The sequence below is a fragment of the Paenibacillus polysaccharolyticus genome (assembly GCF_023714295.1).
Lineage (GTDB): Bacteria > Bacillota > Bacilli > Paenibacillales > Paenibacillaceae > Paenibacillus > Paenibacillus polysaccharolyticus_A.
In genome coordinates, this window is record NZ_JAMAUN010000001.1 from 1,326,444 (window position 1) to 1,384,114 (window position 57,671).

The following is a 57,671-nucleotide window of genomic DNA, read 5'->3' on the forward strand; positions in this document are numbered from 1 at the left end:
GTTTGCCCGAAATATTAAGCGAGAGCTGTTATATTCCCTTCGCCCTTATCGTTTGAGTGAAGTTGAGCAAGAACAGCGGATCGAAGCAACCTTGGCACACTGGGACCCCCATAGAGGAGATGATGTAGAGCGACGTTTTCACTTGGACAGGTCGCCCTTTGCACTTAGTGGTGGAGAAAAGCGCAGATTAGGACTTGCACTTGGTTATGTGACCCAGCCAGACTGGCTTTTGTTAGATGAACCTAGCGCAGGGCTTGAGGCACAGAGTATCAAGTTGCTGCTTGATTCATTGCATGAGCATCGTGTGGAAGGCGGAGGAGCGGTCATTGCGACGCACGACCTGGATACATTCCTGCCGCATGCAGATCGTGTACTTTTATTAAGGGAAGGGCGCTTGGAAGCAGACATGACGCCGCTGGAACTGTATCAGCATCCGGAGATATTAGTGCAAGCGGGAATCGGTCTGCCTCCATCCATGCGACTAGCGGCGCAACTGAGGGAGGCAGGGATACCGATTAGTTCTCAAGCGATGACTCCGGAAGAAATGGCGGAATCCATTTTAAGATCCGAAATGGAGATGACGGATACTTTTCTCAACGCAGAGAGTGACCATGACACTGTTGCGATGACACAAGACACATATACAAGGACATCTGGAACGGTTATTTCCATAGCAGATGGGCGTGGATCTGCTGTTTCTGCCGTAACAGATTCATTGTTGAGCGGTAACGAAAGAACAGTCCCTTCTTCCAGTTCTTCCAGTTCATTCAGTTCTTCCGGTCGTCTGAAAAGCACACTGGACCCGCGTCTGAAATGGATTTTGTATATGTTGCTCGTTACAGCGGCGATGCTTCAGCATCATTGGGGGGGACTAACGTTAACTCTGATTCCTGTGGCTGGTGCTTTGGCTATCTTGCCTCGACAAATGCTGATGGGATGTATCAAGTTGATGAAACCACTTGTGTTGTTTTTTGTTCTATCTACAGCACTATCGGGAAGTACCTTAGCCACAGGAGATAACGGGATTCAACTGGGATTTTCCTTGACTCAGGCCGAGGGAACATTACTTAATCTCTACCGCTTGTTTATCGTAACCCTTGCAAGTCTGTGGTTCTCACTTACGACGCCATATGGACGCATGGTTGAAGGACTGAACTGGGTGCTGGCTTACGGCAGAAAAATCAAGCTGCCTGTAGCTTCGTTTGCACTGGCTGTATCCTTGGTTTTCAGATTTATTCCAATGATTTGGAGTGAGTGGCAACGGTTCTCACTGATCGTAAGGGCACGCGGAAAAGCGGCTTTGAAGCCAAATACGGTTCGGGTACGAGATTTAGGACCTATGGTTATTCCTCTGATCATGGCGTTGTTCCAGCGCGCTGAGGATATGACGATTGCGATGGAGATGCGCAAGGTGAGAGAAAACGGCGCGCTTGGCGCTCGTTCCTCACTTCTGTCCTGGAGCAGGCGGGATACCTGGATCAGTATCCTTGGACTGCTTGTGTTTGTTGTGCTGGTATCGTTGCGCCATTGGTAAGTGGCGTAGATGAAGGTGCTGATTTCGCTTGTCGTATCAACACCAGAAACGCAGTGTTTTCCATTGAAAATGCATAAAAACTTCACGTTTCGCTCACCTTATAGGTGCGTTGATCATCTCAAGACGATCAGGAGGGACGAGTGATGGAAGAGAAGTTTTTGCAGGAAGATAGAAGAGAATACACAGACGTGTCCACTGTAGAGTCGCAGCGGAATGACATTACGCTTGAAGAATTTCCGGAAGGTCCTTACGGTTCAACCTTGCTGTCTGAGTCGCTTGGGAAGAGCTCTCCGTGGCGAGCAGATCAGAGAACTGCACACCGTTTTGACTATGAGAACCATGAGTTGCACGAGGGTGAAGTGCGGGATTATCCGGGTCAAGATGTCTTTGACGAAACGGTGCCAGATGATGTGCACGAACCTCAATACCCGGGTAAAATGTAATAACGTTTTTTGTCCAATTGAAATCCATATACGCAGCCTTCGGCGTGAACGGTTCGTGCGAGGGCTGTTTTTCATTCTGTCTTATTACATCCAATTCAAGCTAATTTAAAAAATGTGTTTACTTCCGTACTGGAATTTTGATATTATAATCGCAATATCAAATGCAACGACGAGACGAGTAGATAAAAATTATTCTTTCATCAGAGAGCTCCGGTAGCTGAAAAGGAGCAAAGAACCTTTTATCGAATAAAGACTCTGAGCAGCACATCGGAATCGGCTTACGCTGAAGGATGGTGTGACAGGCGCTCCTGTTATAGAGCTAGAGTATAAACGGATGAAGACAGCATCTAAATTAGTTGAACTTTTATTTTACACATAAACGGAGAGGGCAGAAAAAAACTGGAGAAGCGAAAGCGTTCGCCTTTATCACCGGATTTTCCCTTAACTAAAAGGGAATCAAGAAATCTGGGGATAACAGCGATTGGAAGGTTATTCTGTCATCGGAGTGTTCGTGTAAATAATTACTTTAACTTATATAGGGGCGGGGTCATCCTTCACATACTTGAAGAGGTGAATATGGCGACATATTTGCGAATCTGGGTGGTACCACGAGTGTTCAATCTCGTCCCTGAGACTTTTGTCTTGGGGATGGGATTTTTTGGTTTTTTCGGAGCTGGGATTACACGCTTTGGATGGACCTGAATAGTGTGAATGATAGGGTAATCAAGTTTCAAATATCCCATGTACGATGACAGTAACAGATGTTCTAACTTAAATCGAAAGGAAATGATGATTCCATGTCAGCAAAATTAAAAGTCGGTATTGTCGGAGGAACAGGAATGGTAGGTCAACGTTTCGTAGACCTGCTGGATCAACATCCGTGGTTTGAAGTAACAGCGATTTCAGCAAGTGCCAACTCGGCAGGCAAAACGTATGAAGAGTCTGTAAAAGGAAGATGGAAACTAGCGGTTCCAATCCCTGAGCCTGTGAAAAACATTGTGGTGCAAGATGCATCTCAGGTTGAAGCTTTTGCAAGCCAGGTTGATTTTATTTTCTGTGCCGTGGATATGAAAAAGAATGAAATTCAGGCGCTGGAAGAGGCTTATGCCAAAACAGGTACACCTGTCGTGTCCAACAACTCCGCACACCGCTGGACAGCAGACGTGCCTATGGTTATTCCTGAGATTAACCCAGGTCACTTGGCAGTTATTGAAGCTCAGAAAAAACGTCTGGGTACAACGACAGGTTTTATCGCTGTAAAACCAAACTGTTCTATCCAAAGCTATGTGCCGGCTCTACATGCATTGCGTGAGTTTAACCCGACACAGGTTGTAGCTTCCACATATCAAGCGATTTCGGGAGCAGGCAAAAACTTTACGGACTGGCCTGAAATGCTAGATAACGTGATTCCTTACATTGGTGGCGAGGAAGAAAAAAGTGAGCAGGAGCCACTGCGTATCTGGGGAAATGTAGAGAATAATCAGATCGTTAAAGCATCTGCACCTTTGATTACAACACAATGTATTCGTGTGCCGGTAACAGACGGACACTTGGCAACGGTTTTTGTGAACTTTGAGAAAAAACCGAGCAAAGATGAAATTCTGGAGCGTTGGTCTCAGTTTAAAGGTCGTCCTCAAGAGCTGGCTCTGCCAAGCGCGCCGAAGCAGTTCATTACGTATTTTGAGGAAGAGAACAGACCGCAGACTCAGCTGGATCGCGATATCGAGCGTGGCATGGGCGTTTCTACAGGCCGTTTGCGTGAAGACTCACTCTATGACTATAAATTTGTTGGATTGTCCCACAACACACTGCGCGGAGCAGCTGGTGGAGCCGTACTGATTGCTGAACTGCTCAAAGCAGAGGGATATATTCAACCGAAATAAGCGATTTTTTTATATAATGTGAAAAGGCTCTTGAATCTGTCATTTCCAAGTGACAGTTCAGGAGCCTTTTTTATTCCATTTTCTGCAAGTAAAATCGATATCAAGCTGCTGAGGTTTTATCCGAGTTGCGCAATAGCTGAGAACGTCTGCCGAGCAAGTACCCAGAAAGGGACGCGAGCATCTGCTGAAATACCATCCCAAGCACGACAGGAACAGCAACGGGCGGCGGAAAATAAGTAACTGCAAGAACGGCACCAGCGCTAATGTTACGCATTCCTCCGTTAAAAACAAGAGCCACTTGATCCGCTTCATTCCAACCTAGCCATCTCGCAATGAAATAACTGAGTGCATAGCCGAAGGATGCCAGAAAAACGATAATTACCGCCAGCCCAGCCAAACGCCAGTTGAAGTCAGCCAGATAGGGTGCGACAACCGAGCCATTAATGGCAACGACCGAAGCCATAAACAATTTGGATAATGGATTAAGCCGAGGCCCCCATACAGGAACGATCCCACCTTTAGTCCATTCATTCAGGAGCATACCCAGCAGTGAAGGGAAAACAATCATCCAGAATAGGCTGCTCATCATCGCTGCTGTATCCAGTGTGACGCTTGTGCCAACAAGCAGGGATAACACGCCGGGCACAACAAACGGAGCCAGCAAGGTATCAATCAGAATAATCGAAAGCGTAAGCGCAATATTCCCCCTGTAGATGCTTACCCATATAAAACTGCTAATGCCTGTCGGGATAACTGCAGCGAGAACAAGTCCTGTGATAGTATAAGCATCGGTTGGAAACACAAGATGACCCATGCCCAGCGCAATAAGAGGCATGGCCAAATGCAAGATCAGAAGGCAAACAAACAAGGGAAAAGGCTTTTTCAAGACATTTACAAAGTCTCGTACGCTCAGACTAATACTGCCCGCGAACGTCATGAAGGCAAATAGCCAAGGCGACAAATACGTGTAAGAAGATAAAAAACTGCCGCATAAAACACCAATGATAATACTAGCGGGGGTAATCAGTGGCATGATGCGGTTCAAGCGTTGATTCAAGGCCTGAAGCATAATGTCGACATCCCTTTATTGTGTGATTCTCCTATTATACATCGGAATGTCCGGCTATGCAGGCTGATTTGCAATGTAGCTTTGTGAACAAGTATCATGAAGTAAGGTACCATCATTCTGAGATGAAGAAAGGAAGATAATCATGCGAAGGCGAAAAAGAAGACACAGGACGATGATCACAGCCATTGTGGCCTCCAGTATGTTGATGCTATCCGCTTGTTCAATTGTAGAGCAAGCCAATCAAAGTTTGAGTTATGTAAGCGGTGCTACGGATTATATTAATCAGGTATCGAGTGCTGGAACCGAGTTACAACAACTTGCAACGGATGCCATCAACAACCCAGATGTAACGGGTCAGATTCAAGAGAAGATTGATCTGATTCAAGCAGAAGCCGCAGAATTTTCGGAGATGAGTGCGCCTGCTATTGGAGAAAACATTCATGAGAATCTGGTTAGTTATAATAATCAGCTGACAGAGGTAATGAACCAATTCGAAACATCCATTGCGGAGCAAGGGATTACCGCAGAGAATTGGGAAAAAACAGGTATTCCGGAATTGATCAACAACATCAACAGCTTGAAGGAACCACTGAGTGGATTACAAACGGAATAATCGGTTTAATTCAAATATAAGAATAATCTTTCCTTCTCCTTAAGGAGCATTCGAACAGGAAAGTTACAGAAGACGGGCGATCTGGAAGGGTTACTCGTCTTTTTTGCATATTTATTTTGAAGAAAGAAAAACTATATGGATCACGACAAAGATCCAAAATGCTGGCCGTGTATCAATCAGGAATACTATGATGGTGATTGTTTGTTTGTTGGATAACATGCGGTCTATCGTAATCCCATCGTATGATCGACCCATTTGACAAATGAATGATAGACTAGTATGGTTATTATATAAAAATTTATTTAGTAACTAACATTAATTTAGTAAATTGAAACCAATTTTAATTAGCAAAGGAGATCTATGTTATGTCCGAACATACGGGAAAAGTCATTGTTATCACAGGTGGAGCAAGCGGAATTGGAAAACAAACAGCACTGCAACTATCTGCACAGGGAGCAACAATCGTTGTCGCGGATTTTAACGAAGAAGGAGCCAAACAGGTTGCGACCGAGATTGAAGCAACCGGTGGCAAAGCCGGAGCTTATAAAGTAGATGTATCCAAAGGTGATGAGATTAAAGCTTTGATTGACTGGACTGTCGAAAAGTATGGAACATTCAACGGAATTTTCAACAACGCTGGGATCGGTCTTGTAAAGCCGTTTCTGGAGATGGACCCGGAATCCTATCACAAAGTTATTGATGTAGACCAACACAGCGTCTACTACGGTATGTATTATGGTGCGAAGAAAATGGTTGAATTAAACGTGCAAGGCACGATTGTTAATACAGCTTCGATCTATGGAAGCGTGGCAGCAGTAGGCAGCTTCAACTACAATGCGGCGAAAGCAGCAGTAGTGATGATGTCCAAATCGGGTGCGCTTGAACTGGCCGAGCATGGAATTCGCGTGTTGGGTGTGGCACCTGGATTCATCGAAACTCCGATTCTGGGAAATGACCAAGCCATGAAGGATGCGTTGGCCACTCAACATATGCGCGGAGAGTTGATCCAGCCGGAAAAAGTAGCGAGTGTGGTGACCTTCCTGTTCAGTGATGCCGCGAGTGCAATGAACGGTACAACAGTGGCAGTTGATGATGGCTTCCTGAGTTTCAAAACGAAATAACGGGTTATCTAACTCTAAATCATATTGCATTTAAAATGAACCAAAGGCACAGGATGTAATCATCCTGTGCCTTTTCATGTTCACTCTTGTAATAAATTCATCATACAATAGTGTCGAATCATCCCGAAATTTAGGAGTTCATGATACAATATAAGGGCTGCTCGTTTTATCCATTTGTGGTGTCGTACACAATACGGACTCCGAGTGAGCCATAACTTTCTTCTTTATAGTGACAATGAGTGCAGGTTTTGACTGAGCATAATTCATCATGATGTGTTTGTAATTTTTCGTTACAGCGAGGACATGTATTCACAAAAAGTGTCTTCAACACATTCAACATGCTTAATCACTCATTTCTGATTAAATTACTTGGTTTTAAAGTATTATACCCGAATCCAAGTGTTCTGTATATGTTTTTTGGAATCAAAAATTTTTATCTTTTTTTGATTTCGTATCTTCGTATTATGTTCATGAAAGGAAGCGTATAACCGATGGATCTTTTGTTGTTCTTCATCATGTTTATACTGGGTCTAATCGGTTCATTTTTCTCCGGATTGCTTGGCATTGGTGGGGCGATCATCAATTTCCCTCTCCTGCTGTATGTGCCGGAAATGGCAGGGCTCGAACCGTTCACGGCTCATCAGGTGTCAGCCATCAGCATGTTTCAAGTGTTCTTTGCTTCGCTTGCGGGCGTAGTTGCATTTCGCAGAAAAGCAAAAGCAGGCAAAACTAGCGGCGCTGTGATCGATTCCAAACTGGTACTGTACATGGGAAGCAGTATTCTGGTGGGCAGTTTAATTGGTGGTTTTATCTCAGGCATGCTGGCTGAACGTATGATTCATCTGGTTTATGGCATTCTGGCGATCATAGCGATCGTTTTAATGCTCATACCGAGCAAGGGGCGGCTGGATCTGGACCAACCGTTAACGTTTAATAAAATGATTGCTTCAAGTACTTCGCTTGCTGTGGGGATCGTTTCAGGAATTGTCGGGGCTGGAGGTGCATTCGTACTCATCCCTGTTATGTTGACTGTTCTGAAGATTCCGGTTCGGACAACGATTGCCTCATCCCTTGCGATTGTTTTCATCTCTGCAATAGGAGGGGTTATTGGGAAGTTATCTGCGGGAGACATTCCGGTGGAGCCGATTATTTACACGGTGCTGGGAAGTTTGATTGGTGCTTCGATTGGTTCGAGAGTAAGTTCAATGGTTAATGTGCGGCTACTTCGATATGGGTTGCTTCTTCTGATCGCGATTACTGCGGTTAAAGTATGGTCTTCGATATTCTAATTTAACGCTCTTATCTCTCAGACATTAGCGATTTCGTAACCAAACGGCCGAAGTGCCGTATATAGGATATGAACATGAGCGGACCATGTTTAACTTTAACTGAAGTTGAGGGATCGACCGATGAACAACGTACTTATGAATCAGACGAAAGCCGAGGCTAATGCGGATGAAGCTTATCGTCACGCAGAGCAGAAAGCATCTCAGTATTTTGTGACACTCTCTCAGCAACTGCTGAATAATACTCATATAGATACACTTACGAAAGATTTTAGAATTTGGCAAAAAAAACATATCCATCGTTGGAGCTGGTTATCCTGGTTCGCTGGCAAAAGAAAACCGGATGCCGCTGATATTCAGAAATATATGCATTGGCTCAATGCGACAGGCAAGATCGATGATTATCTGGATCGCAGCATCTCATATATCTACATGCGCGATCTGGGGCAGGCGCTGGATAACCCGAAAACAAAAGACAAGATTCAGCGTATCGCTAAGGATACCCAAGCATATTTTATGCGTGTCGCAAGTGAACAACAACGTCAGGCTGACTACATAAGCCCGGCAGCATTATATCGGTGGGGACAGCGAGAACAGATTGAAGAGGCAGTCATCTGGGTGATGGACAAATTAAAACATGTTGCAGCAAACATCCCACCAGAACTCGATGCGGCACAGGCTCAACGTAAACTGATCAAGATTATTCTGGGTGTCGTGCTTCACGTCGATGATGAGCTTACAGGGGACACGCCGCGGGAGGAACGGATCGCAAAGCTTGATGCAGCCATCAGGCTGGGTTATTCCTACGGTTTAACATACCCTTTTGTGGATGATCTTCTCGATTCTCAGGCGCTGACTACACAGGAAAAGGAACAGTATTCGGCGATGATACAACAAGCTCTGCTTACCGGCATTGTGCCTGATCTTGGAGAATGGAAGGGACCTCAGCTTGAAGTGATTCGGTATGTACACTCCGAGCTTCGAGAGGCCTTTGAATATATTCGGAACTATCAGCATGAGGAGATGCGGCACACTTTTTTTGAACAGTCTTATGTGTTCTTTCAATCTCAGGAGATCGATCGTGGCAAGAAATTATCGAATGCGCATTATACGAATGAAGAGCTGTACATTCCGATCATTATCAAGTCGGCGTCGTCGCGATTGATTGTTCGTTCTGTTCTGAGCGCACCGGAAGATGAAGGGTTTGATCTGCGCACCTTCCATTACGGGATTTATAATCAGCTAGCGGATGATTTTGCGGATATGTTCGATGATATGCAGGACGAGGCAGTGACACCTTACACGTATTATTTGAAATATCGTGACCTGCGTCCGGATTTGATTAACCCGTATGAGCTGTACTGGGCAGTCATCTCGTTTCTAATTCATGATGTCTACCATTCCATTGACAAGGCGAGGGAAGTTATCCTGGATCGTGCGATTAACGGGCTGAAGCGTTGCAGAGAGCGGCTCGGTCAGGCGAAGTATGACGAGGTCATGACGATCTTTGCTTCAGGCCAACCTGGACTTAATCAAGTAGTACAACAAATGGTGCGAAAAGCAGATGACGTGGACTTTCTGGATAAATTGTTACGGGATCAGGTTGTTTCGCAGCTGAGTAATGATAAACAAGAGAAAGAGTCGTTCCAGCAGACGATTCGAAAAGTACGTGAGCAGATCAATGTAGAACTGCAGATCAACAAAGCTGCTGAAGAGCTCGAAATGAAGGGGAAGCTGATGGACGCGGCTAACTACAGTCTGCAAGGGGATGGCAAACGTCTGCGTCCGATCCTGACTTGGGTCATGGGTGTTCAGGAGTACGGGCTTAGCGAGTCGGCAATCATGCCGTTGTTACGCTCCATGGAATATATGCATACCGCTTCACTCATCTTTGATGATCTGCCCACACAGGATAATGCCGAGGTAAGGCGTGGACGTTCGACGCTTCATCAGTTGCATAATAGCGCGACGGCAGAACTCACAGGTCTATTCCTGATTCAGCGAGCGATTCGTGAGCAGTCTTCTTTGAACCGATTTGATGCGCAAACGGTGCTGAAGCTGATTCAATATTCGGCTATAAAAGCAGAAGATATGTGTATGGGTCAGGCGATGGATCTTGATTCGAAAGGGAAGCTGCTCTCGCTGGAGGAGCTAAACACGATTTGTTTTTACAAAACAGGCATTGCCTTTGAGGCGGCGCTGGTTATGCCAGCGATTTTGGCAGAAGTAAAGGAAGAAGAAATTGACGCGCTAAAAGCGTTTGCGTATCATGCAGGCATTGCTTTTCAGATCAGGGACGACTTGCTGGACTATGGAGGAGATCAACAAACCCTTGGCAAACCTGCTGGTCAGGATGAGCGAAATAACAATTCAACCTTTGTATCCATTCTGGGAGAGACAGGTGCTCAAAAAGCGATGTGGGAGCATTACTGTCTTGCTACGGATGCATTACGTCAGATGCCTAAACCGATTCCATTTTTAAAACATCTGCTGGATTATCTCGTCGGCCGTGAACGGTAAGTCTAATATTGAGGCTTTAACGGATTTACCGAACTTATAACTGTTATTCGATGTATACTCAATAAAACCCTCACCCGTATTTTAACGGGGCTGAGGGTTATTTTATTACGCATTTTTGATCCATAGCTTCGAGATATCCAGGAATCCAAACTCTGAAGTTTGCATGCCGTAGAAACTCTGGTGCAATTCCGCTTTTTTGTTCATATGACATCCGTACAACATCCAGCCATTTTCCCGCAGTAATTCTTCAGCCTGCTCCAGAAGATCGCTACGCTCGGAGTGAGGAAGCTGTGGAAAGGGATCCAGCAGGGAATCCAATATGGATTGAAGCTCGGGAGTCATGTACTCATGGAGCGTATTGCTTTGGTTTTTGAAAAAGTGAATCATGCCATACTGCCAGTCGTCCTCCAGTATTTCTTCTCTGAGAATCAAAGGTGCATCTGAGGTCTTCACGACATCCAGATAATCGTCAAAAGGCTTCAGGTCAATCCGTAATCCAATTTGGCGTGCGCGTTGTTGTATCCACTCCGCCACATCGGAATCTTTGTTCTTCTTATAAGATAACAAGAAGGATTCCCCTTGATAACCCGATTGTTCAAGCAATGCTTTAGCATCGACGAGTGATGTGGCTTCCCAGCTCTGTGCAGCGCTTTTCCAAGGGAGGAAACTGCTGGCGGGTGTAATTCGATTTTCACCCAAATCGTTCACCAGGTTGACCGGATCATAGACGATGCGCATGGCCTGACGGAAAGGCAGTGTATGATGGCAACCCGGGACATTGAAGTTGAAAAGCATATACTGACATCCCAGTGCAGGATAGTCAATATAATGAGGTCGCTCATGACTGCTTCCAGGCAGACTAAGCCGGTCAGTACCAGACATATCATAATAACCGTCGCTTGAAGCCGGCTCAGGGAGAAACCAGATGTGGATCTGATCGAGATGAGGACGGAAACCAAAATAAGCATCAAATGCCTTCAGTTTGATCACATCTTCGGTCATCTCGGTGATCTGAAACGGGCCTGTACCGACCAAAGTCTGGTTCGAGTCATAATCCGCGGGCAGTACCGTCATCCGAATACAACTGAACAGATGCAGAAAAAAACGGTTCGCCCGATGCAATATAAACCTGATGCAATAATCGCCGTTCACTTCTGTTCGCTTAATATCGCGGTACAGCCACAAAGACGAACAATTTGTATCAAACAAACGCATCAATGAAGCCTGAACATCATGAGATGTCATCACACGTCCGTCATGGAAACGAACCCCTTTTCGCAAATAGAATACCCATTCTTTATGGTCTTTGTTAGATTCCCATGTATGTGCAAGTGCGGGTAAGAAGGTATCGGTGTGGGCGTTATAAGTAATCAGTGTGTTGCATATTTGGCCAAGAAGATAGGTTTCAAAAGCCGTATAAACCGAAGCCGGGTCCAGATCACCCAGTTGACGTGATCTCAACATGCGAAGTGTATCCTGGCCAGAGGCGGTTTCGGTGTAACTGCGAAATCCCATCTGGTCATGAAGAGTAAGCATCAGTTTTTCCCGCATCAAGTCATCGATTTGCACACTTCCAATCAACTCGATGGCTTCTTTCAGTTTGCCTTTGAATAACAGTTCAGTAAAGTTGGATTCTAAAGCATCATTCAGACTTCGCAGTAGTGTAAGCTCCGAATGATGGCCTCGTCCACGTCCAGGTTTCCAATGGATAAAATGCTGATCTTCCAGCTTTCGTAGAATGAATTTTACATTGCGTGGAGTGCAACAGAGGATGGAGGACAGATTCTCAATCGTTACGGGTACAGGTTCATGGATCTTAATCGAGAGCATATCAGAGCCAGCAAGTCTTAAAAAGTGAGTGTATATCGTATCCATGTGTATAGATCCTCCATAAAGGTGAAAAGTGAGAATGAAACATTACACTTTTACTTCCCCCTTTTATCTTTACAATTATACCTATGAGGATGACAGAATTCATCCATTTTCGTAGCAACAGGATAGATAGAGAACGCAGCAAGATAGGAGAATGAAAGATGAAGCATATTTTGAAGCAAATTCACCCGCTGGCCTGGACCATTATTATTGGAACGATGTTCGGGCGCCTCGTAACGTCGATGAGTATTCCGTTTCTGTCCATCTATCTGACACGTGTGCTTGAAGCCACGCCGACCCAGACGGGAATCACGGTTGCGGTAAGCTCGCTGGCGGGAGTGCTCGTCAGCTTTTACGGGGGATATATCTCTGATCGAATCGGTCGCAAAATCGTTATGCTCGTCTCGGTATTTAGTTGGGCCGCTGTATTTTTCATTTTTGCGGCAGCTGAACATCTATGGGTGTTCTTTGTTGCAAACACGTTAAACGGTTTGTGCCGGGCTGTGTTTGAGCCAACCTCAAGAGCGTTGTTATCCGATATAACTTCACCGCAGAACAAACTGCTAGTGTTTAATCTGAGATATGCAGCGATTAACTTGGGGGTTGTGTTCGGGCCAATTATCGGATTTCAGCTGGGATCATCGGAATCGACGTTTCCTTTTGTGATCTCGGGGCTCGTTTATATTGCGTATGGTCTGATTCTGGGCCTTCAATTTAAACTGCATCACGCCAATTTGCCCGGACGTCTAGAGGTTATTGCACCTCGTCTGCGCGAAGCCCTCATGACCACCGGACGGGATCGGGTATTCTTGCCTGTGCTAATTGGGACGACGTTTTGTGTGTTAGGTTATGGCCACTTCAGCTCTACGTTAGCTCAGTATCTGGCGAGAAGTCCAATCTTTGAAAATGGAAGTCAGATGTTCTCGTATATGCTTTCACTCAACGCGATCACCGTGCTCATCATTCAGTATCCACTCGTTCGTACTTTCCGGAATGCACCGCCGCTTGTACCGCTTATTTTGGGGAATCTGCTCGTTGCCGCAAGTCTGTTGTTATTTGGTCTAGCCGAAGGGATTGTACTGATGATGATCAGTGTCATCTTGTTTACAGTAGGGGAAGTACTACTCTTTACCATGATGGATATGCTTATCGACCGAATTGCAAAGCCTGAATGGAAAGGAACGTATTTTGGTACAATCGGTTTCAACAATATTGGAAATGTTGCGGCTCCGGTCATTGGTGGGTTGCTGTTAAGCCAGTTTGGTGCGGGAAATGGACTAGCCGTCTTTATTCCCATTGCTATAACGACTGCACTCGGTGTTCCTTTTCTACTAGTAGCACATAAACGACTTGTCAGCAGAGAAAAGCAAACACCTGAATCTGTACAAATTGGACTCTAACAGATGAAGTAAATAACAATTAAGTTAATAATTATGTTGACGTATAAAGAATGAGCGAATACAATAAACAACAAATATGTGGAACGGGTGGGATAAACCATGATGGATCAGCCAGCGCAGGTGCTTCAACCAATAATTGAATATGCATGAGCATAGTGACATTATCCAGGTAGAGTATTGACCATGTTTGGACAGTCCAGCTTACTGCAATCCTGTCTGGACGCTCATTCATACTGCGATGTTAGAGAAGAAGCTGAAATGTCACATTTTCTGGCTGGCTTTTCGATCCAATCAAGCTATAGATGAACTTCGTTCATCTATGGCTTTTTTTCATTCCACCAGACGGTTCACATGGAAAGGAGCATGAGTAAGAGTAAAAGTGAAAGGAAAAAAGCAAGAACTGAAATCGATTCCAAGTTGTTACTTATGTTCGATCTATATCCATAAGAAAGGAAGAATAAACTATGGTTAATGCATGCAAACAATGTGTTTCTTCGGGAGGCCTCGCTGATTACAATACGCTCATACATGATTCGTCATAGCGAAGGTAATCAAAAGTGTAGTTGGAAGATTCAACATTCAAATGATAATTATGCGCGCGACAAAGTATAAATCCGAGTGAAATTTTTAATTAAAGGGGTGGGGCTGGTGCCCAAAACAGAAAAACGCTCCATGTCATGGCTGCTACGATATTTAAAGCCGGTGAAAGGCAAGCTGGCCGTGTTGCTGATCATGTTGTTAACGTCAACAGGGCTGCAGCTTCTCAATCCACAGATTATTCAACGTTTCATTGATACGGCTGCAAGCGGCGGGATTCTGGGTGATCTGGTACAGCTTGCCGGGCTTTTCCTGCTCATTGCCGTAAGCAATCAATTGATCACGATCGCGGTCAGTTATTTAGGAAACGATGTAGCCTGGCGGGCAACCAACCGAATGCGTGGAGATTTACTGAAACATTGCCTGAGGCTGGATATGCGTTTTCATAACGTCAAAACACCTGGAGAGATGATTGAACGCGTGGATGGCGATGTAACGAGCATTTCGAACTTCTTCGCCATGTTTATCGTACAGGTCATCGGCAGTTTTGTTCTGCTCGCAGGTATTCTGGGATTCATGTTTACGATTAATGTGCCAATCGCACTGGTTATGACCGTATTTACGTTATTATCTATTCTGTTCATGGTCATTATTCGCAATCTTGGAGTGGAGTCTTCCAAAAATGAGCGCGCCGCCAGTGCTTCCTTATTCAGCTTGATTGAGGAACGAATTGCCGGTATTGAGGACGTGCAGGCGAATGGACACGTACCATATGTGATGAACCGATTCTTTCGTACGATGCGCACCGTTTTCCTCAAAGGCCGGAAGGCATGGATGCTCAGGGTTATCCCTTGGAACACCACGGTGGTCATGTTTATTGTATCCGTTACGGTCGTTTTGCTTCTGGGTGTGCACTACTATATCGAAGGTGCAATCAGCATTGGAACCTTGTTTTTGATCTATCAATACAGCCAGATGTTGAATGAACCTATCGAGTTGCTTGGCGATCAGGTACAGGAGTTTCAAAAGGCAAAATCAGGCATGCTTCGTTCACGCGAATTGTTGTCTTTACGAAGCGAGATTGAGGACGGAAGCGAAGAGAGGTTACCTGATGGCCCGCTTGGACTGGAGTTTAATCAGGTGTATTTCAGTTACAATGAGGATAAACCTGTGCTTCAGGATATCACCTTTGCGGTGAAACCGGGAGAACGGCTAGGCATCATCGGTCGAACGGGAAGTGGAAAATCAAGTCTGAGCCGTGTTCTTCTACGTCTGTACAATCTGGATCAGGGCACGATTCGTATCGGTGGAACGGATATTACGAAGTTATCCATGCAGGCTCTGTATCGCAGAGTGGGGATGGTGACACAGGATGTGCAGTTGTTTGATGGTACGCTACGTGACAATCTGACTTTGTTTAATTCAGAAGTATCGGATGCCATGATTAAGCAAACAACAGAGCGACTGGGGTTACATCACTGGATTGATACACAGCCGGAAGGCTTCGATACACATCTAACTGCAGGAGGTGCTTCATTATCCGCAGGGGAAGCGCAGCTCTTCGCTTTGACCCGTGTATTTCTAACGGAGCCGAGTCTGGTCATACTGGATGAGCCTTCTTCACGGCTTGATGCAGCGACCGAGAATTTACTTCAATCTGCTATTGATGAATTAATGAAACGATCAACAGGTATCATTATTGCGCATAGATTAGCCACGCTGGAGAAGGTGGATAAGATTATGGTTCTTGGTGGAGGCAAGCTGCTGGAATTCGGATCAAGAGTGGAGCTTGCGAATAATCCGTCCTCCCATTATGCACGACTTCTGGTCACGGGCCAAGAGGAGGAACTGGCATGAATGTAACAGGATTTATAGGGCGCTTGTTTCGCTTTAAGCCTTATTTGTTTCTTATTAACGGTTTGTTATGGTGTATCTTTCATTCGCTTCCCCTAGCAATGGGGCTTGGGATGCAGTGGTTCTTTGACCGGACATCAACAGGAAGGGCTGACTATATGTGGCTTGCTGTACCGCTCATTGTTATCGCGTTGTTCCGCTTGACCCGTGTAGGCACGTTCTTTGTCGCTTTCCATGCTTGGGTGACCTATATGTATCATATTCAGGCCATTTTGCGGACGAATATGCTGGCTGGCATTATGCGCTGGCCGGGACGGAATCTTCCTGCATCTCCGGGTGAAGCGATGAGTCGTTTCCGGGATGATGTCGATGAAGTGGTTGAATATATCGAATCCTGGGTGGATTTTTGGGGTCGATTGGTTTTTGCAGTGGTATCCATTGCGATCATGACCAACATTAACTGGAAGATTACACTTGTTGCTGTTTTACCGCTTTTGGTGGTAACGCTTCTGAATAACCTCTCAGGTAATCGTGCAAGAAAGTATGCACAGGTTAATCGTGAAGCGACAGGTCGTATTACCAGTTTTATTGCCGAGACGTTTGGGGCTGTGCAGGCACTGAAGCTGGGTCAGGCAGAAGAGCATGTCTCCACACGGTTCAACCGGCTGAATGAAGAACGACGTCAGGCTGCCTTAAGAGACAATCTGTTCAAGCAATGGATGAAGTCACTTAATCAGCATGTACTAAGTATATGTACCGGGCTTATTTTGTTGATGTGTGCTGCGGAAATGAAGGCAGGTAACTTTACGGTGGGTGATTTTGCCTTATTTACGAGTTATCTCGTTAATATCGGGTTCAGCATTTCACTTTTCGGATACATGGTATTCCAGCATAAAAGACTCAAAGTGTCTTATGATCGGATGCGAACACTTTTTCGTCCAGGTGAAGAGGATCGGATTATGGAGAAACGGGAAATCTATCTTAATGAAGAGCCGCCAGAGCCAGTAAACGAAGCAAGAAATCCGAAGGAGAAATTGCGTGAACTTGAAGTGAATGGTCTTAGCTATCGCTATGAGCAATCCTCAAACGGTATACAAGACATCAACTTCAAGCTGAAACAGGGACAATTTCTTGTCATTACAGGACGCATCGGTTCTGGTAAATCCACACTGGTTCGTACACTGCTTGGACTTCTGCCCAAGCAACAGGGTGAAATTCTCTGGAATGGAGAGCACGTAGATCCGGCAACATTTCTTATGCCACCTAGAGCTGCATATACGCCTCAAGTTCCAAGGCTGTTCAGTGACACGCTCAGAGAAAATATCGTTCAAGGTAAACAGGGAAATGTAGATCAAGCGCTGGAAAAAGCCATTCGACTGGCTGTTTTGGATAAAGACATCAGACAATTGGATCAAGGATTGGAAACACCTGTAGGACCAAGAGGTGTCATGTTATCCGGAGGTCAGATTCAGCGATCAGCAACAGCGCGAATGCTGATGACCGAGGCAGATCTGTTTATCTTTGATGATCTGTCCAGTGCGCTTGATGTGGAAACAGAGCAACTGGTATGGGACGGACTCTTTAAAGAGAGAGATGTCACATGTATTGCCGTATCTCACCGCAAGGCCGCTCTTACCAAGGCAGATCACATTATCGTTATGAAAGATGGTCGTATTGAAGCTGAAGGAAACCTGGCCGATTTACTTGAAAGCAATGAAGAAATGCAGTTGCTATGGCAGGGAGAACAGGTGCCAGTGAAGGCAGGATAGTATAGGTTTTAACGAAACGGATAGAGCAGCAATTTGATAATTCAGATGTTATAAAAAAATGACAAAAAACCGTACAGATCATGCCTGAATGCAGGCGTAGGATCTGTACGGTTTCTTCACTTTTAATAAAGCCCGGTAGAAATGGCTATTGTCTAATTTTCTTTAAGCAATCAAGGAATACGCAATGATAACCAAGAAAATGATAGTGATATGGTTAATGGAAAAAATAAACATACGCTGTGACCATTTTTTGGTTTCTTTCTTGTCAAACGTAGCCACACTAAGAATAAGCCAAGCCAGACTTACCAGAAAAGCCACGATGGCAACAAACGGGCTCATTGGCCAGAACAGGAAGCTGGAAAGCAACAGCAATACCAGATAAACGTTTGTTTGTACATAAGTACGTCCAATCCCTTTTACCACAGGTAACATCGGAACGCCTGCAGCCTTGTATTCATCGAAGCGACGAATAGCGATACCGTAGAAATGGGGCATTTGCCATAGTAACATCGTTACGACCAGTGCCCAGATTTCAAAGTGTCCAAGTTCCGGAGAGATGGCTGCCCATCCAATCAGCGGAGGAACAGCACCTGACAGACTACCTACCTCAGTGTTGTAGATTGTTGTGCGTTTGGTCCACATGGTGTATGGGATAACATACAGGAACAATCCAAGAAGGCCAAAAACAGCGGCCGATGGAGATGCGATGTACAGCATAATCGCACCAATCAACGTAATCGAAAACCCTAGAATCAGACCAGACTTGGTATCGACCCGCCCTGTAACGGTAGGACGTTTCTTCGTACGCTCCATAATCGCATCAATGTCCCGGTCATACAGATTGTTGAACACCCCAGCTGCTCCGATGATTAATGAAGAACCGAGAAATGATAGTAAAATCGGAACAATATTAGCAACGATAGAAGCATCAAATACATATAAAGCTAAACTTAAACCTGCAAACATGGCGATCAAGTTGGACTTGATGATTCCAATTTTGATCGTATCTAAAAATACTTTTGGAATCGAGCTGTACTCCAGGCTGATATTGGCTTGTGATTCATTATTTAATGTTTTCAAATACTCACTTCCTATTGTTTGTACTTAATATAATATGTGTCCATTATATCATTCAATTCGCGTTGTGATTTATATTACATTCTAGTATTTATAATAATGTCATTTGATTGTGAACAATTTAAAAACAAGAACTTTTTTAATTGTTAAAACAACCGTTCTGTGCTACGCGCGTATTTTCAAAAGATTGTCATGGTTCAATTGTAGAAATGGAACAAAGATATTGCAAATATGAAATAATAACTGTATTGTAGATATAAGATATCTTTAATGGTCTTTTTCAAGAGGCATAAAGTCTGGATTCCACTATCTGTTAGAAGAGACGCTATTAGATATCTCACATGTCTTTGCTCCTTACGTATCAAGTGTGAAGAGGAGAGATAGAACTTTTTTGTTTCTATTAAAGACATTAAATGTCTGGAAAGGGTGTTATATATGTATAAAGATCGTAACCAATTCGATGTCGTGATCGTGGGAGGAGGGCCTGCTGGACTTAATGCTTCGCTGGTACTTGGGAGAGCCCGGAAACAGGTACTTGTGATTGATGATCAAAAACCTCGTAATTGGGTTACCCGAGAGACACACGGCTTTTTAACCAGAGATGGCGTAAGTCCGCAGGAGTTCCGTAGAATTGCAAAAGAAGAGATCGCTGCGTATCCTTCCGTGCAATTTGCATCTGATACCGTGATGGAGATTACCGGAGAACATGGTGAGTTTGTTGTTAGAACGGTCGAAGGAAAGCAGTATGAAGCGAAAAAGGTTTTATTTGCTGTTGGTAAAAGAGATTTACCTTTGGAGATTACAGGTTTATCCGAAGTCTACGGAAAAAGCGCATTTGTCTGCCCGTACTGTGATGGATGGGAACTCAGGAATCGGGAGCTTGTCATCATTACCAGCGCCAACCATGCATTACATATGGCTAAATTAATCTCCGGCTGGACAAGTCGGTTTACGCTGTGCATCCAAGATGATAATCCTTTAGAAGCAGAACAGAAGCAAGAACTTTCACGTCATGGCGTGCAGGTTTATGAAGCACCTATTCAATCGATCAGATCGGAGGAAGGAATGGTAAGCGCAGTTGAACTGAGTGATGGAACATGGATTCCTTGTACGGGCATCTTCTTCCAGCCCAAGCTTCAGACGGGCTCTGATTTGCCTAAAATCATAGGTTGTGAGCTGACAGAGACTGGAACCATCGTCGTTGATGCTCAAGGAAGAACATCTGTCCCTGGTGTGTTTAGTGCTGGAGATGCCGCATCTGAACTGTATCAGGCGATCACGGCGGCATCGTTAGGTGCATTAACGGCTGTTAGCATTAACAATGAGTTAAACGTTGAAGCTTGGGATTTTAACTAAAGCGTAAATACACGAAGTGAAACCGCCAGCTGATTCTCGATTACATGTCGATAAGGCTGACGGTTTTACTTATGTCTCTATGTAGTAGGGAAGTGTTATTTTCTGTAAAATTTAAAATAAAAGCATTGACATATGGTCTCAAAGTGATTTTAATTATATAGACCGATTGTTATAATTTATTGAAGGAAGTGGCTTTCTTTGAGTGAAAAGTCGAATGCCAGAGATCTTATTGTTGGCACAGCAGCGAGACTTTTTTTTTCACAAGGGTATCATGCGACCGGTCTGAATCAGATCATTAAGGAGAGTAACACACCGAAAGGTTCGTTATATCATTATTTTCCTAAGGGGAAAGAAGAGCTGGCTCTCGAATGCATTCAATCAGCCAATGCCCATATCTTGCAAAGGTTCGAGGAAATTTTTGCAGCCCATGAGACGACTGCAGAAGGCATTCGGCAATTCATTTATGAAACAGCGAATGAAGCCGAGGCCTGTGGTTATACGGGGTTTCTGCCATTCAGCTTCTGGGCTGCTGTAGAGACTTCCTGTATCAGTCAACAGTTGCGCACAGCTTCACAGAACGTTTTTGCGGGTTGGCAGGATATCATTGCAAGGCATCTCATGTTGGACGGTATTGGTGAAGAGAAGGCTCGTGAGACGGCACTGCTCGTTATTTCTTTAATGGAAGGTGCATTGATCATCACACTGACCAATCAGGATAAACAGCCGATGCTGACGGCTGCGGATTATTTGTCAGTTGTAGCGAAGAATGTCCAGCAGCATCAATAGTTGTACCAAGAGAAAGAGAAAATAGAAATCGCAGGATATGTTTGAGGAGGATGGGATCGTGGAGGCTTCCATGAAGGCTGGTACAGCAAAAGACCAGCAAGAAACACAGCAATATAAGGTATTTCCGATTTTGTTTGCCATGCTACTGAGCGGGTTTATCGGTTTGTTTGGTGAAACGGCTTTGAATGTCGCTTTGACACCACTAATGGGTCTGCTTGAGGTTGGACCAACTACGATTCAATGGTTAACTACAGGATACCTGCTCGTCCTGGGTGTTCTGGTACCAGTTTCAGGATTGTTATTGCAATGGTTTACGACCAGACAGCTGTTCACAACGTCGCTTATTTTCTCGATTGCAGGAACATTGGTTGCTGCACTGGCACCCAGCTTCGAAATTTTGCTCGTAGCCCGCGTGTTACAAGCGGTGGGAACGGCACTGTTGCTCCCGTTAATGTTTAATACGATACTTGTGATCTTCCCTATTGAAAAGCGTGGAGCGGCGATGGGTTTGATTGGTCTCGTTATTATGTTTGCACCAGCAAGCGGCCCGAGTATTTCAGGACTGATTCTGGCTAACTTGAGCTGGCACTGGATTTTCTGGATTTCCTTGCCGTTCTTCCTGATCTCCTTGGTATGTGGATTGTTGTTCCTGCCGAACATTTCCAAGTTGACCAAGCCGAAGATTGATGTGTTGTCGATTGTTCTGTCCACACTTGGTTTTGGTGGCATCGTTTATGGCTTCAGTAGTGCAGGTGGACATGGTGAATCTGGCGGAGGCTGGACCAGCCCGGTTGTTATTGCCACGTTGGCCATTGGTATCGTTGCATTGCTCTTGTTCAGTATCCGTCAATTAAGTATGAAAGAGCCAGTGATGAATCTAAGAGCGTTCAGATATCCGATGTTTACGACGGGACTGCTTCTAGTCTTCATCTGTATGATGATGATTCTGTCGTCCATGCTGATCTTGCCGATGTATTTACAGCAGGGAATGGCTGTTACACCACTTACTGCCGGACTCGTTTTATTGCCAGGTAGTTTGCTGAATGGATTTTTGTCTCCGGTGATGGGACGATTGTTTGATAAGTTTGGTCCGAGATGGCTCGTTATTATCGGGATGTCGGTCGTTGCGGTTGTTTTGTTCCTGTACACAGGTATCGAAGCAACAACACCTCTGATCCAGATTATTATGCTGCATGTGTTCATGATGATTGGTATTTCAATGGTGATGATGCCTGCGCAGACGAACGGATTGAATCAGTTGCCTCGTGAGTTTTACCCTCACGGTACGGCGATTATGAATACACTTCAACAGGTATCCGGTGCGATCGGCACGGCTGTTGCCGTAAGTATTTTGAGTGCTGGACAGACGCGGTTCCTGAGCAGTGTTGAGAATCCGCAAAGTCCGGAAAATATCCTTGCAGGATTCACATCAGGTGTACAGAATGCGTTTGTCTTCGCACTTGTTCTGGCCATCGTTGGGTTTGTTATTGCTTTATTTGTAAAAAGAGTGAAAGTTGGATCGGCTGACAAACAACAGAGTCCGATGCATTAAAACGAAATGAATCATTTGAAAAGAGCGATGTTCCCTAATGCAAGGGAACATCGCTCTTTTGTTTACTTTACAGAACACGGTATTCGGATCAATATGGTTGTTCCACCGGATTCATTATTTCTTAACAACCTCCAGAATTTCATTAGCTACAATATCCGGATGGTATTGATGAATGTAATGCTCCGTATCTTTAACAGTAACTTGTTTGGATAACGTTGACCATGATTTGAATTCACTCTGTGTTTTCACCCAATCCGGTTCCGGTTTACCAAAGTAATCTGCGGTCAGAATCGTAAGCGGGAATGGGAAAGGATGCTTATTGGCAATCACTGTTCTGGCATTCCCTTGCGTTTCACGTAATTCATCTACCGTGTTGGCGTTCCCGTAGTTTAGCAAAAGAGCCGTTTTATCTACTTTTCTCAAATCTTCTGGTACCAGTTTTAATTCATTGCGGTTGGCATTAGAAGCTTCAACGACTGCCGGGACTTGCATACTGAGCCGGAAAAGTCCGGTTTTGATACGGAATTGATTCGCAAAACCAGCAATCGTATCTGCCAGGTTATCCTGACCCGTTGCGTAGAATTCAGGACTTCCGCCGTCAATCATCACAATACCTTTAACCAAGTCAGGATACTTTTGCGCGAATCGAAGAGTCTCTAATGAGCCAAGGGAGTGAGCAACAAGCACGTAAGGCGGTTTTTGCCCGGAAACCTGCAGCAATTCGTGTAATTCGTCCGCTACCGTGTCTACATCCCGTTTCTTATCGGTTCTGTCACTGTATCCATAGCCGAAGCGGTCGTATACAGCGAATTTCGTATTAGGGGCAAGCTTTTCATATAAAGGATAATAGTCTACATAAGGATCAGCTGTTCCCCAACCTGAGGCAAGAACGACGGTCACATCGCCTTCTCCCCCTGTATACAGGTGCATTTTATCTCCATGTACTTCATACAGTTTGCCCGGAGGTGTAAATGTTTTTTCATCTTGTGAAGAACTGACCTGCTGATAGATCAATCCGGTACTTAATAGAATAATAATCAGTGACAGGTCGAATATCAGAAATTTAACAAGTCTTTTACGCCATTTTTTGCTCATGGTAGCTCACACTCTCTCTTGTTTTTTCTATATCATATATGCCCAGTCTTATACGAGTGGAAACTGTATCTTAATTCTAGCTTAACGAAACCGTAGTTCCTCTCGTTCATACAAAATTGAATATCGACATGCGATGAATTATGATGAAACAAGATTAGCATTTCTCCACAAGACTAGCCATGGAATACGGAGAACAGAAGGGTGAAATATGACGAAATACGAAAATCAGATTCCAACCACCGCCGGTATGAGCATTAAGTCACTCACAAGTATATTGAGAGATTCCATGCGCCGACATGTTGAACGGAGACCGTCCGGGAATATACCTATGGAACACTATCAAATTGCTACAACAGAGGGGGTGGCTGAACATTCACAGGTGACATGGTTCGGACACTCGGCTTTTTTACTTGAAATCGAAGGACACAGACTACTCTTTGACCCCATGTTGGGTAATCGACCATCACCCGTGTCATGGGTTGGAACGAAACGTTTCCGCAAGGATTTGCCCATGCAGCCTGAAAACTTTCCTACTTTGGATGCAATTGTGATCTCTCATGATCATTATGATCACCTTGACGCTTCTTCTATTCGAAAATTAAAAGGCAAGACCAATCGTTTTATCGTTCCACTTGGTGTACGCAAACGTTTAATCAAATGGGGAGTGCCAGCGGGCCAGATTACGGAGCATCAATGGGGTGATGAATTCTCCTTCAAGGGTTTAACATTCGCATGTGCACCTGCTCGTCACTTCTCAGGCAGAGGATTATTTGATCGGGACTCCACGTTATGGTGCTCATGGGTTATTGTCGGGCGGAAAACAAAAGTGTTTTTCAGTGGAGACAGCGGTTACGGTCCGCACTTTAAGGAGATTGGAAGCAAATACGGACCGTTTGATCTGACTTTGATGGAATGCGGCCAATATGACGAACGCTGGTCCAATATTCATATGATGCCTGAAGAAACGGTACAAGCCCATCTGGATGTGGGCGGAAATGTATTGATTCCGATTCATTGGGGGGCATTCACACTCGCCTATCATGCCTGGAACGAACCGGCTGAACGGGTAACTCGCGCCGCACGGGCCTTGAATGTGTCTGTCATTACACCGGTCATAGGCGAGACGGTTATGTTGAATAGTTTAGCTCGTACTACTCGATCATGGTGGAGAGGGAATCAGGAGTAACGTTTTTAAACAGAGCTAGCGTTCGCTCATTAGATGAGTGGACGCTTTTGTTTTAATTTTATGTGATCAACGAAACCGCGGTCCAGATCAACAAAAGACCCATGACGATATTAAAAGGACGTTCATAGTTTAACAGGAACCGTTGAAATAAACGTCCACCCAATGCCCATGTCAGATTCGCACTTATTCCAATCAGGGTGAGCAGTAACGAATACCCTAAGAGTTGATAATGTGACTGCGCGTGGGGCAGGACAAATACGGATAAAGCTGTAAGCGCGTATAGAATAACCTTCGGATTAATCAGTTGAAGGCTGAATCCGAACCAAAATGAATAACCGGTCTTTTTCGAATTGTGCTCAGGCTCACTCGTGGAAGATGTGCTCCTCATGATTTTGAAAGCCAGATATAGCATGTAAATACATCCGAATACATTGAGGCACGGGGTGATGGCCGGAATGTATTGATATAGAGCAAGGTTGAAATAACTGGATAACATCATGATCAGAAGGCATCCGGCAGCGACTCCGCGAATAAAAGGAAACGTGCTTCTGAATCCATGCTCCCTCGCACGGGTCATGGAGATGATATTGTTGGGACCGGGGGTAAAAGAAGAAATCATTGCGTACGTTACTAAAGATAAAATATCCATATGCTCTCCTTGTGGGTATATTGTATGTTATAATGGACTATATGGTCGTTATAACGCATGTATGTTTTAATTGTACTATATGTGCTATATAGTGCACAAGAGGGCGCGAGGAGAGAGGTGTATTTTGGATGGAAAATATTAATTTGGTTTTGGCTCACAACTTGAAGCAAATCAGAGAGCAAAGAAAACTTAGTCTGGACAAGGTCGCAGATCTGTCGGGCATTAGCAAGACAATGCTCGGTCAGATTGAACGCGGGGAGTCTAATCCCTCGATTGCAACGGTTTGGAAAATTGCAAACGGTTTAAAAATTTCATTCAGTGAATTAATTCATGAAGCGAAGTCGGATACAACCGTTCTCATGAGGGAAGACATCACAGTCATGCGAGAAGATGAAGGAAGAATCCGAATCTATCCTCACTTTTCTTTGGAAGAGGGTCGCCGGTTTGAAATGTACATGATGGAGATGGATGAACAGGCATCATTGACTGCTGAACCGCATATTGACGGGGCTGAGGAATTCATCACGATGTATGAAGGGGAGCTTACGATCAGAGTAGGCGAAGAAGAATACAAGTTAAGACAGGGAGATTCGATTCGTTTCAAAGCGGATCAGCCGCATGGTTACGATAATTCTGGGGCAAGCACTAATAAACTATGCATGGTGATACACTATAATCATACATAGGTTTAAGAACATACACATAGCTTCACACATGCGTATATATTCAAACGCCAGCATAAATTCTGCTCAATAACAGAGTTCATGCTGGCGGGGTAAGACCTTTTCATTACCTTAACCAATGAGTACATGGTCTTCGGCATAACCGATTTTGGACTTATGTTTTTTCTGTGCCAAAGCAAATGCAAGCGTTAATGGCCCCAATCGACCTGCAAACATGGTGAAGATCACGATCAGTTTACCTGGCACGCTTAATTCACTGGTTAATCCCATTGAAAGCCCAGTCGTACTAAAGGCAGAGGTTGCTTCAAACAGAACATCTAGGAAGTGATTTTCTAGTATTCCCTCCGTGATGGATAACAGTATCGAAATACCTAATACAAATGCTAACGAACTCATAACAACCGCGAGAGCCCTCATTACAGTTTCTCCTGCAATTCGCCGCTCAAAGGCATGAACTTGTCCACCACCTCGGAAGGTTTGAATCGTTGCCAATACAAGAACGACGAAGGTATTGATTTTGATTCCTCCACCGGTTCCGCCAGAAGACGCGCCGATAAACATGAGGATGATGATAAAGAACTGTGAAGTTGCAAGCATGCTCCCGATATCAATGGTATTAAATCCAGAGCTTCGAGGTGCAGTGCCTTGAAAAAAAGCAGCCCAGACACGTTCACCCCATGATAAGTTGGAGAATGTGGCAGGGTTCCAGTTCTCTAGCAAAAAAATAATAATGAAACCTATGACATATAACGAGGAGCTACCCACCAAAACAATTTTGGAATGTAATGACAGCTTACGCCAAGATCGTTTACGGAAAATATCGACTACGACCATGTAACCCAACCCTCCCATGATAAAGAGGAGGATAATTGTTATATTAACGATCGGGTCACCGACAAACGGAGATAGACTATCCGGCCACAAAGAGAACCCTGCATTATTGAATGCAGATACTGAATGGAACAACGCATAATAGAAACCTTGACCCAGCCCTAATTCACTTTGCCAGCGTAAGGTTAAAATCAAGGTGGCAAGTGCTTCAAAAGCAAAGGCAATCAGAACGATATACAATGAAAGTTTCACAAGTCCTTGGGCGGAGGAAGCGTTGGCCGCTTGTTGAATAAGAAGCCGTTGCTTTAAACCAATTCGTTTACCAAGTATGATGGCGACCATCACACCCAAGGTCATAAAACCGAGCCCACCCACTTGAATTAGTATCATAATGATTACTTGGCCGAACGTAGAAAAAACACTCCCTGTATCCAGGACAACCAATCCATTAACACATATTGCCGAGGTAGCTGTGAATAAAGCATCAAGCAAACCTACAGAGTTACCGCTTTTGGAGGAAATCGGTAATGCCAGTAATATAGTACCTACCCAGATGAGTGCAAAGAAAATCATCATAATAAGCTGTGGAGGACTTGTCTTATTTTTCAGGATATTAACAATGTTTTCAAGTTTGGTTAGTACTGAAGATTTTATGTTATTGTTATTAGCTCCGTTCATAATCACGCTCCAGGCTCCGAATGTTATCATTACTTCCAATCAACAAAAGCGTGTCTCCCATCTGTATCTGATCCTCTGCAAGGGGAGAGATATTGATCTCCTCCCCCGTTTTAATAGCGATGATCGTGCAACCGTAATTAGCTCGAATATTGAGCTCCAGTAATGTTTGCTGATGCATACTCGCCGGAGCCTTTAATTCAACCAAATTGTAATCAGGAGATAATTCAATCGAATCAATCATGTTGTCAGAACTCAGTTGATTTCCCAATCTGGTTGCCATGTCACGTTCCGGGTAAACGATCTGGTCAGCGCCAATCTTGCTGAGCACGCTACCATGGTTTTCGTTCTTCGCTTTTGCTGTAACTTTGGGAACATTAAGCTCTTTAAGTAAGAGTGTAGCTAGTATGCTGGCTTGAAGATCTTCACCAATGGCTACAATAGCATGTGAAAAGTTACTTGCTCCAAGCTCTTGAAGGACTGACTTGTCCGTACAATCAGCCTGTACCACGTGAGTTGCTATCGACGAGATTTCTTGTACCAGAGTTTCATTCTTGTCAACGGCAAGCACTTCATGTCCGTTTTTAATTAGAGTGCGTGTCAAACTTGAACCAAATCGTCCAAGACCCAGAACCATAAATTGTTTTTTCATGAACTCCCTCATTTGTTATCAGAATTAATCCATATTTTCTCGGAAATCAACAGGTAAATATTACGTTTCATTGTATAATAAGTTGCAGCAATAGAACAACAAAACTGGAGAACAATGAAATTCGAATTATATAATATTATGATCTACTGATAAAGTGTGAAATCGATATTGCTAGGGCTGAAAATATGAGATCTAATAAAAAAACAGTGCCTCGATAAGAGAAGGCACCATATTTTGTCTGCTTTGAGGCTGTTATACTTGGTTTGGTTCAAAAATTTAGACTAAGCATATTAATCGTGGACTTATTTGTTCGTGGAGTGTTGTTTGTTCGGCAATTTATCACCGGGCGTACCTTTACCATTGTTTTTGTTATGACGTGCTTTCTCGGCATTTTCATTGACCTTTTTCACGAATTCTTGTGTACTTTCCATTCGGATTCATGCTCCTTTCCAAAACAGGGAATGGTTAATTCAAGCTTAATATAACCAGACTTAACTCATTTTATTTGAACAGACACCATGAAACTGGACAGGTGCTGAACTTGTCTCTAAACTAGATACAAGTTGAACTATTTTTTTACACAGTAACGGAGGGGACAGGAAAAACCTGGAAAAGCGAAGCGTTCGCCTTTATCACCGAATTTTCCCTTTTATAAAAGGAATCAAAAAAATTTGGGGATAACAGCGATTGAAAGGTTATTCTGTCATCGGAGTGTTTCGTGTAAACCATTTTAGTTCAACTACAACAAGAACGAAGGGACGTTCTGAACAAAACATGTTGCAAAAATTCGGTTTTACTCAATATGAAAGTCAGGTCTATGAAGCTATACTTGCGCAGGATGAACCGCTGGATGCGACGACGATTGTAAGCGCCTCGAATGTACCCAAGGCTAAAATTTATGAAGTGCTTAATCGAATGATCGATAAAGGCATCGTGCTGACAACGATGGATGGCAAGAAAAAACTGTACATGGCGGTGGATCTGCAAACGGTGATTCACAAAATCAAGCTTGATTTCGACAAAGATATAGAATCCTTGAAACAATATAAAATCAAGCGTACGTTCACGGATGAGCATATTTGGACGTTAAAAGATGAGTCATCCATTGCTTCAAACATAGAACAACTGATTGAAGAGGCAGATTCATCGATTCTTTTTCTGGCCTGGAATGAGCGGTTGGAGAGATACCGTGGTTTGCTGGAGCAGAAGGAGAGACAAGGTGTGTATGTAGAAGTGCTTGCGGTTGGTGGTCTGGAAAGCACCCTAACCCGCAAATACTCACTTATTCCGTTACTTGATGCGCCAGAGCCATCACAATTGCTTATTGTAGATCATGCCTATCTGCTGTTCGCCGGATTGGAAAATGAATCGTGGAAAGCGATCAAGACGATGTCCAAACCGATTGTTAAAGCGATGACGGATTATTTCTATCACGATGTGGCTCTGACACAGATCACCAGAAAATACGGGGAGCAACTGTTGCAGGACGAAGAAATTGAACGTTTGCTTACGAGATTGATCTATTAGAAGACTATTCTTTCGAAGAATAGTCTTTTTTTTTGTTTTTATCTTTTTGTAAATAAGATGAAAAACAATCTGAAAATAAATTAAAAATATCCATTGAATTTTTCGATTCATTAGGTTACTATCGTAGTTGTAACTTTTTAGGGGGATTTTATAATATGAACAAGAAGGTATATGTTTTAGCCATTGCAGCCTTTGTGGTCGGAACGGTTGAACTGATATTGGGAGGCATATTGGATCTGATTGCAACGGATCTCCATCTGTCTCTGGCGAAAGCTGGTTATTTAATTTCAATCTTTTCATTGGTCTATGCGGTATCCGCACCCATACTACTCAATATGACAGCCCGATTCGAGCGTAAAAAGGTATATATGGTTACGTTATTTGTATTTCTGATCAGTAACCTGATCTCGGCGTTTAGTGTGAACTTTTATATGTTAATGGCAGGGCGCATGCTTGGAGCCGCAACAGGTTCGCTTATTTTTGTATTATCTCTGACGTTAGCTTCCCGCATCGTTAAGCCGGAGTATAAAGGACGTGCGGTGGGCACGATAACGATGGGAGGAAGTGCATCTCTGATTCTCGGCGTACCGATTGGCATCTTTATTGGTAATGCGCTTGGATGGCGTGAAGTATTTATGCTGATTGCGGTTCTTACCGTGCTAGTCATGGTGGCGATTGGTCTTGCGATGGATCGTGTACAACCTGCTCCTGCCGTGAGTTTGAAAAATCAGTTAAAAGCACTTTGGAATCCGAAAATGCTGGCGATTCATACAACTACACTGCTCGTACTGGCTGGGCATTTAACGTTATATGCTTATTTCACCCCGTTTCTACAGGAAACCATCGGTGCCAGTTCAACAGCAATCACGTTAATCTATATGATGTTTGGACTCGCTGCTGTAGCAGGCGGAGGCATGGGGGGCATGTTATCCGATCGGCTTCATCCTGCTAAAGCCATTATCATCGTGTTAGTCCCGTTCATGATCAGTATGGCTGTGATTCCTCTCAGCACGGGACTGCCTTTGATTGCTTTTCTGCTACTGTTAAGTATCTGGGGTGCTCTAAGCTGGACGGTTACACCCGTACAAAATAGTCTGATTATTAAGACTTCGCCTGAGACATCTGAAATTCTGATCAGCACGAACTCAGGTATAGCCCATGCGGGGATCGCACTGGGAACTTATATCGGCGGTCTGGTTATTGATCACTCTTCCATTATGAACACCGGTTGGGTCGGCTCTATCCTGGTATGTGTTGGACTTGGTACTGCCGTTCTCGCAATTAGTATGAAAGAAAAACATGCTCATGCGATCGCATGAGGATACAATGATTCATAATTGAAACTCAAATAGAACCTCTGTGTTTCCAGCATTTTTGCGGAAGTACAGAGGTTTTTTCGTCATTTATAGACTGAGTCCGTAGGCTAAAAATACAAAAGAGGCTTGATTTTTGATCATGAACTCATATAATTAAAATAGTTTTAAAAAGTATAAGCATAAGTAGCCGAGCTTAGCTAAACGTCGCTACTTACTTCCAAAGACTTCACATGCACAAAGGAGATTTACATGACGATCAAATCAGAGAAACAGAAGATGATGGACGGGGAACTGTATATGGCTAATGATGCCGAGTTATCCCGAGACAGAGAGATTGCACGGAAGATGACACGTCTATTTAATCAAACGACGGAGATCGAACAACAGACACGCCAAAAGCTGTTAAAGGAACTATTGGGATCGACAGGTGAGCATCTAAGCATGGAACCGAATATCCATGTCGATTATGGATATAACATCCACGTAGGCAATCATTTTTATGCCAATTTTAACTGTACGATTCTGGATGTATGCGAAGTCCGAATCGGAGAGAACTGTTTGTTGGGACCAGATGTACATATCTATACAGCAACTCATCCGCTTAACCCACATGAGCGCAGCACCGGAGCGGAATTCGGTAAACCTGTAACCATTGGTAACAATGTATGGATTGGCGGTAGAGCAATTATTAATCCGGGAGTTACCATCGGAGATAACGTGGTTATTGCATCGGGAGCGGTAGTTACGAAAGATGTGCAGGGTAATATGATTGTAGGCGGGAATCCCGCAAGAGTGATCAAGGAGATTAATGTGGAGTAGCGCGATATGAAAAAAGACCCTCCTCGGCAGAACAGTCAGCATGCCAAGCTTGGATGCTATGGCTTTGCTGACATCATGCTGCCGAAAGAAGGGTTTAACTAGTTTACGTTTTGAAGTTAAAACCTGAAATTTACGCCTTGAAGTTTATGCCCTGAAATTTAAATCTTGGAGCTTAACGCTTCAGGCTATTTCCGTTGCTGGCAATAACATCTTTGTACCAGTGGAAGGATTTCTTGCGGTAACGCTCGAGCGTACCTGAACCATCGTCGTGACGGTCTACATAGATGAAACCGTAACGTTTTTTCAATTGCGCAGTGGAGGCGCTCACGACATCAATACAACCCCAAGAAGTGTATCCCATAATGTCTACGCCATCTTCCAATGCTTCACCGACTTGAACGAGATGGTCATTCAAATACTGGATTCGATAATCATCATTCACTGTTTTCTCGCCATCCGGACCCGTGATTAACTCGTCGACTGCGCCAAGACCATTTTCCACGATAAACAGCGGTTTCTGGTAACGATCATAGAACATATTCAGCACATAGCGCAGTCCTTGCGGATCGATCTGCCAGCCCCACTCACTCGCAGGCAAATACGGGTTAGGGATTCCTCCGATCAGATTTCCTTCACCAGCCACTTGTTTGGCAGGATCGGCTGTCTGACATGTGCTCATGTAATAGCTGAAAGAGATGAAATCAACGGTGTTAAGCAGCATCTCCTGATCGCCGTCTTCCATATGAATCTCAATGCCCTTTTCACGGAAATAACGTTTCATGTATCCAGGGTAACGTCCACGCACATGCATATCGCCGAAGAAATAGTTGCTATGTTCGTACTCCATCACCTTAATGACATCATCGGGGTTCGGAGTTAGTGGATACGTCGGCATACTTAAAATCATACATCCGATCTGAGCATCAGGGATGATCTCATGGCACAGCTTCACAGCAGATGCACTTGCCACCAATTCATGGTGGATCGCTTGATACAGATCTTGCTTGCTTAGCTTTTCTTTGGGTGTGTAGATCCCACCACTCATGAACGGGAATTCAAGAATAGAGTTGATCTCGTTGAAGGTAAGCCAGTACTTGACTTTGTTTTTATATCGATTGAAAACAGTTGTTGCATAGCGCTCATAGAAGCCGATCATTTTCCGGTTAACCCAGCCATCATATTCTTTGGCAAGGTGCAGAGGTGTCTCATAGTGGGATAACGTGACCAACGGTTCAATACCGTACTTGCAGCATTCATCAAACAGATTATCATAAAATTGCAGACCTTCTTCATTCGGTTCAAGCTCGTCCCCTTTAGGGAAAATGCGAGACCATGCGATAGAAGTACGGAACACTTTGAAACCCATCTCGGCAAATAGTTTCACGTCTTCCTTATAACGGTGGTACATGTCGATACCGATCAGTTTCATATTGTCGTCCGTTGGCTCTTCCGTAATCGAACCCATGACACCTCTGGGAGCAACGTCTTGAGTGGACAAACCTTTGCCGCCTAGATTGTATGCACCTTCAGCCTGGTTCGCCGCAATGGCACCGCCCCACAGAAAGTTTTCAGGAAATGAATACGTATGATTCGAAGATTTACTCATATAGATCGCTCCATTCATTGAATTCTGGTGAACGTGCTGCGTTCACATTAGTATTTTCTCTCAAAAAAAGCTTACACGTTGTAACGGGTTACACGTCAAGTTTTACTTTTACAGAGCAGATGAGGCATACTATATTTGGCGTTTATTCGCAGGAAAGGAGCATCGGGATGTCCAAATTTGATGAAATTATGAAACGTTCCGGTTATTCGAGAGCCACCGTATCACGGGTCATTAACCGTTCACCACACGTCAGTGATGAAGCAAGACGCATTATTACAGAAATTATGAATGAGCTGGACTACATACCTAACCGGAATGCAGTTTCTCTGTCTACAGGACAGACGAAACAGATCGGGATTGTCACTGCGATGATTGATGAACTGAGTTTGACCTTCATTAACCAATTTATGGATACCGCGATGGACTACGGATTCCAGACGATTGTATATATGTCGCGCAGTGATAAAAAAATTGAGCTACAGGCATTCGAGGATTTGCGGAGTAAACGTGTGGATGGTTTGTTAATCGTGACTTGTGTGAATGATCCGGGGGAATTGAAAACATATCTGCAATATGGACCGATGGTGTCCTGGCAACGCATGGGGAACGACGAGATTCCTTCGATTGCAATGGATCAGGCACAAGGGTATAGACTGGCGCTGGAACATTTGGTATCGAAAGGCTACACACGTATTGCGAATGTGTTTGGCCGTAGTAATAGTCTGAATACGAAAAGCCGCCGCGAAGCATATGAGACATTCATGACGAGCCAAGGACTTCCCGTGTGGCGTGAAGCATATCAGTATTCCGTATTTACTTCATCAGACGGAGAAACGGCCTTACGACGTATGGCCAACGGAGAAGAGCTACCGCAAGCGGTGCTGTGTTCCAACGACTATGCGGCAATAGGCATCATGAGTGAAGCGCACAGACAGAACATCCAGGTTCCAGATCAGCTGGCTATTGTTGGATTTGATGATATTGAATTGTCACGTGTGCTTGAGCTGACAACCATTCATAATCCAATTGCGGAGCAAGCGAAACAGGCTTTTTATCATTTGTGGAGGGTGCTGGGGAACGAGGAACATAAGGCGACATCACTGGCATACCGTTTGATTGAACGAGCAACGACTTGAACGAAGCAAAACGAATGATATTGATTTGTTGTGGCGTAAATCAGATCGATTCTATTCAATAATTATTCAAATTTAAAGTAAATCTGAATCGGATGCATGTTTTATAATACGGAGAAGGAGCTTACATACGTTGTGTGAGAATCGAATACAGCGTTGTAAAGCGCCATGTTATAAGTTACATATTTCACAAACGATTTTGCGGGAAAGGTGAGAGCATACGAAATGAACACGGTCACAGGTCGCTTCAGAATTGCAGGTATTTGGGAGGGGGTATCCCTTTTACTACTCGTATTTATTGCAATGCCACTCAAATATTTTGCGGATATCTCTTCAGCTGTAGCCATACTGGGGATGATTCATGGTATTTTATTTCCTCTATATCTCATTGCACTGGTACATGTAGGCTTGGTCAAAAAGTGGAAGATATCACTTTGGATTATGGGGCTATTGGCGGGACTGCTTCCTTTTGGAACATTTGTATTTGAGTCTTATCTCAGAAAAAGAGATTGGCAGTAACGAATAACGCATAGCTCATAACACATAGCGTATGGTACACATTGCAAAGTAACGCGAACGAACAACCTCCTGAACAGAAAGCAGGAGGTTGTTTTTGTATAATCTTTTGCACATTAGGAATTGCATCAGTTATGTATGTCCAGATGTCCAGCATGGAACGATCAATCGTTATCTCGGTTTAACGGTTCCCGTTTGTCGATCAGATAACACGCTATATCCGTTGTCTGTCGGTGCCGCCGAAGCAAAAGCAGCGAATGAGGAGACAACAAACAGGGCAGCAAGGAGCAGGAGCGTTTTCTTCGTCATATACAAACCTCCCTTCTGCAAGAATGAGCCACACATCCATTTTAATCCAAAAATGAAACTTGTGGGGATGTTTTTTCGGAGCTGAACTATCGTTTGCAATTCAGTTGACCACCGTCGTTTGTTTGCGATATTCAGTGGGATTCAATCCGGTGTGTTTCTTGAACTGTCTGGAAAAGTAATACGAATCGCTGAATCCGAGATTGTCCGCGATTTGAGTCATCGTTAGAGAGGTGCAGTGAAGCATCTCTTTGGCTTTATCTATTTTTCGGCTGGTCAGATAATGAATGGGGGGCATTCCTACTTGCTGTTTGAAAAAACGAATGAAATAATTCGGATGCATATGCAGCATCTTAGCCAAATCCTGAACGGACATGTTCTCTTCGATATGAGTATCAATATAGGTGAGCAAGGTGGATAATTTTTCAACCACGGGCACGTTCAAGTAGGTAATCTGGTTCACATCCAAGTTCATGATGTAATAGGAAAGCAATTCTGTCAGTTTACTCTTGGCCATCATGCGGGCGTAAATTTCATTGGAATTCGCGTAGGTTAACACACTGCCAAAAATGTCCTGAAATCGTTCAGGCTGATTCACGTCAACAACGTGTGGGAATTGGAGAATCTGAAATAGATTGATCCCCCCGACTTTGGCGGAAAAATGACACCAGTATTTGAGAAAAGGTCTGTCACTGATTACTGAATAGGATTGCTTTATTCCTTCCGGCATCAAAAAAAGCTGTCCTGGTTTGGGGTAATATTCCTGATCCCCGATTCGAAGCCAGCCTTCTCCCTCGCAGATCCAATACAATTTGCTATAGTCCGGTGTGTAGTCGAGATCTCTCCAATCCGGGCCGCAACGGTTGTAATTCACCATGAACAAGTCCACTTCCAGATTCGACAAATAGTTGGTCAGCAGTGTTTGATGATCCATGAGCATATCTCCCTGAAGGTTATTATCGTCCATCTAAACGTTAATGTTCTGCATGTGCATCGGAATCCGGCCACACTACAATACAAATGTAGTCAACCAGGAAAGGATGGGGATAACACATGAACAAACATGAATACTTGCGACATATCGATACCATTATTGCTAACGGAAAATTCAAGGACAACTGGACTTCGCTTCGTGAAATCGTCGTTCCCGAGTGGTATCCAAAAGCAAAATTCGGCATTTTCATCCATTGGGGCGTGTATTCGGTTCCGGCTTATGATAGTGAATGGTATTCCCGTAATATGTACATTCAAGGGTCCAAGGCTTATGAACACCACCTTAAGGTATATGGAGACCATAAGGAGTTTGGATATAAGGATTTCATCCCGATGTTTAAGGCAGAGAACTTTGATGCAGACGAATGGGCGACTCTATTTAAACAAGCAGGTGCAAAGTATGTTATGCCGGTTGCGGAGCATCATGACGGTTTTCAGATGTATAAAAGTTCTATCTCTCACTATAACACATATGAAATGGGCCCTAAACGTGATGTGTTAGGTGAGATGAAAGTCGCCTATGAGAAGCTGGGCTTAACCTTCTGTGTGTCGTCCCACCGTGCCGAGCACTGGTTCTTCATGTCTCATGGCAAAGAATTCGATTCCGATATCAAGGAACCGTTGCAGTGCGGGGATTTCTACTGGCCCGCCATGCCGGAGCCGCCCGATTTTCAAGACCTGTACGGTTCACCGCCTTCGGACGAATTTCTGGAAGATTGGCTCATTCGATGCTGTGAACTGGTAGATGAGTATCAACCGAGGGTGTTCTATTTCGACTGGTGGATTCATACGGCGGCGTTCAAGCCCTATCTGAAAAAGTTCGCTGCGTATTACTACAATAAAGGCGAGGAATGGGGCATTCCGGTTGCCATCAATTACAAGCATGATGCGTTCATGTTTGGTGCAGCGGTTCCTGATGTAGAGCGTGGACAATTCGCTGAACTTAAGCCTTATTTTTGGCAGACGGATACCGCAGTTGCGAGAAATTCCTGGTGTTATACCGAAGATAATCAGTACAAAACGGCAGAAGAGATTATTCGGGATCTCGTGGATATCGTCAGTAAAAATGGAAGTCTATTGCTCAACATCGGGCCACGAGCAGACGGAACGATTCCAGACGAGGATCGCAATATTCTGTTACGTATCGGGAAGTGGCTGGAAGTGAACGGAGAGGCAATCTACGAGACCTCGTACTGGCGTACGTATGGTGAAGGCCCTACAGAGGTGAAGGAAGGTCAGTTCACGGACGGAGAGATGAAGGTTTTTACAAGTGAGGATATACGATTTACGGTAAAAGGCAGTAGTCTGTATGCGACGGTAATGGTGTACCCGGATAACGGAATCGTGCACATCCAATCGTTGAAAAACGGATCTCCGCATTTTCATGGAATGATTGAGCAGGTTCGGATTCTGGGATATGAGGAACAGCCGAATTGGGAGCGGAATGAAAGTGCATTAACGATTACCACTATAGGTGTGCAGAGCAATGTACCTGTCGTATTTAAAGTTGATCTGGACTAAGTGTGAAGAGAACCGGCGTAAGAGCTGGTTCTTTTTTGTGGATTATGCGCAAATGCGAAAGGAGTATAGGTCGAAGGTGTAGACATTAGAAGTTAAAAAGCATGATATAGACTTATTTTCTATTTTTTTGAAATAAGGACTTGTGCAGTTCCCACTTTGAAACTATACTATACCAATAAAATCCAATTTAAGCCTAAATTTAACTTTTATATGTAATTCAAGATGTATTCTGTTAATCAACCCGTACGAATCACACAGATTCACTTACCACTTCATGGCAAGCGTTATACGAACACTTCCGAATATCCTCCACACGAATGCTTACGACATCCCAGTTACTCTTTTATGACACCCACACTAATTATTGATGACATCAGTCAGCATAAAGACCTTTATCTAAGTGCCATTTTCTCACATTTATTTAACCTATGGACAATTTCCAAATGTTTCAGTTCCCTATGTTCTCCTAACCAAACCTGTAAAGGAGGTGAGGCCGTATGTGAAGTGAAAAGAAAGTAAGTAAGGTGAAGTAAAGGATGTCCGACGATGCTCACTACACCGCTACGAAATCAACAATTGCATTCATTCACAGAGAAGGGTACTTGTACTAGACCAAATAATAAAGCCGGGTAAAGGGAGTGGAAAAGTTTGATAAAATTAAAACCGTTACGCAAGCCTGTTTCCATGGGGCTCTCGCTTCTCCTTGCATTATCAATGGCACTTCCGGTTTCTGCACAGAACTCATCCTCATCTAAAATCGATATGAAGTCCAGCTTGGCTGAGGTTTCAACGTCTAAAGTGAATGCCAAACTGACCAAAGCCTTTGAAGGTAGCGAATATGTCACCTATCTTGTCAAAATGAAGGAACAGGTGGATACCAAGGCTGTCTCCAAACAAGCGATGGAAAAGGCAACGATTGCCAAGGAAACACCTTCGGCAACCAAGCTCTCTGTGCGGAACTCTGTGGTGAGTTCACTTCGTGAAACGGCTTCGCGGACACAATATTCGATCGAAAATTATCTGGAAAAGGAAATTGGCCTGGGGAAGGTCAAAGAATATAAAAGTTACTTTATCGTGAATTCACTCGCGGTCACCAGTACGAAAGAAGTCATGGAACAGATTGCGTTGCTGCCAGAGGTAGAGAAAATTCTGCCGAACGAAACGCGATATCTGGATAAGGCGGAAGTAAGTAAGCAGCCAGCGAGTGTGTCTCCAGCGAAGGATTCCGTCCAATCACCGGCTAAAGAGTCAGCTTCACAAGGAACTGCAACCAAAGAAGCGGATTCCAAGGTGAAGAAACAGACTGAAAATGTCGAATGGAATATAGATTACATCAATGCACCTGCGATCTGGGAGCGAGGCATTGATGGAACAGGCATCGTGGTTGCCAATCTGGACAGTGGCGTGGATTATACGCATCCGGCGCTTCGCAGTAAATGGCGTGGTCTGGACGCCTCAGGCAACGTCGTTGATCCGGAGCTGAGCTGGTACGATCCGCATAGTGGTGCGACTCTTCCAGCTGATGCAGACGGACACGGCACCCACACCATGGGAACGATGGTGGGTTCCGAAGCAAATGGCACGAATCAGATCGGCGTTGCACCTGGTGCAAAGTGGATCGGAGTGCGTATTTTTAATCCGGAAACAACGGACGCCATTATTCTGGATGGCGGACAATGGCTCATTGCCCCGGTGGATGCCGAAGGCAATCTGCATCCTGAACTTGCACCGGACGTTGTAAATAATTCATGGGGCGGAGGCGCAGGGCTCGACGAATGGTTCAGACCGATGGTCCAGGCTTGGCGTGATGCGCAGATTTTCCCTGAATTCTCTGCAGGGAATGTACGATTAGGGAATCCGGGCGGTCCCGGTTCCGTTGCGAACCCGGCCAATTATCCTGAGAGTTTTGCTACAGGAGCAACCGATATTAACGGCAATTTAGGTTCATTCTCATTGCTGGGACCCTCCCCGTATAATGAGATCAAACCAGAAGTATCCGCCCCTGGCGTGAACATTCGTTCAGCCGTGCCTGGAGGTACATACGAAGGTGGATGGAACGGCACATCCATGGCAGGCCCGCATACGACGGCGCTTGCAGCATTGTTGCTTCAAGCGAACCACTCTCTTAACGTGGATCAGCTGGAACAGATCATCATGGAAACGGCGACACCGCGAACCGATAGCAAATTTCCGGTTACCCCGAATAACGGCTATGGTCACGGAATCATTAACGCACTGGATGCGGTTGGTTCGGTTCTCGAAGGCATCGGTACTGTCTCCGGAAGAGTGGTTACGGCTGGAGATGATCTGGAAGAGCCGGTGCTGGAGCACACGCCTGTAAATACGGCGTTTACGGGTCTAGACATTCCTTTAACGGCACATGTGACAGATAATGTAGCGGTAGTTTCCGTCGAAGCTTTTGCCAGAACCAAAGGCACGAAGCAGTACGTCTATCTTCCAATGAATCGGATTGAAGGAGACAGTAAAGCAGGTACGTATACTGCGACGATTCCGGCTTTCCTGATTGAGCCAGAAGGTGTGGAGTATTACATTCGAGTGAATGATTATGGCAACAATGGATTTGAGAGTAAGGTATATAACATTGCGGTGTCTAATGGTGTGAAGCCTGGATATTTGCAGGACTTTGAAGCCGATCAGCTTGGCTTTACTACAGGCGGCACAGGCAGTACGTGGGTTTGGGGGGCACCTGTAAGCGGGCCGAAGGCTGCTTACTCAGGTGAGAAAGTGATTGCTACCAATCTGCAAGGCACGTATCTGCCTAATAGTAATGCGTACTTGCTTGCTCCTCCGATCGACTTGACAGAAAGCCCTGAAGGGGCATTGTTAACATTCAAACATTGGTATGATATTGAGAATAATCTCGATTTTGGCAAGGTATACATTGCTTCTGAAGATAACGACTATGTATTTGAAGAACTGCTTAGTTACACAGGAACGAGTGGTGGATGGAAAACACAGTACATTGATCTGCGTGATTATGCCGGACAGCAGGTGTTCATCCAGTTTAATCTGACCAGTGATGCTTCAGTTCAGAAAGCTGGTTGGTATATCGATGACTTTGCCGTTCAGGAACTAGACGATATTGCTCCAGGAACGCCTTCAGCTTTGTCTGCAACAGCGGATATTTTAGGTAACGTAACTCTGAACTGGACGGGTTCGGATGATGAGGATCTTGAATCTTATGTGGTCTATCGTTCCGAAACGGCTAGTTCCGGTTATGAGGCTGTCGGCACGGTGAAGAAAACCACATTTACAGATACGGCTACGGAGTCGAATACTACGTATTATTACACCGTGGCGGCACGTGACTATAGTGGTAACGAAAGTGAGAAATCGAATGAAGTTTCCATTACAGTTAATGTGCCGGAAGATATTTATATCGATTCGTTTGATGGAAACGATGATAATGGCTGGACTCATGCCGGAACCAAGGATGAGTGGGAACGAGGTATCCCGTTAACGGGTCCTTTAAGTGCGGTATCCCCGCCTAATGTGTGGGCAACCGATCTCGACAACACGTATGAGAATGGTTCCAACTACTCGCTGGTATCCCCGGTGATTGATTTGACGGATGTCTCTGATGCGACACTTACGTTTAATCACTGGTATGAGATTGAAGGTGGATATGACTTCGGTTATGTCGAAGCAACCAAAGATGGAGGAACAACCTGGACGGAACTCGGCAAATTCTCGCATAATACCAACGGAAAACAGTGGACACCTGTCTTCTATGGACTTGACGCACTGACTGGGAATGAAGTTCAATTCCGTTTCCGATTAACCTCGGATAACAGTGTGGTGAGAACGGGCTGGTTTATCGATGATTTCCGTGTACTGGGTGTTGCCGCACAAACGGTAACAAAGGATGAAGCCGTTGTGCTTTCGAGTGACAAACCTAAACCGGACTATGATAATCCATGGTACAAAGTTACGCGTACAGACAAAGCAGAATTCAATAAGACGAAACAACAAGAGCCTGCTATTGAAAAACCGGGCACGGGTTCAGTTCAGCCGCAAAGTCTGCCGGCTAGTGCAACGGTTACCGTGCTTGAGACAGGACGTTCTGTGAAAACAGACTCGTCAACAGGGAAATACAGCTTCACACATGTTGCAGGAGAGTATACGTTAAAAGCGGAAGCATACGGTTATTATCCGCAAACGAAAACGGTGACCATCACAGACGGCGGGGGGGCCAAAGCTAATTTCAATCTGGAAACGATCCCTTATGGTCAGATCAAAGGGGTAGTTAAGGACGAACGCTCAGGTCAACCGATAGCGGATGCTTCGGTGCTCGTTGTGGAGGATGCTAAAGTAGCAGAGGTTCGTACAGGAGCAGACGGAAGTTTTACGCTTCAATTGCTGGAAGGAAGTTACACGTTGTCGGTTCGCGCGGCGGATTATTACAGCAAAAAGGTTACGGTAACTGTACCGGGCAATGGCACAGTAGAGAGTAATATCGCATTGAAACCATTTATCGGTTTCCCTGGTGAAATTGCATATGACGACGGTACAGCCGAGAATGCAAGAGCTTTTAATGCTGCTGATAATGCGTGGGCCGTTCGAATGACTCCAGAGCTCGAAACAGCTCAAGTCACGGGAGCTTCGTTCCGATTCTGGAATACAGAGTGGCCTGTACCTGGAGGCACGGCTTTCCAATACGCGGTTTATGATGCATCTGGTGCTGGTGGAGCACCAGGCAAAAAGCTTGCTGGACCGTTCGATGGTACGGCACTAAGGAACGATCAGTGGACTTCCGTGGAGTTCCCTGAGCCAGTTATGGTGACAGGTGATTTCTACATCGTCTATATCCAGAGTTTAGCGGGTACAGCTGCTCCTGGTCTGGCTACGGATGAGGACGGAGATTACGCAGCGCGTAGCTGGCAGCGTGTAAGCGGGGCATGGAGTGCTTCCCCTGCTGAAGAGGGGAACTATATGATCCGCGCGGTGGTTCAATATCCGGTGAATGCTCCGGTGCTTACACCACCAGCGAATACGTATACCAATCAGTCCACCTTTACGATTGCTGGAACATCTCCTGCTTCTGGAGCACAGATCAAGTTTTATAATGGCAAGGATGCTGCAGGAACGACAACCGTAAATAACGGGAAATTCTCTTATGGAGTGAAGCTGCGGGCTGGCGTCAATGTGATTACCGCAGAAGCTGTCATTAATGGTAAAACGACAGATCGTTCGCTTCCAGTCATTATCATTCTTGACCAGACCAAACCTCAGGTGAACGTGGTCAGTCCAGCGGAGGGAAGCCGGATTAATACCGAGGTCGTTCATGTGACAGGCAGTGTAGTGGAACAATTTCTAAACAAAGTCACCGTAAATGGGCAGACCGTGCAGGTTGACAGAGACAAAAAGTTCAGTCATCGTGTACTGGTGAACAAGGGTGAAAATATCATTACAGTTGTGGCAACGGATCTTGCCGGAAATAAAACGACAGTAACACGTAAGGTATACGTTGAGACAGAAGTGCCTGAACTTACCGACATCACACCTGCCGAAGATGTACGAATTACATCAGGGGAAAGTGTCAACGTTTCATTCAAAAGCAAACCGGGATTACAGGCTTCTTTCCGAATCCAACTGCCTTTGAATCTGAACGCAGACGGTGCGGGAGAGGTGCCTCTGGTGGAAACAGAACCGGGTGTATACTCAGGCTCCTACACAACACCTGCTAATCTTGTGCTTGAAGGTGGAGTCATTGTGATCCGGGCACAGGATGCCGCAGGAAACAAGGCTGAGGCTCAAGCTGCCGGCAAATTGTTTGTCCATGCGGAACAAGGAGAAAACAAAGCAGAAGGGCAGCCTGCTCCAGAGAAGGAAGTGGAGGCAGGGAGTGACCTGGAATCGGGACAAACGAATGGAGGTTCTACTCGTGGTGAAGGTCTTCAACCATGAGATGAGCGGGTAGATCAATGTATTAAAAAAGGGATTTAAACAAATCACTTACTCTAGATATTGTTATCGCATTAGAAACGGCAAGCCCAGTAATTCGGGCTTGTCGTTTTTTTGTCTGGTTCACGTTCATTTGGAAAAACTGAATAATATGTCGTGATTTTATATATCAATTGTCGTGAGTTCCGATTAAAAATAAATAAATCATGTGATACCTTATAGATACGTTGTCAGAATATTATATACTATGGAGGGAAGACATCCGTGACCATTCGAATTGGAAAAATCAGTTTGTGGCATGTACATGCATGGGATTACATCAAGCAAGCCCAGGAACACAAGGATACAGTAATAGCCGCCGTGTGGGACGAAGACCCGAAGCGTGGGCAGGAAGCCGCTGACCGCTTGAACGTCCCCTTTTATGCATCGCTTGAGGATATGCTGACACAAGATGACATTGATGCTGTAATTGTAGATGCGCCTACACGTCTCCATAAAGAGGTGATTACGGCTGCTGCCAAGGCGGGTAAACATATTTTTACCGAGAAAGTCATTGCCGCTACACAAGCGGAATCAAACGCTATTTTGAGAGAGGTCAAGTCAAATCGCGTCAACATGACCGTTTCTCTTCCGCGTCTATATGCTGGATATACGCTGACCATTCAAGACGTGCTTGAGCGCGGATTACTCGGTCAAGTTACATACGTGAGGGCGCGATTATCCCATGATGGAGCGATCACAGATTGGCTGCCTCAGCACTTCTATGATCTGCATGACTGTCAGGGCGGAGCACTGATTGACCTGGGCTGTCACCCGATGTATTTAACGCGATTGTTTCTGAATCAGGAAGTGACAGACGTAAACGCAAACTTTGGTTATATCACAGGTAAAGAAGTTGAAGATAACGCAGTGGCAACACTTTCGACAGCCTCAGGGGCCATTGGGGTAGTCGAAGCCGGATTTGTGAATACGCACTCCCCTTTCGCAATCGAAGTACATGGCACGGAAGGCACGTTGTTATATGGCATTCCAGAGTCTAAATTGTTGATTCGCACGAAAGTAGCGGAAGGACAGTATACGGATTGGACCGAACTTCCTGTTGCTGAAAATGTAGAAAGCGCATTCAATCAATGGGTAGGACACATTCAAAATGATACCGAGGATAGCGCAAACATCAACATGGCGATGGAATTGACCCGGTTGATGGAAGCAGCCAATCGCTCAGTGAAGGAAGGCAAACGAATTGCGCTGACCGAGTTGTAAAGTTAGATATCTAGCTAGACAGGATAGACTGGATTATATAAGTTGAATGATTAATTTACACGTTAACGGAGTGGACTGTTGTGTAAAATCTTTAGTTCAACTTATATGGATTCGTCCTGTAAGGCGTTAAGGAGGAAGGCATCTTGAGTCTGTATCCGTATGAGAAAATGCTGGATCGGCAGGATCTCCTGGAGCGGCTTGATATTACCGTGGTATGGGGGCATTACGAGATTCGTGTGCTACGATTTCATCTGACGACGTTTCCAGCGGGGCGGATTGTCGATTTCCATAACCATGCGGAGTATGAGTTCCATTTCATTCCTAGAGGGAAAGGTAAAGTTATTATTGATGATCAGTCCCATGCATTATCGGAAGGATTATTGTATCTGACCGGGCCAGGGGTTGTTCATTATCAGGAAGCCGATGCCGAGCTGGATATGGATGAATTGTGTCTTCATGTGGATATCGTGCATAAACCAAGAGAGCATGTCGATCCATGGGAAGTGGCGGAATCAGAAGAGACCATTGAAAAACTAAAGATACTTCCGCATAAACCGGTTCAGGATTATCACCGTGCAATGCTCTGTTTTCTCGAAGCGTATGAAGCATGTGACCACAAGATGGTCGGATACTATACTTCGATAAAGCAGCTGGTTGTTAGCATTTTGTTAAAAACGGTTCGCGCTTACGATACGGGCGGAATCCGTGCTGAAGCTCCTGTAAGGGATATGACAGTGTATCGATACGATTATGCTGTACAGTACATGGAAGCTAATCACGCTTCTGTGGTGACGCTGGAGCATGTCGCCGAGAAGCTGCACATCAGCAGCCGCCAGTTGCAACGCATTTTTTATCAGGTACAGCCTAATATGCCGTTCAGCCGTGTGCTGGAGGACATTCGCCTGCGCGCGGTGTGCCGTAATTTACAGGAAAGCAACTTGTCTATTGAACAGATTGCGGTTGGCTCTGGTTTTAATAACGCTAATTATTTACACGCTGTGTTTCGAAAACGCCTTGGGATGACCCCATCGGCTTTTCGCAAAATGAAACAACCAATACTAAAGTGAGGGTGACTTATGATGAGTAAAGTGTATCGGATTGGAATCATTGGCTGCGGCGGGATCGCAAATGGCAAACATCTGCCAAGTCTGAGCAAGCTGGAGAACGTTGAACTGGCTGCTTTCTGTGATATTGTGGAAGAGCGTGCCGCAGAGGCGAAGAAACAATACGGTTCTGCCGATACCGAGATATACACGGATTACCAGGAACTGTTGAAGGATGAGACACTCGATATTGTGCATGTGCTCACCCCTAACATTTCCCATGCGGAGATTTCAATTGCGGCGCTGGAGGCTGGCAAACATGTCATGTGTGAGAAACCGATGGCCAAGACTGCGGCTGAAGCTCAGCTTATGTTGGAAGCGGCGGAACGTACAGGTAAAAAATTGACGATTGGTTACAACAACCGATTCCGTCAGGACAGCATGTACTTAAAGCAACTGTGCGAAGCCGGCGAGCTAGGTTCGATCTATTTTGCCAAAGCCCATGCGATTCGAAGAAGAGCCGTGCCGACTTGGGGGGTGTTTCTGGATGAAGAGAAACAAGGCGGCGGCCCGCTCATTGATATTGGAACACATGCACTGGATCTGACCTTATGGATGATGGACAATTATCAGCCGAAAGTAGTCCTTGGCACTACGCATCATGAGCTCTCCCAGAGAGAAAATGCAGCGAATGCTTGGGGTCCGTGGGATCCACAGAAATTCTCGGTGGAGGATTCCGCCTTTGGTATGATTGTCATGGAAAATGGGGCAACGATCATGCTGGAATCCAGCTGGGCGCTGAACTCGCTTGATGTGGACGAAGCTAAATGCAGTCTGAGCGGCACCGAGGCAGGTGCTGATATGAAAAACGGACTGCGTATCAATGGCGAGAAGTTCAGCCGCCTGTATACCAATGAAATTGAACTCAGCTCTGGTGGTGTAGACTTCTATGAAGGACAGTCCGAAAATGCACCGGATGTGGAGATGCGGAAATGGATTGAAGCAATCGATAAAGATTTGGAGCCGGTGGTAACACCGAAACAGGCACTAGTGGTATCGCAGATTTTGGAAGCTATTTATGAGTCGGCACACACAGGCAAGGCAGTATACTTTAATAATTAACGGAGAAGCTTGAATAGATTGTTCTGTTAAAATAATCAGATTCCTTAAACCTTTGCCCGTTTATCTGGGCAGAGGTTTTTTGTTATTTTTCCACAGTAGGGGGAGCCGTCTATACCTGGTATGAATCAAACACATAGGATGACAGGAAATAAGCTGAAAGAGGGGATGTTGTGTCTAGATATCGTACACCTCTGGGAGTGTCCATCGTTGTTTGCACCAACCGTCCACAATTTTTGGATAACATCCTGCAGAATTATGTTCGCCAGCGTTACAAGGTCAAGGAATTGATTATCATTCTGAATCTCGACAGCATGAACATGCGTTTGATTCGGAAAAAGGTGCAGAAATACGCGAATGTCCACGTATACCAAGTACCCGAACGTATCTCACTAGGACAGTGTCTAAATGCAGGCATCTCCAGAGCTCGTTTTTCACTCGTTGCGAAAATGGATGATGATGATTACTACTCTCCTTATTATCTGGAAGAACAGGTACGTGCGCTCAAGCAAACCGGCAGTGATATTGTGGGCAAACACTCCTGTCTGGTTTATCTGGAAGCTTCCCGAACATTGCTGATGAGGTCACCAGGCGAGAGCAATAAACCTGTAGAATTTATCCAGGGAGGCACGCTGTTATTCAGAAAAAAGGTGTTAAAAAAGGTTCGATTTACGGATCGTTCGGTGGGGGAAGATGTTACGTTTCTAAGGCAATGCAGGAAGAGAGGGTACAAAACGTATGCAACATCACCTTACAACTATGTGTATCTGCGCAGGCAGAACAAAGCAAGTCATACGTGGAGAGCAGAGGATCAGTTCTACCTTGAAGGAAGCGAGCGACTGGCTGTAACCAGGACTTTTAAACCTTTTGCAAACAAAAAGTTGTAGAAAAGGGAGACACTGCATTTTTAAGCGAAGAGTCGGATATCGTCATTCAGAAATAAAGTATAACATTCATTTGATCCAGAGAGGTTCTGACCGGTGCAGAGCGTCTTTTTTCTTTATAAATAGAGTTTAATTTCGATGAGGAGAGAGTGATCTATACGGAGGATTAAAATAAATGTTGGATTTTAGCAAAAAAAAGTATTGCATATCAGTTTAGTCGGAATTATATTAATGGTATAAGGTCTAGACCATATACAGATCGGAGTGCTCAGATGTCTAATCCATTCTCCTTTCATTTCGAAAAAGTATCCACTAAAAAGGTTAGTGAATTTATTCGGGAACAACTGGAAGAAGCCATTATTCTAAAAGAGTTGATGAGTGAGGAGCAGCTTCCCGCTGAACGGGATTTAGCCGAGATGTTTGATGTAAGCCGTATTACGGTTCGCGAAGCGCTCTCAGCACTGGAAGATAAAGGACTGATAGAAAAAAGAGTTGGAGCCAAAGGTGGAACTTTTGTTCTGCCACTCACGACCAATTCGCATAAACGGACAAGAGAAGAGATCAAACGAGGCTGGGCTCAGATGCTCAAGGTGTTTGAATACCGGACCATTATTGAGCCGGAGGCGGCTTTTCTGGCTGCTGAGCGGATCACCGCAGGCGAACTGGAACAGTTGTATAACTATATGGAGCAAAGTATCGAGCCGGATTGCACACGGGAATGGTTCAGGGCACTGGATGTAAAGTTTCATCTAACCATTGCCAAAGCATCAGGTAATCCATATTGCGAAACAGCCGTGAGACAAATTCGAACGAAGATTAACCCGGCGCTTGATCTCATGCCTTACGATGAACGAATTCGTTCCGTAAACTACGGAGTACATATGGAGATTCTTGAAGCGCTGAAGTCAAGAGACAGCGTGAGATCAAGAGATACGATGAAAAGGCATATCGAATTCTCGGCGGATGCCATCTATGCGCGGTTGGTGTCGGAATCCGAGGTACATGAAAGGAATGAGATCCAATGAAGCAATCTGAATTAATACAACTGGCTCAGCCGCTACAAGCGAAGTTGAGTGCCTGGCGCAGAGACCTGCACCGCCATCCGGAGATTGGTTATGAGGAGCATCGCACGTCTGCTATTGTGGCCGAACATCTGGAAAGCCTTGGACTTGAGGTTACTCGTCATGTTGGGAAGACAGGTGTAACTGGCCTGCTTCGCGGAGAAACAGATGGCCCTACCTTTGCACTTCGAGCAGACATGGATGCATTGCCGATTGAAGATCAAAAATCAGTGGAATATCGCTCAACGGTGAAAGGCAAGGCACACCTCTGTGGTCATGACGCACACACATCGATTCTGATGGGTGCTGCTGAACTACTCACAGGGCTTGGCAGACCGAAATCCGGTAATATTAAGTTCATCTTTCAACCTGCGGAAGAGGGACTAGCCGGTGCAAGAGCCATGATTCAGGACGGCGTGCTAGAGAATCCGAAGGTGGATGCCATTGCTGGCTTGCATATGACACCCGGTCAGGATACGGGAACAGTTGGGGTGAGCCAGGGAGTTGCCTTTGCTTCGGCTGATCCGCTCGTCATCAAGATTTTGGGTCAGGGAGGTCACGCGGCTCGTCCGCATGAAGGTATTGATGCGATCGCCGTATCCGCTCAGGTGATTACTGCGCTACAGAACATCGCCAGCCGTATGGTGGACCCGCTTGAACCTGTAGTGGTCACGATTGGTAAAATCACCGGAGGTTATATGGGTACCGCTATAGCACCCGAAGTCGAGATGATTGGCACAGTCCGCACATTATCTCCTACAGTGCGTGAACGGATGCCATCTCTGATCAAACAAGTCGTGAACGGCGTCTGCAGTTCTTTCGGAGCGGCATGTGAAGTCACCTATGGTGACGGTTATCCGGTTGTTGTGAATGACCTTGGCATGGTTGATCTACTCACAGAGGTCTGTGAAGAGGTGAATGCGCAGAAGGGGTGGAGTTACATCAAACCGTCGACAGGCGGGGAAGACTTTGCTTTTTATTGCGAACATGTGCCTGGTGTGTTTTTCCGGTTAGGATCGGGAAATGAAGAGGAGCGTACACGGTATCCGCTTCATCATCCGAGATTTGATCTTGACGAAACGGTCATGCCTTACGGCGTAGGCTTGTTGTCAGCAATTGCACTTGAATTTTTGGCAAGGAATACAACTTCCAAGGGGGAAGAATCACAATGAAAAAGAGACAATGGACAGGCTTGTGGATTACTTTGCTGGCAATCGTGATGGTGTTAAGTGCTTGTGGTGGTGGAAGTAAAGGTGCAACGAACAATGCAACCTCTGAAGGAAGCGGAAGCGAAAGTGCAGCTGCCAGTAGCACGTTAACAATTGCGGCGGCAACGGATATCGAAAGCTTTGATCCACACAACAATAACAATACCGCGAGTGAAGCTGTGCTTGTTAACGTATTCGATTATTTGATCAAAAACGACAGTCAGCAGAAAAAAGTTCCTGCGCTCGCTACTTCATGGGAGCAAGTGAACGATACAACGTGGAGATTCAAGCTGCGTGAAGGTGTAACGTTCCACAATGGCGACCCGTTCACTTCCGCTGATGTGAAGTACACGCTGGAGAGAGTCGCTAAAGATAATACGCTGAAGCAAAATAGTTATTTCAAAAACATCGTTGAAGTCAAAGCGGTGGATGAGCATACGGTAGACATCATTACCGATGGTCCAGACCCATTGCTGCTCAATCGCTTGTCCAAAATGGGCGCTGGCATCCTGCCTTCCAAATATATTGCAGACAAGGGCATGGACACGTTCCTGAAAGAGCCGGTGGGTACTGGCGCATACAAGTTCAGCAAATGGACCAAAGACGACCGGATTGAGCTTGTGAAAAATGAAAACTATTTCGGCGGTGAGCCGAAGTGGAATGAAGTGGTATTCCGTGTTATCCCTGAGGCTTCCACACGTGTATCTGAATTACTTGCTGGCGGAGTTGACGTTGCGTCATCCATCCCATCAACAGATATTGCACGTATTGAAGGCGAAGCAGACAAAAAAATTGTGAAAGCACCTATTCAGCGTGTTCTGCAACTGATCTTCCGTCAAACGGAAGGCAGCATTACAGCTGATCCAAAAGTGCGTGAAGCCATTGATCTGGCGATTGATAAACAAGGGATCGTTGACAGCATTGCCGGGGGAGCAGGGATCGTTACTCGTACATCCGTTACACCTGGGAACTTCGGAGCTGACCCGTCACTGTATAAGACATCATTGTATGATTTGGAAAAGGCAAAGCAACTGCTAAAAGAGGCAGGCTACGCTGAAGGCACGGCCGAGATGACCATCTCCGTATCTTCTCAGTACAAGGAACAAGCTGAGGTTGTTGCAGCTATGCTGGATCAGGCCGGATTCAAAATCAATCTGGACGTGCTTGAGCCGAGTGCATTCAGCGAACGTTATAGCTCCAAATCATTTAAAGAAATTTTCATGATCGGAATCGGTAACTCCCTGTTTGACGCTTCCAACAACTATAACCGTTATATGGTGGAAGAAGCCAAAGGGGAATCGGACTACAACAATCCGGAAGTGGAGAAGTTGCTGCAATCCGCACTTGTAAACATGAATCCTGAGTCTCGTGAGAAAGAATATCAGCAAGTACAACAGATTTTCTCAGAAGAGCGCCCTGCCGTATATTTGTATCAGATGGAAGGCGTCTATGGAACCAATGACAAAGTGAACTTTGCACCACGCAGTGATGAGATGTTCTATGCGGATGAGATTATACCTGTTGCAAAGTAACAGAGGCTAATACCACCTGTCATTGCATGAGTAAGCCGTGAACGGCAGGGACTGGATGAACAAGTTCCTGCCGTTCTTTTTTGGAAAGAGGAGGTGAGCCGGGAGTGGGAAAATACGTATTCAAATCTTTACTGCAGGTCATTCCGGTGCTGTTTATTGTCTCATTAATTGTTTTTATTCTGGTTCGGGTCACGGGTGATCCTGTGGCTCTGATGTTACCTGAGACCGCTACAGCAGAGGACAGGGCTGTGTTGACGCAGGCACTGGGACTCGATCAGCCTTTATACGCGCAGTATATGAAATTTCTCGGTAATGCCATTCAGGGAGATTTTGGTCAATCCTTCCGTTACGGTCAGCCTGCACTTGAGCTTGTGTTAGAGCGATTGCCTGCAAGCTTTGAACTTGCCGCTGCGGCCATGTTATTTGCAGTATTGATGGCTGTTCCGCTGGGAGTGATCTCGGCAGTGAAAAGAAATACATTTACCGATCTTCTCATTTCAGGTATTTCGGTGATTGGCAAGGCGATGCCGAACTTCTGGATGGGCATTATGCTCATTCTGTTATTCTCCGTTGTGCTAGGCGTTTTACCGGTTTCGGGTCGCGGAGGTTTATCCCATCTGATTCTGCCCGCTTTTACGCTGGGCGTGGGACTTGCTGCACAGATGACACGGCTAATCCGATCCAGCATGCTGGAGATTCTGAATCAAGATTACATTCGCACGGCACGCAGTAAAGGACTGGGACGAATGACAGTGATCGCGAGGCACGCGTTCCGTAACGGTTTAATTCCGGTTGTGACCATTATGAGTCTGCAGTTTACCAGTCTGATCGGAGGTACTTTGATTACAGAAACCGTATTTTCCTGGCCAGGTTTGGGTCAACTGTTAGTTGTGGCCGTAAATACACATGATATGGCGATTGTGCAAGCAGCCGTGTTTGTGATTGCATTCATTGTAGTGGTTGTTAATATTCTCACGGACGTGTCCTACAGACTGCTGGATCCACGTATCAAATATGACTAGAAGGGGGTGCGATCTATGAGAGACAACGATGAAACAAATGTTCTGGTTACCGAACCGGACAACAGAAGTTCGCGTACGATTGCCGGAATTCGATCCATCTGGCAACAGCTAATCATCAGCAAGACCGGATTCATCGGTGCAGTGCTTGTATTGGTTGTTGTCCTGATTGCAATAGCCGCACCTCTGCTAACGAGTCATGATCCGTCAGCGGTCAACCCGCTGAACCGTCTCAAACCGCCTGCGTGGCTTGAAGGCGGAAAGGCCGAATACTGGCTGGGAACCGACAATCTGGGCAGAGATATGTGGAGCCGTATTGTATATGGCGCACGCGTGTCTTTAATTGTAGGTATGGGCGCCGTCATTGTCTCTGGAATAATCGGAGCCGTTCTGGGTCTGATATCCGGATTCTATGGAAAGTGGCTGGATGCCATTATTATGCGTGTGGGTGATGCATTCATGGCGATACCAACGATCCTGTTCATGTTAGTAGTGATGGCTATTGTGGGTCCAGGTATGACCACGTTGATCTTTGTTATCGGTGTAACCAACTGGGTGCCATTCACCCGTGTAGTTCGTAGTGAAGTGCTTAGTATGAAAGAGCGGGATTTTGTATTTGCCGCCAGATCGATTGGTGCCAAAAATGGACGGCTGATTATCAAGCATATTTTGCCTAACGTATTGTCGTCGTTTATTGTCATCTGCGGCATGAATGTAGGCACAACAATCATCATGGAAGCGTCGCTGAGTTTTCTGGGACTAGGAATAAAACCACCGGATGTATCGTGGGGCGGCATGTTAAGTGACGGACGGCAGTATGTAGCCACGAGCTGGTGGGTTGCTACATTTCCGGGACTAGCTATTACGTTTACTGTGCTGGGTGTTATTTTCCTCGGCGATTGGTTGCGGGATGTGCTTGATCCTCGAACAGAGTCAGCTCAGAAATCATAACGGAAGGGAGTTATGGATATGAAAAAAAGCCAGATTACGCCGGAGGATCTCTATCACTATCGCTGGATCAGTCAGCCGGTGATCAGTGCAAATGGACAAGTAGCCTACGTTGAACAAACGATTGATCGGGCGAAGAACGAATATAACACACAAATTCGGGGAATTTCGCTGGATGGGACAGAAGATGTAGCGCTGACGGATGGAACGAAGGATTCCTCTCCTGCATGGTCACCAGACGGTAACAAGTTGACGTTTATTCGATCGACTCAGGCTGGAAAAGGACTTTGGTCTGTTCATACGGAATGTACAGAACCGTCCATGCTCATATCTCCTGAACGTAAAATCATGAGTTACGTCTGGTCTCCCGATGGGAAGTATATTGCGTTTACGAGTAAAGCTCAGATGAGTTCAGCTCAATTATCAACCGATGAGTCGGTGAAAGACACTAACGATGAAGCAACCCGGCAACCAGAAGCGACACTGCGGGGAACAGTTTACGAGCGCACTACGCCGAAAGCTGAAGGATCAGGTTGGTGGGATGGTCAGTACAGCCATTTGTTTCTTTACGAGATCAAGAGTGGACTTATCAAGCAGATAACCTCCGGGTTATGGAACATCACTACCCCCGTCTGGTCACAGGACAGCCTGAAACTTGCCTTTATCTCCAAACAAGTAGAAGAAGCAGGATCAGATCCGGATTTGCTTCATCATACGGACGTGTATATGGTAAGCGTTGAGGCGGGGACAGCAGGAGTTGATGAACCCATGAAAGTCACGGACTCCAGTCTCCAGATTACTCAGTTCTCATTTACAGCCGATGGAAAACAATTGATTCTGATTGCCAGTGATCGTAAATACGGGAGTGGGAGTCATCATCAACTGTTTACTCTTCCCGTGAATCGGGGGGTACCCAGGCTATTCGCACCTAAGCTAGATATGCACATCGGCAACGCTGCACTGGGTGATATGAAATCAGCAAGTGCTTCGCCTTCACCAATCATTAGTTATTCATCTTCTCAACCGGGGGTATATGTACTAGGCACACATCACGGAAATGTTGATGTATACCGGATTCAGTCCGACGGAAGCTGCGAAATGATTACATCTGCAGGGGAAATAGACGTATATCAGTATTCGATGTCTGCGGATGAAAAGACTTTGGTTGTAGCTGCACTCACGGATAAGCATTCAGGAGAGTTGTACACCGTGGGCATAGGCAGCGGTAAAATGGCTAGACTCACTCATCGTAATGATGAATTTATGGCGCAACGGATGGTTAACGTACCGACAAGAGTGGAATTTACCTCATCGGACGGTTTGCGGATTCAAGGCTGGCTAGCCATACCTGATTTAACGAAAGATGCGAATTCAGCTGAAATTAGGGGGGCAACGGCGCCATCGTCGGGAGTTCAGATTGAAGATGAACTGAAATCCGATCGTAAGTTGCCTTTGATTTTACAGATTCATGGTGGGCCTCACGCGATGTATACCGGAGCATTCAGTCATGAGATGCAGACACTTCTCGCAGAAGGCTGCGCTGTATTATGGGTTAATCCTCGAGGCAGCATAGGTTATGGACAGGAGTTCGCCAGAGCTTGTCGTGCAGACTTCGCTGGCGGTGATTATCGGGATCTGATGGAAGCTGTCGATCATGCATTGGCGACGAATTCAATGCTGGATGTATCTCGTTTGGGTGTTGCCGGCGGTAGTTATGGCGGAGTTATGACCAACTGGATTGTCGCTCACTCGAACCGTTTCAAAGCAGCTGTGACACAACGCTGCATCTCCAACTGGTTATCCATGTACGGCACAAGTGACATCGGGATTTCTTACGTTGAGGGTGTGATTGGGGGAAATCCTGCAGAGAATGCTGCATATCTTTGGTCTCGATCGCCGTTGGCTCATGCTCACAACATCGAAACTCCGTTGCTCATCATGCACGGGGAACAGGATTACCGAACACCGATAGCTCAGGCGGAGGAATTGTATACGACGTTGAAGCGTTATGGAAAAACAACCAAGCTGATCCGCTATCCGGGTTCCAACCATTCACTGCTCAAAAGTGGCAAACCTTCTCTTCGAGTCGATAGCTTCGAACAGGTGAATGCCTGGTTTAACGAGTACCTGTAGCTCATCAGATGGCGCATGAACTTAGGGGTTTAGGGTTAGCCTTTCATGAAAACCTTTTGTATAGAATGAAAGTCTAATATAGACATGCCAAAAAAACCGCAATGGATGCGGTTTTTTTGTGTTTTATACAGAAATAGTTGAATTCCGATCTTACATGATATATATTTTAATTAAATGATAGAATTATCTATCAAAAAAGCACGGAGGCGATTCATATGATGATTCAACAAACATTAGGCCGGATTCAAATATCCGATGAAGCCATCTCCAAAATGGTCGGTAAAATAACAGGGGCTACCCGTGAGATTTCTTCCATGTCGGCTGGCTTGGTTGAAAGTATTAGCAAAATAGGAGTGGCCGTAGTCAGCAAAACGGCATTGTCATTCGCAGAGTAGACAATAGCGTGGAGATTAACGTGAAAATTATTGTTCATTACGGCAGTAAAGTACACGAGGTTTGCAGAGAGTTGCAGCAAAAGGTCATTGACCAGGTTGAACATCTTACTGGGGTATCCATTCAAGCGGTGAACGTTTTTGTAGACGGCATTACATCCGAACCGAATTACGCCAAAGCATAACGTATAGAACTAAAGATTCGAACAAGCGACCATAACAACACATGAGGAGTGATCACCATGAGCCAAATATCTATTCAAAAAGCAAACCCGCAAACCGCCGTCGGAGGAAAACTAACGGAGATGGCGCTTGATTACATGAAATATTCATTGGCGGGTTCCAGGGAGCCCGCAGTTATAGATAAGACCTTCCAGAAGCTTTGGAAGTCCCGAAATAATCGGTTTAGTCACGAGTACGCTTACGAAGCGGTTCGGGAGGGGAAAACACTCGGCATGATCATGTGTTATCCAACGACACTGATGAATAAGCTGGCATGGCCGACGTTCTCACAGCTGTTTGACATACACAAATGGAAGCTGATCGGATACAACCTGCGTAACTGGAAGGAGTTTTATACGATGGTTACGTTAAAAGAGGCAGAGAACGATGAATATCACATCGGAATTATTGCTGCTCTACCAGAAAGCAGGGGGCTTGGGATCGGGACAGAATTGATCCGTCATGCGGAGAAACAGGCCCTTCTGCAAGGGTTTGCAAAGTCTTCCTTAACCGTCAAACAGGAGAATGCAGGTGCCATCAAGCTCTATGAACGTCTGGGGTACAACAAGGTGGGAGTGATCAGTAAACCTGCTGTATCCATGTATCGAATGTCGAAAGCACTTCACTGAATGAAGTGATCTCATATGGTATAGTAGAATGAGTTGTTATTTAAAAACGACTACGACGTTAACACGATACCAAATGAGGTGTAATCCATGTATCAATATAAGGATCAGGAATA

General features: G+C 45.1%; 47 protein-coding genes (2 of these 47 cut by a window edge). 36 read left to right on the forward strand and 11 right to left on the reverse strand.

Going from position 1 to position 57,671, the window contains the following annotated elements; translation table 11 throughout:
* From M3629_RS06285 to asd, 3 genes are all read left to right on the forward strand, one after another.
* Nucleotides 1-1,534 carry the 3' portion of an ATP-binding cassette domain-containing protein gene (locus tag M3629_RS06285; protein ID WP_251503338.1) on the forward strand. The gene continues 278 nt to the left of window position 1, outside the view, so only the last 1,534 of its 1,812 coding nucleotides appear in the window; the start codon falls outside the window, past its left edge; its stop codon occupies nucleotides 1,532-1,534.
* 143 nt (nucleotides 1,535-1,677) lie between these two features.
* Nucleotides 1,678-1,977 (forward strand): hypothetical protein, encoded by a 300-nt coding sequence (locus tag M3629_RS06290; protein ID WP_154889385.1) that lies wholly within the window; start codon nucleotides 1,678-1,680, stop codon nucleotides 1,975-1,977.
* Between the two features lie 797 nt (nucleotides 1,978-2,774).
* Nucleotides 2,775-3,860, forward strand: coding sequence for an aspartate-semialdehyde dehydrogenase (gene asd / locus M3629_RS06295; protein ID WP_251503339.1), 1,086 nt, complete (start codon nucleotides 2,775-2,777; stop codon nucleotides 3,858-3,860).
* A 100-nt stretch (nucleotides 3,861-3,960) separates the two neighbouring features.
* Here the strand turns inward: asd and M3629_RS06300 are convergent, their stop codons facing one another.
* Nucleotides 3,961-4,929: a bile acid:sodium symporter family protein gene (locus tag M3629_RS06300; RefSeq protein ID WP_090924034.1), complete on the reverse strand. Its 969-nt coding sequence runs from the start codon at nucleotides 4,927-4,929 to the stop codon at nucleotides 3,961-3,963.
* A 172-nt stretch (nucleotides 4,930-5,101) separates the two neighbouring features.
* On the opposite strand from M3629_RS06300, the gene M3629_RS06305 reads away from it, so the two are divergent.
* The 4 genes from M3629_RS06305 (at nucleotide 5,102) to M3629_RS06320 (ending at nucleotide 10,469) form a co-directional block, all read left to right on the forward strand.
* Nucleotides 5,102-5,542, forward strand: coding sequence for a DUF6376 family protein (locus M3629_RS06305; RefSeq protein ID WP_090924035.1), 441 nt, complete (start codon nucleotides 5,102-5,104; stop codon nucleotides 5,540-5,542).
* Between the two features lie 365 nt (nucleotides 5,543-5,907).
* The gene (locus M3629_RS06310) at nucleotides 5,908-6,663 is read left to right on the forward strand and encodes an SDR family NAD(P)-dependent oxidoreductase (protein ID WP_251503340.1); all 756 of its coding nucleotides are present in this window, start codon (nucleotides 5,908-5,910) and stop codon (nucleotides 6,661-6,663) included.
* Between the two features lie 491 nt (nucleotides 6,664-7,154).
* Nucleotides 7,155-7,952: a sulfite exporter TauE/SafE family protein gene (locus tag M3629_RS06315; RefSeq protein WP_154889379.1), complete on the forward strand. Its 798-nt coding sequence runs from the start codon at nucleotides 7,155-7,157 to the stop codon at nucleotides 7,950-7,952.
* 120 nt (nucleotides 7,953-8,072) lie between these two features.
* Nucleotides 8,073-10,469, forward strand: a complete 2,397-nt coding sequence (locus M3629_RS06320; protein ID WP_435368182.1) for a polyprenyl synthetase family protein — start codon at nucleotides 8,073-8,075, stop codon at nucleotides 10,467-10,469.
* A 105-nt stretch (nucleotides 10,470-10,574) separates the two neighbouring features.
* Here the strand turns inward: M3629_RS06320 and M3629_RS06325 are convergent, their stop codons facing one another.
* Nucleotides 10,575-12,344 (reverse strand): ABC transporter substrate-binding protein, encoded by a 1,770-nt coding sequence (locus tag M3629_RS06325; RefSeq protein ID WP_251503341.1) that lies wholly within the window; start codon nucleotides 12,342-12,344, stop codon nucleotides 10,575-10,577.
* A 158-nt stretch (nucleotides 12,345-12,502) separates the two neighbouring features.
* Here M3629_RS06325 and M3629_RS06330 point away from each other — a divergent pair, with 158 nt between their 5' ends.
* The 3 genes from M3629_RS06330 to M3629_RS06340 all read left to right on the forward strand — a co-directional run bounded on the left by M3629_RS06330 (nucleotide 12,503) and on the right by M3629_RS06340 (nucleotide 17,901).
* Nucleotides 12,503-13,741 carry an MDR family MFS transporter gene (locus tag M3629_RS06330; RefSeq protein ID WP_251503342.1) on the forward strand — a complete coding sequence of 413 codons (1,239 nt, stop codon included), beginning with the start codon at nucleotides 12,503-12,505 and terminating at the stop codon, nucleotides 13,739-13,741.
* A 648-nt stretch (nucleotides 13,742-14,389) separates the two neighbouring features.
* Nucleotides 14,390-16,135, forward strand: a complete 1,746-nt coding sequence (locus M3629_RS06335; protein ID WP_251503343.1) for an ABC transporter ATP-binding protein — start codon at nucleotides 14,390-14,392, stop codon at nucleotides 16,133-16,135.
* Nucleotides 16,132-17,901 carry an ABC transporter ATP-binding protein gene (locus tag M3629_RS06340; RefSeq protein ID WP_251503344.1) on the forward strand — a complete coding sequence of 590 codons (1,770 nt, stop codon included), beginning with the start codon at nucleotides 16,132-16,134 and terminating at the stop codon, nucleotides 17,899-17,901. Before M3629_RS06335 ends, M3629_RS06340 begins: the two co-directional genes overlap by 4 nt.
* A gap of 162 nt (nucleotides 17,902-18,063) precedes the next feature.
* On the opposite strand, the gene cyoE is transcribed toward M3629_RS06340, so the two are convergent.
* Nucleotides 18,064-18,981 (reverse strand): heme o synthase, encoded by a 918-nt coding sequence (gene cyoE / locus M3629_RS06345; protein ID WP_251503345.1) that lies wholly within the window; start codon nucleotides 18,979-18,981, stop codon nucleotides 18,064-18,066.
* A gap of 432 nt (nucleotides 18,982-19,413) precedes the next feature.
* On the opposite strand from cyoE, the gene M3629_RS06350 reads away from it, so the two are divergent.
* From M3629_RS06350 to M3629_RS06360, 3 genes are all read left to right on the forward strand, one after another.
* Nucleotides 19,414-20,334 carry an NAD(P)/FAD-dependent oxidoreductase gene (locus M3629_RS06350; protein ID WP_251503346.1) on the forward strand — a complete coding sequence of 307 codons (921 nt, stop codon included), beginning with the start codon at nucleotides 19,414-19,416 and terminating at the stop codon, nucleotides 20,332-20,334.
* 198 nt (nucleotides 20,335-20,532) lie between these two features.
* Nucleotides 20,533-21,120 carry a TetR/AcrR family transcriptional regulator gene (locus M3629_RS06355; RefSeq protein ID WP_090924043.1) on the forward strand — a complete coding sequence of 196 codons (588 nt, stop codon included), beginning with the start codon at nucleotides 20,533-20,535 and terminating at the stop codon, nucleotides 21,118-21,120.
* Between the two features lie 70 nt (nucleotides 21,121-21,190).
* A complete protein-coding gene (locus tag M3629_RS06360; protein WP_251504599.1) occupies nucleotides 21,191-22,672 on the forward strand; it encodes a DHA2 family efflux MFS transporter permease subunit in 1,482 nt (493 codons plus the stop codon).
* Nucleotides 22,673-22,786: 114 nt separating this feature from the next.
* On the opposite strand, the gene M3629_RS06365 is transcribed toward M3629_RS06360, so the two are convergent.
* Nucleotides 22,787-23,767, reverse strand: coding sequence for an alpha/beta hydrolase (locus tag M3629_RS06365; RefSeq protein WP_251503347.1), 981 nt, complete (start codon nucleotides 23,765-23,767; stop codon nucleotides 22,787-22,789).
* A 208-nt stretch (nucleotides 23,768-23,975) separates the two neighbouring features.
* Here M3629_RS06365 and M3629_RS06370 point away from each other — a divergent pair, with 208 nt between their 5' ends.
* Nucleotides 23,976-24,953 (forward strand): MBL fold metallo-hydrolase, encoded by a 978-nt coding sequence (locus M3629_RS06370; protein WP_251503348.1) that lies wholly within the window; start codon nucleotides 23,976-23,978, stop codon nucleotides 24,951-24,953.
* Nucleotides 24,954-25,011: 58 nt separating this feature from the next.
* On the opposite strand, the gene M3629_RS06375 is transcribed toward M3629_RS06370, so the two are convergent.
* The gene (locus M3629_RS06375) at nucleotides 25,012-25,602 is read right to left on the reverse strand and encodes a LysE family transporter (RefSeq protein WP_251503349.1); all 591 of its coding nucleotides are present in this window, start codon (nucleotides 25,600-25,602) and stop codon (nucleotides 25,012-25,014) included.
* Nucleotides 25,603-25,730: 128 nt separating this feature from the next.
* Here M3629_RS06375 and M3629_RS06380 point away from each other — a divergent pair, with 128 nt between their 5' ends.
* Complete coding sequence (locus tag M3629_RS06380; RefSeq protein ID WP_251503350.1) at nucleotides 25,731-26,288, forward strand: helix-turn-helix domain-containing protein; 558 nt, start codon at nucleotides 25,731-25,733, stop codon at nucleotides 26,286-26,288.
* Nucleotides 26,289-26,396: 108 nt separating this feature from the next.
* Here M3629_RS06380 and M3629_RS06385 read toward each other — a convergent pair whose 3' ends face one another.
* From M3629_RS06385 to M3629_RS06395, 3 genes are all read right to left on the reverse strand, one after another.
* Nucleotides 26,397-27,794: a TrkH family potassium uptake protein gene (locus M3629_RS06385; RefSeq protein ID WP_251504601.1), complete on the reverse strand. Its 1,398-nt coding sequence runs from the start codon at nucleotides 27,792-27,794 to the stop codon at nucleotides 26,397-26,399.
* Nucleotides 27,781-28,443 carry a potassium channel family protein gene (locus M3629_RS06390; protein ID WP_154889357.1) on the reverse strand — a complete coding sequence of 221 codons (663 nt, stop codon included), beginning with the start codon at nucleotides 28,441-28,443 and terminating at the stop codon, nucleotides 27,781-27,783. Before M3629_RS06390 ends, M3629_RS06385 begins: the two co-directional genes overlap by 14 nt.
* A gap of 302 nt (nucleotides 28,444-28,745) precedes the next feature.
* Nucleotides 28,746-28,874, reverse strand: coding sequence for a DUF4023 family protein (locus M3629_RS06395; RefSeq protein ID WP_090924048.1), 129 nt, complete (start codon nucleotides 28,872-28,874; stop codon nucleotides 28,746-28,748).
* A 343-nt stretch (nucleotides 28,875-29,217) separates the two neighbouring features.
* Between M3629_RS06395 and M3629_RS06400 the strand changes: the two genes are divergently transcribed.
* The 3 genes from M3629_RS06400 (at nucleotide 29,218) to M3629_RS06410 (ending at nucleotide 32,105) form a co-directional block, all read left to right on the forward strand.
* On the forward strand, nucleotides 29,218-29,970 hold the full coding sequence (locus tag M3629_RS06400) for a TrmB family transcriptional regulator (protein ID WP_251504603.1): 753 nt from the start codon (nucleotides 29,218-29,220) through the stop codon (nucleotides 29,968-29,970).
* A gap of 155 nt (nucleotides 29,971-30,125) precedes the next feature.
* The gene (locus tag M3629_RS06405; RefSeq protein WP_154958689.1) at nucleotides 30,126-31,289 is read left to right on the forward strand and encodes an MFS transporter; all 1,164 of its coding nucleotides are present in this window, start codon (nucleotides 30,126-30,128) and stop codon (nucleotides 31,287-31,289) included.
* Nucleotides 31,290-31,535: 246 nt separating this feature from the next.
* A complete protein-coding gene (locus M3629_RS06410) occupies nucleotides 31,536-32,105 on the forward strand; it encodes a sugar O-acetyltransferase (protein WP_285888223.1) in 570 nt (189 codons plus the stop codon).
* A 172-nt stretch (nucleotides 32,106-32,277) separates the two neighbouring features.
* Here the strand turns inward: M3629_RS06410 and M3629_RS06415 are convergent, their stop codons facing one another.
* Entirely contained in the window at nucleotides 32,278-33,711 is a 1,434-nt protein-coding gene (locus tag M3629_RS06415; RefSeq protein WP_251503351.1) for a glycoside hydrolase family 1 protein, read from the reverse strand.
* 167 nt (nucleotides 33,712-33,878) lie between these two features.
* On the opposite strand from M3629_RS06415, the gene M3629_RS06420 reads away from it, so the two are divergent.
* Nucleotides 33,879-34,847, forward strand: a complete 969-nt coding sequence (locus M3629_RS06420; RefSeq protein WP_251503352.1) for a LacI family DNA-binding transcriptional regulator — start codon at nucleotides 33,879-33,881, stop codon at nucleotides 34,845-34,847.
* Between the two features lie 222 nt (nucleotides 34,848-35,069).
* Nucleotides 35,070-35,363, forward strand: coding sequence for a DUF3817 domain-containing protein (locus M3629_RS06425; RefSeq protein WP_090924080.1), 294 nt, complete (start codon nucleotides 35,070-35,072; stop codon nucleotides 35,361-35,363).
* 168 nt (nucleotides 35,364-35,531) lie between these two features.
* Here M3629_RS06425 and M3629_RS06430 read toward each other — a convergent pair whose 3' ends face one another.
* Complete coding sequence (locus M3629_RS06430) at nucleotides 35,532-35,669, reverse strand: hypothetical protein (RefSeq protein ID WP_167375824.1); 138 nt, start codon at nucleotides 35,667-35,669, stop codon at nucleotides 35,532-35,534.
* A gap of 100 nt (nucleotides 35,670-35,769) precedes the next feature.
* Complete coding sequence (locus M3629_RS06435) at nucleotides 35,770-36,600, reverse strand: AraC family transcriptional regulator (RefSeq protein ID WP_251503353.1); 831 nt, start codon at nucleotides 36,598-36,600, stop codon at nucleotides 35,770-35,772.
* A gap of 119 nt (nucleotides 36,601-36,719) precedes the next feature.
* Here M3629_RS06435 and M3629_RS06440 point away from each other — a divergent pair, with 119 nt between their 5' ends.
* The 16 genes from M3629_RS06440 to M3629_RS06515 form a co-directional block, all read left to right on the forward strand.
* Nucleotides 36,720-38,180 (forward strand): alpha-L-fucosidase, encoded by a 1,461-nt coding sequence (locus M3629_RS06440; RefSeq protein ID WP_251503354.1) that lies wholly within the window; start codon nucleotides 36,720-36,722, stop codon nucleotides 38,178-38,180.
* Between the two features lie 648 nt (nucleotides 38,181-38,828).
* A complete protein-coding gene (locus M3629_RS06445; RefSeq protein WP_251503355.1) occupies nucleotides 38,829-44,108 on the forward strand; it encodes a S8 family serine peptidase in 5,280 nt (1,759 codons plus the stop codon).
* Between the two features lie 261 nt (nucleotides 44,109-44,369).
* The gene (locus tag M3629_RS06450; protein WP_251503356.1) at nucleotides 44,370-45,368 is read left to right on the forward strand and encodes a Gfo/Idh/MocA family protein; all 999 of its coding nucleotides are present in this window, start codon (nucleotides 44,370-44,372) and stop codon (nucleotides 45,366-45,368) included.
* Nucleotides 45,369-45,511: 143 nt separating this feature from the next.
* Complete coding sequence (locus M3629_RS06455; RefSeq protein ID WP_251503357.1) at nucleotides 45,512-46,435, forward strand: AraC family transcriptional regulator; 924 nt, start codon at nucleotides 45,512-45,514, stop codon at nucleotides 46,433-46,435.
* A gap of 12 nt (nucleotides 46,436-46,447) precedes the next feature.
* The gene (locus M3629_RS06460) at nucleotides 46,448-47,533 is read left to right on the forward strand and encodes a Gfo/Idh/MocA family protein (protein ID WP_251504609.1); all 1,086 of its coding nucleotides are present in this window, start codon (nucleotides 46,448-46,450) and stop codon (nucleotides 47,531-47,533) included.
* 170 nt (nucleotides 47,534-47,703) lie between these two features.
* Nucleotides 47,704-48,417 (forward strand): glycosyltransferase, encoded by a 714-nt coding sequence (locus tag M3629_RS06465; RefSeq protein WP_251503358.1) that lies wholly within the window; start codon nucleotides 47,704-47,706, stop codon nucleotides 48,415-48,417.
* Between the two features lie 269 nt (nucleotides 48,418-48,686).
* On the forward strand, nucleotides 48,687-49,439 hold the full coding sequence (locus tag M3629_RS06470; RefSeq protein ID WP_251503359.1) for a FadR/GntR family transcriptional regulator: 753 nt from the start codon (nucleotides 48,687-48,689) through the stop codon (nucleotides 49,437-49,439).
* On the forward strand, nucleotides 49,436-50,647 hold the full coding sequence (locus tag M3629_RS06475) for a M20 metallopeptidase family protein (protein WP_251503360.1): 1,212 nt from the start codon (nucleotides 49,436-49,438) through the stop codon (nucleotides 50,645-50,647). The genes M3629_RS06470 and M3629_RS06475 overlap by 4 nt, the downstream gene beginning before the upstream one ends.
* Nucleotides 50,644-52,215 carry an ABC transporter substrate-binding protein gene (locus M3629_RS06480; RefSeq protein WP_251503361.1) on the forward strand — a complete coding sequence of 524 codons (1,572 nt, stop codon included), beginning with the start codon at nucleotides 50,644-50,646 and terminating at the stop codon, nucleotides 52,213-52,215. Before M3629_RS06475 ends, M3629_RS06480 begins: the two co-directional genes overlap by 4 nt.
* Nucleotides 52,216-52,319: 104 nt before the next feature.
* The gene (locus tag M3629_RS06485) at nucleotides 52,320-53,237 is read left to right on the forward strand and encodes an ABC transporter permease (protein WP_090915738.1); all 918 of its coding nucleotides are present in this window, start codon (nucleotides 52,320-52,322) and stop codon (nucleotides 53,235-53,237) included.
* Between the two features lie 15 nt (nucleotides 53,238-53,252).
* Nucleotides 53,253-54,185 (forward strand): ABC transporter permease, encoded by a 933-nt coding sequence (locus M3629_RS06490; RefSeq protein WP_090915740.1) that lies wholly within the window; start codon nucleotides 53,253-53,255, stop codon nucleotides 54,183-54,185.
* Between the two features lie 18 nt (nucleotides 54,186-54,203).
* Nucleotides 54,204-56,315 carry a S9 family peptidase gene (locus M3629_RS06495; RefSeq protein WP_251503362.1) on the forward strand — a complete coding sequence of 704 codons (2,112 nt, stop codon included), beginning with the start codon at nucleotides 54,204-54,206 and terminating at the stop codon, nucleotides 56,313-56,315.
* 215 nt (nucleotides 56,316-56,530) lie between these two features.
* Nucleotides 56,531-56,710: a hypothetical protein gene (locus M3629_RS06500; RefSeq protein WP_251503363.1), complete on the forward strand. Its 180-nt coding sequence runs from the start codon at nucleotides 56,531-56,533 to the stop codon at nucleotides 56,708-56,710.
* A gap of 20 nt (nucleotides 56,711-56,730) precedes the next feature.
* A complete protein-coding gene (locus tag M3629_RS06505) occupies nucleotides 56,731-56,892 on the forward strand; it encodes an Asp23/Gls24 family envelope stress response protein (RefSeq protein ID WP_251503364.1) in 162 nt (53 codons plus the stop codon).
* A 57-nt stretch (nucleotides 56,893-56,949) separates the two neighbouring features.
* Complete coding sequence (locus M3629_RS06510; RefSeq protein ID WP_154889316.1) at nucleotides 56,950-57,558, forward strand: GNAT family N-acetyltransferase; 609 nt, start codon at nucleotides 56,950-56,952, stop codon at nucleotides 57,556-57,558.
* An 87-nt stretch (nucleotides 57,559-57,645) separates the two neighbouring features.
* Nucleotides 57,646-57,671: the start of a pentapeptide repeat-containing protein gene (locus M3629_RS06515; protein WP_251503365.1), read on the forward strand. It continues 580 nt past the right edge of the window; 26 of the gene's 606 nt are visible here — the first part of the coding sequence; its start codon is at nucleotides 57,646-57,648; the stop codon falls past the right edge of the window.

Bases quoted from the DNA above. Each gene is read 5' to 3' on its own strand.
- M3629_RS06325 (WP_251503341.1), bottom strand. From the start codon at position 12,344: ATGGATACGATATACACTCACTTTTTAAGACTTGCTGGCTCTGATATG.
- M3629_RS06430 (WP_167375824.1), bottom strand. From the start codon at position 35,669: ATGACGAAGAAAACGCTCCTGCTCCTTGCTGCCCTGTTTGTTGTCTCC.
- M3629_RS06330 (WP_251503342.1), top strand. From the start codon at position 12,503: ATGAAGCATATTTTGAAGCAAATTCACCCGCTGGCCTGGACCATTATT.
- M3629_RS06290 (WP_154889385.1), top strand. From the start codon at position 1,678: ATGGAAGAGAAGTTTTTGCAGGAAGATAGAAGAGAATACACAGACGTG.
- asd (WP_251503339.1), top strand. From the start codon at position 2,775: ATGTCAGCAAAATTAAAAGTCGGTATTGTCGGAGGAACAGGAATGGTA.
- M3629_RS06510 (WP_154889316.1), top strand. From the start codon at position 56,950: ATGAGCCAAATATCTATTCAAAAAGCAAACCCGCAAACCGCCGTCGGA.
- M3629_RS06440 (WP_251503354.1), top strand. From the start codon at position 36,720: ATGAACAAACATGAATACTTGCGACATATCGATACCATTATTGCTAAC.
- M3629_RS06460 (WP_251504609.1), top strand. From the start codon at position 46,448: ATGAGTAAAGTGTATCGGATTGGAATCATTGGCTGCGGCGGGATCGCA.
- M3629_RS06385 (WP_251504601.1), bottom strand. From the start codon at position 27,794: ATGAACGGAGCTAATAACAATAACATAAAATCTTCAGTACTAACCAAA.
- M3629_RS06475 (WP_251503360.1), top strand. From the start codon at position 49,436: ATGAAGCAATCTGAATTAATACAACTGGCTCAGCCGCTACAAGCGAAG.
- M3629_RS06420 (WP_251503352.1), top strand. From the start codon at position 33,879: ATGTCCAAATTTGATGAAATTATGAAACGTTCCGGTTATTCGAGAGCC.
- M3629_RS06315 (WP_154889379.1), top strand. From the start codon at position 7,155: ATGGATCTTTTGTTGTTCTTCATCATGTTTATACTGGGTCTAATCGGT.
- M3629_RS06435 (WP_251503353.1), bottom strand. From the start codon at position 36,600: ATGGATCATCAAACACTGCTGACCAACTATTTGTCGAATCTGGAAGTG.
- M3629_RS06365 (WP_251503347.1), bottom strand. From the start codon at position 23,767: ATGAGCAAAAAATGGCGTAAAAGACTTGTTAAATTTCTGATATTCGAC.
- M3629_RS06500 (WP_251503363.1), top strand. From the start codon at position 56,531: ATGATGATTCAACAAACATTAGGCCGGATTCAAATATCCGATGAAGCC.
- M3629_RS06490 (WP_090915740.1), top strand. From the start codon at position 53,253: ATGAGAGACAACGATGAAACAAATGTTCTGGTTACCGAACCGGACAAC.
- M3629_RS06480 (WP_251503361.1), top strand. From the start codon at position 50,644: ATGAAAAAGAGACAATGGACAGGCTTGTGGATTACTTTGCTGGCAATC.
- M3629_RS06310 (WP_251503340.1), top strand. From the start codon at position 5,908: ATGTCCGAACATACGGGAAAAGTCATTGTTATCACAGGTGGAGCAAGC.
- M3629_RS06340 (WP_251503344.1), top strand. From the start codon at position 16,132: ATGAATGTAACAGGATTTATAGGGCGCTTGTTTCGCTTTAAGCCTTAT.
- M3629_RS06350 (WP_251503346.1), top strand. From the start codon at position 19,414: ATGTATAAAGATCGTAACCAATTCGATGTCGTGATCGTGGGAGGAGGG.
- M3629_RS06405 (WP_154958689.1), top strand. From the start codon at position 30,126: ATGAACAAGAAGGTATATGTTTTAGCCATTGCAGCCTTTGTGGTCGGA.
- M3629_RS06425 (WP_090924080.1), top strand. From the start codon at position 35,070: ATGAACACGGTCACAGGTCGCTTCAGAATTGCAGGTATTTGGGAGGGG.
- M3629_RS06470 (WP_251503359.1), top strand. From the start codon at position 48,687: ATGTCTAATCCATTCTCCTTTCATTTCGAAAAAGTATCCACTAAAAAG.
- M3629_RS06375 (WP_251503349.1), bottom strand. From the start codon at position 25,602: ATGGATATTTTATCTTTAGTAACGTACGCAATGATTTCTTCTTTTACC.
- M3629_RS06380 (WP_251503350.1), top strand. From the start codon at position 25,731: ATGGAAAATATTAATTTGGTTTTGGCTCACAACTTGAAGCAAATCAGA.
- M3629_RS06395 (WP_090924048.1), bottom strand. From the start codon at position 28,874: ATGGAAAGTACACAAGAATTCGTGAAAAAGGTCAATGAAAATGCCGAG.
- M3629_RS06305 (WP_090924035.1), top strand. From the start codon at position 5,102: ATGATCACAGCCATTGTGGCCTCCAGTATGTTGATGCTATCCGCTTGT.
- M3629_RS06415 (WP_251503351.1), bottom strand. From the start codon at position 33,711: ATGAGTAAATCTTCGAATCATACGTATTCATTTCCTGAAAACTTTCTG.
- M3629_RS06410 (WP_285888223.1), top strand. From the start codon at position 31,536: ATGACGATCAAATCAGAGAAACAGAAGATGATGGACGGGGAACTGTAT.
- M3629_RS06360 (WP_251504599.1), top strand. From the start codon at position 21,191: ATGAAGGCTGGTACAGCAAAAGACCAGCAAGAAACACAGCAATATAAG.
- M3629_RS06300 (WP_090924034.1), bottom strand. From the start codon at position 4,929: ATGCTTCAGGCCTTGAATCAACGCTTGAACCGCATCATGCCACTGATT.
- M3629_RS06390 (WP_154889357.1), bottom strand. From the start codon at position 28,443: ATGAAAAAACAATTTATGGTTCTGGGTCTTGGACGATTTGGTTCAAGT.
- M3629_RS06400 (WP_251504603.1), top strand. From the start codon at position 29,218: ATGTTGCAAAAATTCGGTTTTACTCAATATGAAAGTCAGGTCTATGAA.
- M3629_RS06320 (WP_435368182.1), top strand. From the start codon at position 8,073: ATGAACAACGTACTTATGAATCAGACGAAAGCCGAGGCTAATGCGGAT.
- M3629_RS06495 (WP_251503362.1), top strand. From the start codon at position 54,204: ATGAAAAAAAGCCAGATTACGCCGGAGGATCTCTATCACTATCGCTGG.
- M3629_RS06370 (WP_251503348.1), top strand. From the start codon at position 23,976: ATGACGAAATACGAAAATCAGATTCCAACCACCGCCGGTATGAGCATT.